At 35.3% G+C, this 57,671-nt stretch carries 50 protein-coding genes, 1 tRNA gene, 2 pseudogenes and 2 other annotated features (2 of these 55 running past the window's edge); of the genes and pseudogenes, 28 read left to right on the forward strand and 25 right to left on the reverse strand.

Annotated features, from left to right (window positions below):
- Positions 1-2,475: the 5' portion of a 2-oxoglutarate dehydrogenase E1 component gene (locus PLX19_RS05015; RefSeq protein ID WP_272187395.1), read on the reverse strand. Its footprint begins 381 nt before the window's first position; 2,475 of the gene's 2,856 nt are visible here — the first part of the coding sequence; its start codon is at positions 2,473-2,475; the stop codon falls past the left edge of the window.
- Positions 2,476-3,541: 1,066 nt separating this feature from the next.
- On the opposite strand from PLX19_RS05015, the gene PLX19_RS05020 reads away from it, so the two are divergent.
- Together PLX19_RS05020 and PLX19_RS05025 are read left to right on the forward strand one after the other, a co-directional pair.
- Positions 3,542-4,006 carry a carotenoid oxygenase family protein gene (locus PLX19_RS05020; RefSeq protein ID WP_272187396.1) on the forward strand — a complete coding sequence of 155 codons (465 nt, stop codon included), beginning with the start codon at positions 3,542-3,544 and terminating at the stop codon, positions 4,004-4,006.
- Position 4,007: 1 nt separating this feature from the next.
- Complete coding sequence (locus PLX19_RS05025; RefSeq protein WP_272187397.1) at positions 4,008-4,640, forward strand: VC0807 family protein; 633 nt, start codon at positions 4,008-4,010, stop codon at positions 4,638-4,640.
- 202 nt (positions 4,641-4,842) lie between these two features.
- Here PLX19_RS05025 and PLX19_RS05030 read toward each other — a convergent pair whose 3' ends face one another.
- On the reverse strand, positions 4,843-5,730 hold the full coding sequence (locus PLX19_RS05030) for a DMT family transporter (protein ID WP_272187398.1): 888 nt from the start codon (positions 5,728-5,730) through the stop codon (positions 4,843-4,845).
- Between the two features lie 322 nt (positions 5,731-6,052).
- Positions 6,053-6,282: a binding site (T-box leader), on the forward strand.
- Between the two features lie 46 nt (positions 6,283-6,328).
- Positions 6,329-6,558, forward strand: a binding site (T-box leader).
- 108 nt (positions 6,559-6,666) lie between these two features.
- Between PLX19_RS05030 and PLX19_RS05035 the strand changes: the two genes are divergently transcribed.
- Both PLX19_RS05035 and PLX19_RS05040 read left to right on the forward strand, forming a co-directional pair.
- Positions 6,667-7,995 (forward strand): amino acid permease, encoded by a 1,329-nt coding sequence (locus PLX19_RS05035; RefSeq protein WP_272187399.1) that lies wholly within the window; start codon positions 6,667-6,669, stop codon positions 7,993-7,995.
- Between the two features lie 194 nt (positions 7,996-8,189).
- Positions 8,190-8,843 carry a YdeI/OmpD-associated family protein gene (locus tag PLX19_RS05040; protein ID WP_272187400.1) on the forward strand — a complete coding sequence of 218 codons (654 nt, stop codon included), beginning with the start codon at positions 8,190-8,192 and terminating at the stop codon, positions 8,841-8,843.
- A gap of 117 nt (positions 8,844-8,960) precedes the next feature.
- Here the strand turns inward: PLX19_RS05040 and PLX19_RS05045 are convergent, their stop codons facing one another.
- The 6 genes and pseudogenes from PLX19_RS05045 to PLX19_RS05070 all read right to left on the reverse strand — a co-directional run bounded on the left by PLX19_RS05045 (position 8,961) and on the right by PLX19_RS05070 (position 13,533).
- A complete protein-coding gene (locus PLX19_RS05045; protein WP_272187401.1) occupies positions 8,961-9,398 on the reverse strand; it encodes a BclA C-terminal domain-containing protein in 438 nt (145 codons plus the stop codon).
- Between the two features lie 248 nt (positions 9,399-9,646).
- Positions 9,647-10,039 carry a DUF1259 domain-containing protein gene (locus tag PLX19_RS05050; RefSeq protein WP_272187402.1) on the reverse strand — a complete coding sequence of 131 codons (393 nt, stop codon included), beginning with the start codon at positions 10,037-10,039 and terminating at the stop codon, positions 9,647-9,649.
- A 443-nt stretch (positions 10,040-10,482) separates the two neighbouring features.
- A complete protein-coding gene (locus PLX19_RS05055) occupies positions 10,483-11,421 on the reverse strand; it encodes a phosphotransferase enzyme family protein (RefSeq protein ID WP_272187403.1) in 939 nt (312 codons plus the stop codon).
- A 363-nt stretch (positions 11,422-11,784) separates the two neighbouring features.
- Positions 11,785-12,408 carry an NDxxF motif lipoprotein gene (locus tag PLX19_RS05060; RefSeq protein WP_272187404.1) on the reverse strand — a complete coding sequence of 208 codons (624 nt, stop codon included), beginning with the start codon at positions 12,406-12,408 and terminating at the stop codon, positions 11,785-11,787.
- 73 nt (positions 12,409-12,481) lie between these two features.
- A pseudogene (locus PLX19_RS05065) lies at positions 12,482-12,580 on the reverse strand (HAAS signaling domain-containing protein); the annotation flags it as partial.
- A 500-nt stretch (positions 12,581-13,080) separates the two neighbouring features.
- On the reverse strand, positions 13,081-13,533 hold the full coding sequence (locus tag PLX19_RS05070; RefSeq protein WP_429757332.1) for a stress protein: 453 nt from the start codon (positions 13,531-13,533) through the stop codon (positions 13,081-13,083).
- Between the two features lie 184 nt (positions 13,534-13,717).
- Here PLX19_RS05070 and PLX19_RS05075 point away from each other — a divergent pair.
- Positions 13,718-14,146: pseudogene (locus tag PLX19_RS05075) on the forward strand (hypothetical protein).
- A 521-nt stretch (positions 14,147-14,667) separates the two neighbouring features.
- Here the strand turns inward: PLX19_RS05075 and PLX19_RS05080 are convergent.
- The 4 genes from PLX19_RS05080 to PLX19_RS05095 all read right to left on the reverse strand — a co-directional run bounded on the left by PLX19_RS05080 (position 14,668) and on the right by PLX19_RS05095 (position 17,961).
- Complete coding sequence (locus tag PLX19_RS05080) at positions 14,668-15,324, reverse strand: sigma-70 family RNA polymerase sigma factor (RefSeq protein ID WP_272187405.1); 657 nt, start codon at positions 15,322-15,324, stop codon at positions 14,668-14,670.
- 225 nt (positions 15,325-15,549) lie between these two features.
- Positions 15,550-16,137, reverse strand: a complete 588-nt coding sequence (locus PLX19_RS05085) for a hypothetical protein (RefSeq protein ID WP_272187406.1) — start codon at positions 16,135-16,137, stop codon at positions 15,550-15,552.
- A 191-nt stretch (positions 16,138-16,328) separates the two neighbouring features.
- Positions 16,329-16,643, reverse strand: coding sequence for a hypothetical protein (locus PLX19_RS05090; protein ID WP_272187407.1), 315 nt, complete (start codon positions 16,641-16,643; stop codon positions 16,329-16,331).
- 826 nt (positions 16,644-17,469) lie between these two features.
- Positions 17,470-17,961, reverse strand: coding sequence for a hypothetical protein (locus PLX19_RS05095; protein ID WP_272187408.1), 492 nt, complete (start codon positions 17,959-17,961; stop codon positions 17,470-17,472).
- 966 nt (positions 17,962-18,927) lie between these two features.
- Between PLX19_RS05095 and PLX19_RS05100 the strand changes: the two genes are divergently transcribed.
- The gene (locus PLX19_RS05100; RefSeq protein ID WP_272187409.1) at positions 18,928-19,503 is read left to right on the forward strand and encodes a recombinase family protein; all 576 of its coding nucleotides are present in this window, start codon (positions 18,928-18,930) and stop codon (positions 19,501-19,503) included.
- 422 nt (positions 19,504-19,925) lie between these two features.
- Here the strand turns inward: PLX19_RS05100 and PLX19_RS05105 are convergent, their stop codons facing one another.
- The 9 genes from PLX19_RS05105 to PLX19_RS05145 all read right to left on the reverse strand — a co-directional run bounded on the left by PLX19_RS05105 (position 19,926) and on the right by PLX19_RS05145 (position 27,959).
- Positions 19,926-20,756: a hypothetical protein gene (locus tag PLX19_RS05105; RefSeq protein ID WP_272187410.1), complete on the reverse strand. Its 831-nt coding sequence runs from the start codon at positions 20,754-20,756 to the stop codon at positions 19,926-19,928.
- A gap of 161 nt (positions 20,757-20,917) precedes the next feature.
- Positions 20,918-21,544 (reverse strand): hypothetical protein, encoded by a 627-nt coding sequence (locus tag PLX19_RS05110; protein WP_272187411.1) that lies wholly within the window; start codon positions 21,542-21,544, stop codon positions 20,918-20,920.
- Between the two features lie 17 nt (positions 21,545-21,561).
- The gene (locus PLX19_RS05115) at positions 21,562-21,960 is read right to left on the reverse strand and encodes a phBC6A51 family helix-turn-helix protein (RefSeq protein WP_272187412.1); all 399 of its coding nucleotides are present in this window, start codon (positions 21,958-21,960) and stop codon (positions 21,562-21,564) included.
- Positions 21,944-22,225, reverse strand: a complete 282-nt coding sequence (locus PLX19_RS05120; protein ID WP_272187413.1) for a helix-turn-helix domain-containing protein — start codon at positions 22,223-22,225, stop codon at positions 21,944-21,946. The genes PLX19_RS05115 and PLX19_RS05120 overlap by 17 nt, the downstream gene beginning before the upstream one ends.
- A 2,073-nt stretch (positions 22,226-24,298) precedes the next feature.
- Positions 24,299-24,550, reverse strand: a complete 252-nt coding sequence (locus tag PLX19_RS05125) for a hypothetical protein (protein WP_272187414.1) — start codon at positions 24,548-24,550, stop codon at positions 24,299-24,301.
- A 128-nt stretch (positions 24,551-24,678) separates the two neighbouring features.
- On the reverse strand, positions 24,679-25,098 hold the full coding sequence (locus PLX19_RS05130; protein WP_272187415.1) for a hypothetical protein: 420 nt from the start codon (positions 25,096-25,098) through the stop codon (positions 24,679-24,681).
- Positions 25,099-25,279: 181 nt separating this feature from the next.
- Positions 25,280-26,056, reverse strand: a complete 777-nt coding sequence (locus PLX19_RS05135; RefSeq protein WP_272187416.1) for a hypothetical protein — start codon at positions 26,054-26,056, stop codon at positions 25,280-25,282.
- A 780-nt stretch (positions 26,057-26,836) separates the two neighbouring features.
- Positions 26,837-27,757, reverse strand: coding sequence for a tyrosine-type recombinase/integrase (locus PLX19_RS05140; protein ID WP_272187417.1), 921 nt, complete (start codon positions 27,755-27,757; stop codon positions 26,837-26,839).
- A gap of 129 nt (positions 27,758-27,886) precedes the next feature.
- Positions 27,887-27,959 (reverse strand) — tRNA-Val (locus PLX19_RS05145).
- A 457-nt stretch (positions 27,960-28,416) separates the two neighbouring features.
- Here PLX19_RS05145 and PLX19_RS05150 point away from each other — a divergent pair.
- The 8 genes from PLX19_RS05150 (at position 28,417) to PLX19_RS05185 (ending at position 36,990) form a co-directional block, all read left to right on the forward strand.
- Positions 28,417-28,653, forward strand: a complete 237-nt coding sequence (locus PLX19_RS05150; protein ID WP_272187418.1) for a hypothetical protein — start codon at positions 28,417-28,419, stop codon at positions 28,651-28,653.
- A 150-nt stretch (positions 28,654-28,803) separates the two neighbouring features.
- Positions 28,804-30,039, forward strand: a complete 1,236-nt coding sequence (locus tag PLX19_RS05155; RefSeq protein ID WP_272187419.1) for a D-alanyl-D-alanine carboxypeptidase family protein — start codon at positions 28,804-28,806, stop codon at positions 30,037-30,039.
- A gap of 150 nt (positions 30,040-30,189) precedes the next feature.
- On the forward strand, positions 30,190-30,765 hold the full coding sequence (gene sipW / locus PLX19_RS05160) for a signal peptidase I SipW (protein ID WP_272187420.1): 576 nt from the start codon (positions 30,190-30,192) through the stop codon (positions 30,763-30,765).
- Positions 30,766-30,968: 203 nt separating this feature from the next.
- Positions 30,969-31,556 (forward strand): CalY family protein, encoded by a 588-nt coding sequence (locus PLX19_RS05165; protein ID WP_272187421.1) that lies wholly within the window; start codon positions 30,969-30,971, stop codon positions 31,554-31,556.
- A 172-nt stretch (positions 31,557-31,728) separates the two neighbouring features.
- Positions 31,729-32,403 carry a DUF4047 domain-containing protein gene (locus PLX19_RS05170; RefSeq protein WP_272187422.1) on the forward strand — a complete coding sequence of 225 codons (675 nt, stop codon included), beginning with the start codon at positions 31,729-31,731 and terminating at the stop codon, positions 32,401-32,403.
- A gap of 193 nt (positions 32,404-32,596) precedes the next feature.
- Positions 32,597-33,253, forward strand: a complete 657-nt coding sequence (locus tag PLX19_RS05175; protein ID WP_272187423.1) for an LPXTG cell wall anchor domain-containing protein — start codon at positions 32,597-32,599, stop codon at positions 33,251-33,253.
- A gap of 290 nt (positions 33,254-33,543) precedes the next feature.
- Positions 33,544-34,137: a biofilm matrix protein CalY gene (gene calY / locus PLX19_RS05180; RefSeq protein ID WP_272187424.1), complete on the forward strand. Its 594-nt coding sequence runs from the start codon at positions 33,544-33,546 to the stop codon at positions 34,135-34,137.
- Positions 34,138-34,602: 465 nt separating this feature from the next.
- A complete protein-coding gene (locus tag PLX19_RS05185; protein WP_272187425.1) occupies positions 34,603-36,990 on the forward strand; it encodes an immune inhibitor A domain-containing protein in 2,388 nt (795 codons plus the stop codon).
- Between the two features lie 112 nt (positions 36,991-37,102).
- On the opposite strand, the gene PLX19_RS05190 is transcribed toward PLX19_RS05185, so the two are convergent.
- Both PLX19_RS05190 and sinI read right to left on the reverse strand, forming a co-directional pair.
- Complete coding sequence (locus PLX19_RS05190) at positions 37,103-37,426, reverse strand: helix-turn-helix domain-containing protein (RefSeq protein WP_098915650.1); 324 nt, start codon at positions 37,424-37,426, stop codon at positions 37,103-37,105.
- Positions 37,427-37,510: 84 nt separating this feature from the next.
- Positions 37,511-37,642, reverse strand: a complete 132-nt coding sequence (gene sinI / locus PLX19_RS05195; protein WP_272187426.1) for a DNA-binding anti-repressor SinI — start codon at positions 37,640-37,642, stop codon at positions 37,511-37,513.
- Between the two features lie 346 nt (positions 37,643-37,988).
- On the opposite strand from sinI, the gene PLX19_RS05200 reads away from it, so the two are divergent.
- From PLX19_RS05200 to PLX19_RS05245, 10 genes are all read left to right on the forward strand, one after another.
- The gene (locus PLX19_RS05200; protein ID WP_272187427.1) at positions 37,989-40,373 is read left to right on the forward strand and encodes an immune inhibitor A domain-containing protein; all 2,385 of its coding nucleotides are present in this window, start codon (positions 37,989-37,991) and stop codon (positions 40,371-40,373) included.
- Positions 40,374-40,587: 214 nt separating this feature from the next.
- The gene (locus PLX19_RS05205) at positions 40,588-41,955 is read left to right on the forward strand and encodes an aldehyde dehydrogenase (protein ID WP_272187428.1); all 1,368 of its coding nucleotides are present in this window, start codon (positions 40,588-40,590) and stop codon (positions 41,953-41,955) included.
- 265 nt (positions 41,956-42,220) lie between these two features.
- Positions 42,221-43,204, forward strand: a complete 984-nt coding sequence (locus tag PLX19_RS05210) for an ABC transporter ATP-binding protein (protein WP_272187429.1) — start codon at positions 42,221-42,223, stop codon at positions 43,202-43,204.
- A complete protein-coding gene (locus PLX19_RS05215) occupies positions 43,201-44,046 on the forward strand; it encodes an ABC transporter permease (protein WP_272187431.1) in 846 nt (281 codons plus the stop codon). Before PLX19_RS05210 ends, PLX19_RS05215 begins: the two co-directional genes overlap by 4 nt.
- 6 nt (positions 44,047-44,052) lie before the next feature.
- Positions 44,053-44,853: an ABC transporter permease gene (locus PLX19_RS05220; RefSeq protein WP_272187432.1), complete on the forward strand. Its 801-nt coding sequence runs from the start codon at positions 44,053-44,055 to the stop codon at positions 44,851-44,853.
- A 103-nt stretch (positions 44,854-44,956) separates the two neighbouring features.
- Positions 44,957-46,009 carry a polyamine ABC transporter substrate-binding protein gene (locus tag PLX19_RS05225; RefSeq protein WP_272187433.1) on the forward strand — a complete coding sequence of 351 codons (1,053 nt, stop codon included), beginning with the start codon at positions 44,957-44,959 and terminating at the stop codon, positions 46,007-46,009.
- 59 nt (positions 46,010-46,068) lie between these two features.
- Positions 46,069-46,716 carry a phosphatase PAP2 family protein gene (locus PLX19_RS05230; RefSeq protein WP_272187479.1) on the forward strand — a complete coding sequence of 216 codons (648 nt, stop codon included), beginning with the start codon at positions 46,069-46,071 and terminating at the stop codon, positions 46,714-46,716.
- Between the two features lie 106 nt (positions 46,717-46,822).
- Complete coding sequence (locus PLX19_RS05235) at positions 46,823-49,018, forward strand: MMPL family transporter (protein ID WP_272187434.1); 2,196 nt, start codon at positions 46,823-46,825, stop codon at positions 49,016-49,018.
- 108 nt (positions 49,019-49,126) lie between these two features.
- Complete coding sequence (locus PLX19_RS05240; RefSeq protein ID WP_272187435.1) at positions 49,127-49,537, forward strand: histidinol dehydrogenase; 411 nt, start codon at positions 49,127-49,129, stop codon at positions 49,535-49,537.
- A gap of 100 nt (positions 49,538-49,637) precedes the next feature.
- The gene (locus PLX19_RS05245; RefSeq protein WP_272187436.1) at positions 49,638-50,558 is read left to right on the forward strand and encodes an RluA family pseudouridine synthase; all 921 of its coding nucleotides are present in this window, start codon (positions 49,638-49,640) and stop codon (positions 50,556-50,558) included.
- 30 nt (positions 50,559-50,588) lie between these two features.
- Here PLX19_RS05245 and PLX19_RS05250 read toward each other — a convergent pair whose 3' ends face one another.
- Together PLX19_RS05250 and PLX19_RS05255 are read right to left on the reverse strand one after the other, a co-directional pair.
- Positions 50,589-51,548 carry a CAP domain-containing protein gene (locus PLX19_RS05250; protein ID WP_272187437.1) on the reverse strand — a complete coding sequence of 320 codons (960 nt, stop codon included), beginning with the start codon at positions 51,546-51,548 and terminating at the stop codon, positions 50,589-50,591.
- A gap of 675 nt (positions 51,549-52,223) precedes the next feature.
- Positions 52,224-53,603 carry an erythromycin esterase family protein gene (locus PLX19_RS05255; protein ID WP_272187438.1) on the reverse strand — a complete coding sequence of 460 codons (1,380 nt, stop codon included), beginning with the start codon at positions 53,601-53,603 and terminating at the stop codon, positions 52,224-52,226.
- A 561-nt stretch (positions 53,604-54,164) separates the two neighbouring features.
- Here PLX19_RS05255 and PLX19_RS05260 point away from each other — a divergent pair.
- From PLX19_RS05260 to PLX19_RS05275, 4 genes are all read left to right on the forward strand, one after another.
- Complete coding sequence (locus PLX19_RS05260; protein WP_272187440.1) at positions 54,165-55,136, forward strand: YncE family protein; 972 nt, start codon at positions 54,165-54,167, stop codon at positions 55,134-55,136.
- Positions 55,133-55,804 carry a response regulator transcription factor gene (locus PLX19_RS05265; protein WP_272187441.1) on the forward strand — a complete coding sequence of 224 codons (672 nt, stop codon included), beginning with the start codon at positions 55,133-55,135 and terminating at the stop codon, positions 55,802-55,804. Before PLX19_RS05260 ends, PLX19_RS05265 begins: the two co-directional genes overlap by 4 nt.
- Before the next feature lies 1 nt (position 55,805).
- Positions 55,806-57,194: a sensor histidine kinase gene (locus tag PLX19_RS05270; protein ID WP_272187442.1), complete on the forward strand. Its 1,389-nt coding sequence runs from the start codon at positions 55,806-55,808 to the stop codon at positions 57,192-57,194.
- Between the two features lie 264 nt (positions 57,195-57,458).
- On the forward strand, positions 57,459-57,671 hold the 5' end (the start) of the coding sequence (locus PLX19_RS05275) for a FadR/GntR family transcriptional regulator (RefSeq protein ID WP_272187480.1). Its footprint extends 477 nt past the window's final position; 213 of the gene's 690 nt are visible here — the first part of the coding sequence; the start codon lies at positions 57,459-57,461; the stop codon falls past the right edge of the window.

Genomic DNA, 57,671 nt, shown 5'->3' on the forward strand with positions numbered 1-57,671 from the left:
CATCTTACCTGTAGTTAATACAAGACGCTTCACTTTACTTGTTTCTGTTCCAAGGTTCGGCTCTTCTACAACTGTTTGGAAGCTGCCTTCACTTAACTCAGAAGCAGGTGAAGATGTAAGTGGATGACGTAACAAGCTCTTTGGCGTCATAATTACTAATGGTCTTACATAATCAGTTCCAAGACTTGCTGCTTGGCGGCGCAGGATATGGAAATATTGCGCTGCACTTGTTAAGTTTGCAACTGTCCAGTTATTCTCTGCAGCAAGCTGTAAGAAACGTTCTGGACGAGCGCTGGAATGCTCAGGACCTTGGCCCTCATAACCGTGAGGAAGAAGGAGAACAAGACCAGATTTTTGACCCCATTTTGCTCTTCCTGATGAAACGAATTGGTCAAACAATGCTTGCGCTGTATTCGAGAAGTCACCGTATTGTGCTTCCCACATTGTCAATGTTTCAGGAGAGAATACGTTATAGCCATACTCAAATCCTACAACAGCAGCTTCAGAAAGCGGACTATTATGAACCGCGAAAGAAGCGCGTGCTTGTGGCAAGCGATGCATTGGCGAATACGTTTCGTTCGTTTCTGTATCATGTAATACAACGTGGCGCTGTGCGAATGTACCACGCTCTGAATCCTGTCCTGTCAGACGAATTGGCGTACCGTCTTGTAAGATTGAAGCAAACGCTAACGCTTCGGCATTTGCCCACTCTAGCTTACCGCCATCTTTAAATGCGCTTTCACGACGTTCAAGGATTTTCTTTAATTTTGGATATACGTTAAAACCTTCTGGCCACTCAAGAAGACTTGTATTCAATTCTTCAAGTGTTTCTAATGGAACACCTGTCATCATTTTTGGAATTCCGTTTGCAACTACTTCTGGAACTTCAACGTTAGCAGATACTTCTTTTTTATCTGAAGAAACTTGGTTATATTCAGCTTTCAAATGCTCTTGTATAAATTGCGTAATTGTTTCTACTTCTTCAGCATTTAGAATGCCTTTTGCCTGTAACTCTTCAGCATATAAAGCTCTTACAGTTGGATGCTTGCTAACCTTTTTGTATACTTTCGGTTGTGTAACTGCTGGATCATCCATTTCGTTATGACCATAGCGGCGATATCCAATTAAGTCAATTAGGAAATCCTTTTTGAATAGCGTACGGTACTCAAAAGCAAGAGTAGCTGCAATCAGACAAGCTTCAGGATCATCAGCATTTACGTGTACAATCGGAATATCAAAGCCTTTCGCAAGGTCACTTGAATATCTTGTAGAGCGAGAATCATAACTATCAGTTGTAAATCCGACTGCGTTATTCGCAATAACATGAATCGTTCCGCCTGTTTGATAACCTTTCAGTCTGCTTAAGTTCAGTGTCTCAGGTACGATACCTTGACCAGGGAACGCAGCATCACCGTGTACTAAAATTGCGAAAGATTTAGAAACATCTTGCGTTGGATAACCTGCTTGTTCGCGATTTTCCTGAGCAGCACGTGCAAATCCTTCTACAACTGGATCTACAAATTCAAGGTGACTTGGGTTATTTGCTAAAGTAACTCGTGTAAGAGCTTCTCCAGATCCAATCAATTGCTCTTTACCTAAGTGATACTTCACATCACCAGTCCAACCGATATTGTTCTTATCAGTGCCCTGCATCGGTGCTGAATGTTTAAATTCAGTGAACATGTGACTATATGGTTTTTCTAATGTATGAGCGAGTACACTAAGACGTCCGCGGTGAGCCATCCCGATCATAATATCTTTCACGCCGCCTTTAGCGCCTTCAGAAATCATTTCATCAAGCATAGGAACTAGCATATCAACGCCTTCGATAGAAAAGCGCTTTTGACCAACGAATGTCTTATGCAAAAATTGCTCGAAACCTTCAACCGCTGTCAATCGTTTTAAAACAGCAATTCGTTTCTCGTTTGATAGTGGATGATACAAGGAAGTGGATTCCACCATTTGTTGCAGCCATGCACGTTCTTCACTATCTTGAACATGAGCGAACTCATAAGCTAAAGATTTTGAATACACATCTTTTAATCTATTAACAGCATCATACGCTGTTTGAACATCAGCAGGTGCATCTGCCCAAACTGTTTTCGCTGAAATCGCTTTCAAATCATTTTCGCTTAGTCCCTCTAAAGAAAACTGCCCATCCACTTTTTCCTCCAGCGGATTAATATGTGCAGAAAGGTGACCGTATGAACGAATATTTTCTAAAACTTTTGCAGCTTTTAGAACTTTTTCTATATCTGTATTGTTTTGAGAAGATAAATGAGAGCCGCTAGTAGTGCCCGCTGTAAAATCTGTATAAAAAGGAGGAGCACCCCAACTTGCGAAAAGCTCTTCTAACTCTGGATCAACAGAACCTTCCCCAGCTACATAACGATCGTACTGTTCAATGACATAGCCAAGGTTTGGACCATGGAACTTAGCCCAAGGACTGTTTGTATTTGTATTCTTCGTCGTCATTTGACAAAACCTCCTACTCGTTAGAACCAGTAACGAGTGCAATTCATTTTATATTCTTATGTTATTACGATAATTTACATAATACAAAACGTTATTACTTATCTGTTTTGTAAAAAAACGTTCACAATTACTTATCACCCAGAAATTTACTATGATTACCAAGTGAAACTTGTACAATAAAACTACTATCTAGGGATAAAATGGAAATGGAATTACCACCTAAAATTATAAAGAAAATTATGAACATTCAAGCGAAAACGTTTTAAATTATGTATACTACAATAATAAGCGCTTTCAAAAATATTATACAACAATATTACAAAGTATAATAGGAAAAAAGATAAAATTTAGAATTGATCGTCAATTCAGTTCGTTGAGAGAGGTAATATCAGAGTAGAAGGGGATGTCTTACTATATTTTATATATTCTTGTTGTAAATGGATTGATACTATTTTAATAGATAGTATCAAAAAGAAAGACTACAGTATAAGTCGTACTAACTTTTTATCTTGTTTAGGGGCTATTCATTGTTTATGTAGTTATTTTTGTTGTTGAACCTACGTGATTTTCTCTTTAAGGAAGTAATAAATATATAAGAAAATATTGAACATCATTTATGATATTTGGAATGATTGATGCAATAATCAAATTATGTATAGGAATTGCCTTATTAATAATAAGTCCGAAACGTTAGTAATTAGCCTTATAAAGGACGGGGAAAAATTCCCGTCTTTTTTATTTTTGTAACAAAGCTCTCAACTCTTGTAATAGAAAGAATCATATTTTTAAGATGTAATATTTTATGATAGTTTGAGTGAATAGTTGTGTAAATTAATAGAAGCTAATAAAAAGGAGAAATATTATAGAAGGCAATGATTAGAAAATAATACTAAAGAAATTTATCAATACAATTTTTGCAGAAAGATTTGTGATTTTTATTGAGTAGCGAACATATTTTTTAAGTAATGTTTTGGCTAATGGGAAAGTAGAACACATTTAGCCCACTATTCGTGGGGGGTAAGACCCCCCATTTCTGCTGGCGTGACTTTTAAGGGAGGAATGCGAATTGAATACGTTTCAAAAAGGGTTAAGTAGTTTAAATAAAGAAGTAGAAATTGGAAGCTTACCAATTCAAGGACAGATTCCTATATGGCTGTCTGGTAGTTTGTTTCGAAATGGTCCTGTCCATTTTACGGGAGGGCACTGGTTTGATGGATTAGCAATGATCCATAAGTTTTCGTTTCACCGTGGAAATGTGTCATATACAAATCGCTTCCTACGAACCGAAGCCTATCATCATGTAATGGAAGCGGGAAAACAATTGGCTGGATTTGGATCATCTGGAACCGCAGGAGGCAAAAATAACACGAACGTTAATATTATGAAAATGGACCATCATTTTCTGGCCTTAACTGAATCGCCTGGGATAGTCGAATTTGATCCACTAACTTTAAATACTGTAGGTGTTTATCAATTCCAAGATCATATTCCATTTGGATTTCATGGGATATATACAGAGGAGGGGATGTAACATGGAACGGAAACAAATTGTACGTGGAATTATCCTTTCTTTACTTATTAATGCGGCATTGCCCATTTTAGTTTACGAGCTGTTACTAGGGCATGTGTCAAATATCATGGCGCTCACAATTGCCACAATGATTCCTTTAGTAGAAACTATAATCTATTTTCTGAAGTATAGAAAATGGGATGCATTTGCAGTGTTTATGTTAGTTGGATTTATTCTTTCAATTATTGCTGCTCTCCTTGGCGGAGACGAAAGACTTATTTTAGTTCGGGAATCCTTTGTTACAGGAGTTATGGGGTTAATTTTCCTTGGCTCTCTTATTACCCGAAGACCGCTAATTTATTATTTCGCCTTACGATTTACTGTCGGGAAAACAGAAAAAGAACAGGCGTCTTTTGCTGATAAGTGGAACAACCCTTACTTTCGTAAAGTGTTACGAATCATGACAACAGGGTGGGGGATTGTCTTATTAGGCGAAGCGTTGCTGAAAGTGGTACTTGTCTATAACCTTTCAGTATCGACATTTTTAGCAATTTCTAATTTGGTTACGTATGGATTCATTGGACTTGCAATTATTTGGACCGTCCTGTATCGCAGAAAATCACGTCAAAAAATAGATCCAACAAAAAGAGGATGACACGATAACCATCTTATTGTGTTGATTTGTGAACAACAAGAGACAAAATGGTGAAAAAAGAAATCATGATGGAATTGGTTATCCATCCGTTTATAACGAAAAGAGCGCCCGAAGATGGGCGCTTTTTTTTATTCGCATAATCAGTGCTATCCGAAGAGAATCTAGGTTAGGAGAATTATTTCTATGTACCACTTCGAAATATCTATTCTATATGCCTCTTAAAATTTAGTTTTAATACACTTTTAAAGTCCATTTCAGCAATTAATACACTTAATAAGATGAGTGTTGCACCTAAGTAACCTTTCAATGTGAGAGTTTCACCTGTGAAAAAGAAAGCGAACCCTGCAGAAAATACAGGCTCTAATGAAAAAATAAGACCTGCATGTGTAGGAGTCGTATGTTGCTGCGCGATGACTTGGACAATGAAGGCCATTGCAGTACAAAATATGCTTAATATTAAAATGGAAAACCATGATTCGAAATTATTAGGAAGTTTTGGTGTTTCCATAAACATTGAGAAAATGATACTAAATAGACCAACAAACCCTAGTTGTAATACGCCAAGAGCGATGGAATTCACATGCTTAGTCATGGTTCCAGTAACGATGATATGAACGGCGTAAAATAAAGCACATAATATGCATAATATATCACCGTAACCGATTTTTAAGTCACTATTTAATGTTAATAGTCCAATTCCGACAATCGTTAAAACGATTGCTAATACAACCTTTTTTTCAGGCCGTTGTTTTAAAAATATAGATGATAATATCGGGATGAATATGACAGTGAGACTCATTAAGAAACCAGCATTCGAAACGGTTGTATACTTTGTACCAAAAGTCGCAAAAACATAAACGATAAACAAAATAGAAGCTAATATAAACGCATATTTTACAGTTTTAAAATCAATTTTGATTAAATGTTTGTAAAATACGATGCCTGATAAAAGAAAAGCAATCATAAAACGTAATGAGATTAAATTATATTCTTCTATGTATGTGAGCCCAACCTTTGTAAGTAAGATGGATGCACCCCAAAAAAATGTAACCAGTAGTAGCATTAAATCAGCTTTTAATTGCGTTTTCATCTCTATTTCCTCGTTATGTATAATTTGTAATTCTATATACTCTTCTTATTCATTTTAATATTAATTCGGAATATTTAAAATAAAAATATTTCATTATCATGAGTCGAAAATTATTTCTTTCCAGATTCATTGATAAGTCACATAGGTGACTCTCTTTTTTGACTTCAGTAAGGTTTATAACTGTAACTTTCGATAGGAAAGAGAGCATAGATTGTTTTTCAAAAAAGTATTTTTAAAAACTATTGACAGAATATTAATGCAAGCTCTATAATACAAAACATACTTATTAAAGATTGTAGCTACGTCATATAAATTAAAATAAAATTGAGCAATGAAGGGAATATAAGTAGTGCTTATCTCACTGTTTTAGAGAGCTGATGGAAGGTGCAAATCAGTACAAAGATAAGTGTGAATTTCAATCCTGGAGCATCTTTTTCGAAGTAAAGGACGACCTTTATGAGAGAAAGACGGTCAAATATGAGATCGTTAACAAAATCGAGAGGCAGACTCGGTCTGCAATTAGGGTGGTACCGCGATATATTCGTCCCTACTGATACAATCAGTAGGGACTTTTTTATTATATAAAAAACATAATATTGGAAATGCAGTGAAAGGAATATAGTAATACTTATTTCCCTGTTTCAGAGAGCTGATGGAAGGTGTGAATCAGTACATAAATAAGTGTGAATTTCAATCCTGGAGCATCTTTTTCGAAATAAAGGACAATCTTTATGAGGGAAAGACGGTCAAATATGAGATCGTTAACAAAGTCGAGAGGCAGACCTAGTCTGCAATTAGGGTGGTACCGCGGTGTAAATCGTCCCTGTCATGTAGGACAGGGACGATTTTTTTTTTATAAAAAGGAAAACTACAATTGATCCAATAAAATCTTTTGTAAAATTAAAAATCTTTATATGAAAATGAGAGGAGAACATTATGGAATTACAAAAAAGGTTATTGCCGCGGCATGTCCGTTTGATGGCACTCGGAGGAGCAATCGGCACAGGTATATTTAAAGGGACTTCTGAAACAGTATCAATAGCGGGGCCAGCAGTTATTTTTTCTTATCTGTTTGCAGGGTTATTGCTGCTTGTGGTAATGAGTGCACTTGCGGAGATGGCCATCGCTTATCCAGGGATGAATATGAAAGGATTTATTCGTAAAGCATTTGGGTCAAACGTGTCGTTTGTAATTGGATGGATGTACTGCTTCATGTTGTTAGTTGTATGCGTCATTGAAGTAATCGCTGCAGGAAGCTTTCTGCAATATTGGTTTCCTTCCATGTCTTTATGGTCTTTAAGTTTTATAAGTGCAATTTTCATTGTGGCTATTAACTTTATGAATGTAAAGCATTACGGAGAATTTGAATTTTGGTTTGCAGGAATTAAAATTACGATGATTGTTTTATTCCTTATTTTAGGCGGAGCTATTTTGTTCGGAGTGATTCCAAGTACTGAAACGAACTATATGCAAAACTACGTACAGCACCAGGGATTTTTCCCGCATGGCTGGTCAGGTGTATTTTCCGCATTATTAATTGTAATTTTTTCTTACGGTGGTTCCGAACTGATCGGATTGACTTTAACAGAAATGAAGGATACAGAGAAGGTATTACCTAAAGTGATTAAAGGAGTATTTTGGAGAATTGTATTATTCTATACACTTCCAATCCTTATTATTTGTGGATTAATTCCATGGAATGAAATTGGCAACCAAGCAAGCCCGTTTGTACAAGTATTATCAGCAGTTGGGTTTAAAGGATCGGCTCATATTATGAACTTCGTCCTAATCACAGCGGTATTGTCGGCGGCAAACTCCGGTATTTACGGCTGTACACGTATGCTGCATTCCTTAGCTGCAGAAGGAGAAGCACCGAAACAATTTTCATATGTTGCGAAGAACGGTGTTCCCGTATATAGCGTTATCTTAAGCTCCATCGTTCTTGTTGGCGGCACATTCGTCGCATACTTTTCACCTGACCGTGTTTTTGGATACTTAATGGCAATCCCAGGATTTACAGTATCAGTGGTATGGGTCAGCATATGTTTAGCACAACTGAAGCTTCGCAAAACATATACAAAGTTGCCGCATTTTAAAGTATGGGGATTTCCATATGCAACTTTATTTACTGCAATTACATTAAGTATTTGCTGCGTGGCATTTACATTCAGCGATCAAAACCGAGCAAGTATCTTTCTTTGTTTAGGCATTTTAATTATTTTAATTCTATGTTCTGCTTTTGTAGGCAAAAAGAAAAAAGTATAGCAATACTACATTTTTAAGAGAGATGAAAGGCGGACTATGCATTGGTCTGCCTTTTTATGTTAAGAAAGTATAAGCGACTATTTTTACAGACATTTTTCTATGAATAAGGTAAACTTTATTGGAATTAGTGCAATGATTTAATGGGAAATAAATGGAATTTACATTGTAATAAATTAAAAATGAAGGAGCCTATTATGACAATTATCGATAAATTAAAACTAACGAAATTCAAAAACATGGCCGTAGTCAATCAACCAAGTGACTACAATGTCTTCACTGAACAAAAAACGACTCTTTCAAAAGAACATGATGCTATTTTCATTTTTGTAGAAACACTTGATGAAATGGTCATGCACACAAAAAAATTCCTTAACGATGAACAACTATTACTTGAAAAAGGCTATATATTTTTCGCATACCCGAAAAAAGGGAATAAGCGCTATGAAACCTTTATTCATAGAGATGAAATGTTCCCAGCATTGAACGTTGGCGAAGATGGATATATAGATAATAGTGATATTAAATTTTCCCGTATGGTAAGTATGGATGACGTTTTCACTGTAGTCGGTCTAAAACGAGAAACAAAGAAAGCAAAGAAAACAGCAGCTGCCAGCCAGTGTGTTGCCGATTATGAGAACAATGTGAAAGATGTGGAAGCATTATTATCCGATCATCCAAACGAACTGAAGTTTTACCAAAGCTTAACACCTGGATATCAAAAAGACTGGGCACGTCACATCTTCTCAGCAAAGCAACAACAAACGCGCGATAAACGTCATCAACAAATGGTTGATATTCTTTCGCAAGGGTATAAAACAATTGATTTGTTTCGTAGGGGGAAGAAATAAAGAAGGCTATAACCTTGTTTATCCCTAATGTTTAAATCTAAGTCGAAATGCATAAAGCCTCAATCCTTTTTTATCAAAGGATTGAGGCTTTTCGTTTTGCTGCATAAATACATCTTACTAGCTAAGCTTCTCGATAGTTAATGACGCAGCATTAACTTTCTGTCCGTTTAAAATTGGTAGTAACACATCAGTAGTTAATCCTATATTTCTAAGTTGCAGTGTGGAACGTTTAGGAATATGGATAATAGCTTGTCCTGTGAGCATCAGACTCGCTCCATCCACTAGTCTTTGTATACCGTAATTAGTAAGTTGTTCACCTACTAGAGAATTATTTAAAATTAAACCATATACGGAAGTAGAAGCGGGACCATCTATTAATAATATAAATTCGATTTTATAGTCTCCTGCTTTAGGAATGAATAAGGTGTCACTAGGAGGGTTAAATACTATATGATTCAATGGACCGTTTCTATTAAATTTTACGTTTTCACCTGATCTGACTCCTATAGGATTGTTGCCTACAAGTGTAACGTAGCCATAGGCTGGTTTTGGCATTATTATGCACCTCCTTATTTTACTCTTTTTAACATTGTATGAGAGTAAGGAGAAAGGGAGTGTATGCTTGTCTAGGAAAAATGAATTGTGTATATTTTTGAAATGCCGTGAAGACTAACTCTTCGAGGGGAATATTACAGTGAGAGGAACAGTTCGAATGGCAGGGACCATAGCTAGAAACTGAAAGAGGGGAGTGCTAGTTTAGTGTCGGCAGTCGACAGAGGTCTCTTTAATTGGTACAAAGATTATCATCGAGTCGTTTTTAAGGCTTTCCTAACTTTTCTTGCAAAAGTCAATGGTTCTTCAACAGATTCGATATTAACATAAATTAAGCGTGGATTATCGAAAAACCATTCATTGTGGATAGACGAAACTAGTATTCCTTGAGCAAGAATTACCGTAATAAATGGCTCCACTTCATTTTGTAAAAGTGCTACTCTTCCTAAACATAAAGCTTTGCCACTTAAATCATCTATTGATTCGAATGAGAAAGAAGAAGTCACTCCAAATCTCTTTCCTAAAATCGTTGCGCTTATTTGATCTCGAGATATTGTAGCGACACACTTTCCGCCCGCAAATCCTGATTGACCGCCTATAATTTTTGCAAACTTATTACAAAGTGTTTCTTCATTGTTTATCATCGTATTTATCACCTTCTTTACACTTTATTTTGTTTTCTACAATTTTCCTCTTTTTGCTTGAAATCGTAATGAAGGATCTGTAACTAGAAGACCTGAAACTTCCAGACTTGTCCTTTAGAATATCTTATTAAGATTCAATTAAAGTTGTACAGGCAGTTGTAGTAGGGAAGTTGTGAATTTATTAAGAATAGTATAAGTTGACCTTAAAGCAACGGAGGAGATTTTTTGAAATGGGAATATAACATAAAGTGCGTTGTTTTGAAATATTCACTAATAACTCCTGATTTTATCATATCTGGAGAGAAGACCCCCACCTCAAGCGTGTAAGAAGTGCAACGGTAGGTGGGGGTAGTTCAATGCACAAGTATAGCAAGTGCCATAGGAAGTTTTACATCAGGTCCCTGAGTATGATTGACGTGCTTTAGTTTAATAGCAATAGTTGATTAAAAATTCAGAATAGAGTAATTGTGTTCGATTCTCATTCTAAAGTGGTTCATTATTCGTATTTGTTCTTCAGTTAACCTTTCTTTATTCCAGTACATATGCATTAAGTTATATTCAAATATTTCCTTTAATTTAATAAATAGAGAAAGTTTTCCTAACATCTCTGGAGATATATCATTTTCCTCTTGATATCCGTCAATTATTGCTTTCGTAATAGAACGCCCATAATCAACTATGTTGCCATTCCCTACAAACGAATACTCCAACGCACTATATATTGGAACAGCTAAATCGAATATATAATAGTGTTTTTCACAATCTTGAAAATCAACCATTGTTAATTTCGAATCACTATCTACTAAAATGTTTTCTAACCATAAATCCCCATGTAGTAAGCCATATGTAGAATGACATTTTGGTAAATTTTTAATTGTAGATAACACATTATGTGCAATTTCTCTAATAGTGCTTTCTTCTTTAGGGATATATTTATGAAAATCATATTCCTCATTATCATACCAATCGTTGATATATTTAGTAGGCATTATATTTTCAAATTTCCTTGATAAACGATGTAATCTACCAATTTGCCGACCTAATTCTTTTAATACATTGGCGTTCCATTGACTTTTTGGTAAGTGGACACCAGAAGCTGAACTATATACAACAGTTAAAACGTCCTTATCAAGTGTTATCTTTTCTACTAATTTACCATTTAAAGAAGATATGCATAGCGGGACACCAAATCCTTCATTATATAAAAAATTTGTATATGTAACCTCTTCTAACTGTTCATCGTATGTTTTATAGTTCGTTATTCTAGCGAAGAAGTTACCTTGCTCTGCTATACAACGATACATTTCAGTTGTTACTGATTCGACTTTAATAAAATGCATTGGATATATTTCGTTAAGTAATTCAAGTATCTTTTGTTCCATATACGTTTTAATTCCTCCAATCTAATATAGATAAAGACTTCGTTATAAAACTAACCTCCTTCGCACTTTATAGTATATCAAGATTGGAAAAACTTTTCCTTGAAAAGATTTGAGAAATGGTGCATATATTTTGCGAGTACTAAATCTCTCCGATACAGCCACCCCCTAGTTCCATAAAACAATGACTATTATTATATTTATTCTATTATGGTATTGTGTGGGCACCTCAAAATTCGGCGGAGGAAAGGAAGATAGGGGTGGGGGATAAGAAAAAAACACTGATTAAAGTTTCGCTTTATAGTCCTTCCACAAAAAATCCCCTTCAAAGTAGCCTTTTTTAGTGACTATTTTGAAGGGAATATACTATTGTTGATTGAAATATGTAGTTTTAATATTTTTTTCGTTCAGAAATTTTTCGATTTCTTTTTGTTTTCTACCATTAACTGTAGTAAAACGTTTTGTAAAAGAAAAATCTGTTTTTAACAAGTTACCACTTTGCGAGAGTTTGTCTATTTCCTGTTGCATTTCTAATAAAAGTGCCGTAGATGATGAAATATATTCATAGATTTCCTTTGAAGGTTTTTGATAATCAGCAGGTATATTATTATTGCTAATAAAATCATGGAAATTCGCATCATTCTTTTTGGCTAAATCCATTAGTTTTTGTAATTTTTCTCGATCGGATTCAGTAACCTTCTCATCAGAAATTGTTGAAGAAAGTGGAACGATGTTTTCGGTTAACTCCCAACTATAATCTAAATAATTTTTTATACTTTGTTTCATTTCATCTTCATTAATATTTTCATTCTTTTTTTGAGAGTCGAATATATTTTCTGGAATTTTAATAGTAACATCTTTAATAGATTGTACATTGCTTAATTTATCATAACGTGAATCGTTTACTTCATTAGATTGTGTATCGTGTGAACAAGCAGAAATAAATACAATAGTGAGAGACATGAGTAGATATAAAGTATATTTTTTCATTTTAATCTCATCTCCTTTTTGCTTAATTAATACCTTTGTAAAATGGCTAAATTCCATTTTAAATACTTTACTAAAAGTGAGTTTCATATTCTGAAATAATATCTTTTTTCTCTGAATTTGGTATATTCTTCAGGGAAGAGCCAAGTTGTTTTAAAAATTCACTTTTGTTCATTAAAACCACCTTCCTTTATAAAATGATTAATCACTCTCGGTAGTATCGCTAAAGCTATTAGTTCTAACATACCTTTTAAAATTGTATGTTTACAGGATCTCTCACTACCTTTAATATGAAAGTTCCACTTAATGTATATCCAATTATTACTAAACATACCATTAACTAGTATATTTTGCAAGGTACTATAATATTATCGATACCGTGAATTGATGAGTACTATATCCATTTTAAAAAGGGATAAAATAAATCAAAATATTAGGAATGATCAAATAGGAAGAAATGGACTAATCGTTTTACAACGGTTTACATTTAGGCAGTCTCCAACGTCTGATACATAGCCGTTCGGAACTTTCGGAAGAATTGGCTTTACAGTGCTTATATTTAGAAGAAATTAAAAACGTTTAAATTATAGTCGGTAAAAAGAAGTACCCCTCCAAATGTTACACTGTGTCTAACATTTGGAGGAGTACTTCTTTGAAGGTGGCTTCTTTTTTGCGTTATTTCACTAGTTTGTCCATTACATCCTTATATTTTGCGAACTCTTCGTCCTTCATTTCACCATTCATTTGTAATAAAAAGTTACCTTTTGCGTATGTATGTGAAAAGAGCATTGGACCGGATTTTCCTAACTCATCGTAATATTGTTTAGCCTTTTCTAAGTCCTCTTTTTTACTAAACTCAAATAGTCTTCCGCCGTTATCTTCACCAAGTGATGGTACCAATAAACGTTTACCTTCTTTACGCATATTACCAAATTCTTTTTGAGGTAGATCGGTAGGATTCTCCGCTTGTAAGCCGGCGTTTTTAAATTCAGTAATAAAAGAATCAACTGTTACCTTTGTTTCTTTCTTTTCTTTTTTCGCTTCTTGCTTTGGTTCAGTGGGTGATTTTTCGCTAGTATTCCCACATGCCGTTAAAGAGGCTAACGATAAACATAGTGCCCCAACAATCAATGCCTTTTTCAAATTGACCACTCCCTATAACATGTTATGCATTTAATTATAACAATAAATGTATTTATGTTCCTGATAATTTAGTGTCGGAAAGGCATCGCTTGAGAAATTCTAACTAATTATCAAAGGAATATATGTTAACGTTTAGCTGAGGAGTCGTTAAATTTAAGGGAATTTAACTATGGAAATGATAAATAAAATTTTAAGTGACTTTGCTAGGGTTAATGAGGGGCAGCAAGTGAGCAATGATTATGAGCTTATTCACTTATCGGGAAATAAACAGGAAGATATATATAAGGATACATATGCTACTAGTAATGACACAATAGAACTCATACAGATGAAAGAATGGAAGAAGGATTTCCTTGTTTGCCAATATTCTGATGGTGAAACTTCTTGATTTGGAACAATACCACACGGGTATGATTTAAATGGATTGACACTGAAAGAATATATAATAGGACAATTATTGAATAAGTTTGAACAAGAAATAGAAGAAGTTTATTGGGTCAAATTAGAAACAGAAGGTTATTATGCATGTTGTTATGAAGAATATATGTTTAAAACGACTAGGGGCATTTCTTGTTTGAGTATGCAAGTACACGATTAAAAGGGGAAAATACCTTACTTACATAAAAATAACATTTCTACATGAGTTTTAGGTAAACTTTATTCAACATTTGTACGACCTAACTTTGCTTTACCTCTTTTACCTGCTCTGGACAAAATAAAAAGCCTCCCTATATCGGTAATTTGGTTTACCGTATAAAAAGACGTGAATAACTTGCACCCTAAAAAGTAAATGACCGCAACACTAGGGTGATTTTTGGTGTATAAAGTATAAAACATTAACACCTACAAACCCTTGTAGAATACGGTCTCATAAAAATATATGATCCCGACTGGGTTCGAACCAGCGACCTCCACCCTGTCAAGGGAACAGGAGGGTAGGGGACATAAATACTATATATTTGAAACGGTAAGTAAAACGAACCACTTACTTCTAGTTAAAGTTAAAATAATTTTATAGTAGTTGGAAAAGGTAGTCAAGTGGTTTGCTAGACTATTCGAATACAAATGTATAGGTGAGTCAAATAGAATGTCGTATACGCCAATCTAAATGTCCTTACTTTACGCTACGGCTTGTTTCAATTTATGTAACGCCGAATCAATAGTACGTTTTACCTTCGTATGATGGTTTATTCCGTACATTCTCCCAAGTTCTGCATATGGTATTCCTGGATTATCGAGATAAGCGATCAGTAAACGTTGTTCCTGGTCATTACAATATTGTTGGATTAAGAGTTTTGTATCTACATCCCCAACGCAAGAACTGGACTTGTAGCTGTCAAATGTACACACCACTTCAACGTCATTATAGTTCGCTTTTCGTTTATCGGTCTTCAGATTTAATTTAATGAGGTCATACGCCGCGTCTTTCAGTGCTTTTGTAATATGTTCGTATACAAATAAATCTTCAGCCCACGAATAATCACGAAACACCGTCCATAACTTTTCTAATAGAATGCTTTCAAAATCCTCACGTGGAATACGCTTCTTCTTCCAACCATTATCTAGTTGGTATAGGTTACGTTGCAAGATACGTTTTATTCCTGGGTTATTAAGCACAATATCAAATGCGTTTTCTCCTTCTTCTAAACGCTGCATTGCATATGATTCCCAAAGTTCTTCTACTTCTAAAATCTGCATTCTTTTACGTAAACTATATAAACGGCGGACGCGATCCGCCTTCGTTTTTTGATGTTCTGCAATTGAGGTTGTAGCCATTATATTGTTCTCCATAAATTATTTAAATTTTTTTCATTTTCTTGTGCGGATATCGAATAAAATATCGTATTGTATGAGTGTCGATAAGGCACGAATACAACTAGTAACGCTATAACGTGAATAACGCCACCTCGCTAGTAACGTTATCCCCGCCTTAACCTGTTACATATCACCTATCAAATAGATAAGAAATGAGTATATAAATTTGGACGCACACCTTTATCACTAATTTTGTGCTAACTCCATTTTTTCGATTGCATTATGTGCTTGGTCTAGATAATTCGCTACTTGATGGAAAAACAGGTGCATAAATTTCGTGTCACCGTTCTGATAGGCATCATCAAATAAGTTAGCTAGAACATCAAGTTCAAGTCGGTGGTCTAATAATGGATATGCGTCTTCTTCTTCACAAGCACATCCATCAATGTAGTTTTCTTCCTTCACTGTATTGAAATTTTCGTATACATGTCCGATTAATTCCCACAGCGGTAATTCTTCTATACCGCCGGTAATAACAATAAGTTCCTGTAACCCGTCCAGGTCAACTACATACATCGGTGTGCTACCACAAATAGAATGTTTCCCTCTATATTCAGCTGAAATTTTTGTTGCTAGTGCTGACGCAACTCCTTTGATTTCCAGATATCGCATAGTGTCATTGAGTGCGTAATAAAAAATGTTGTCGGCGATAACGTAACGTATGCCTAGTTCTTGTCCTTTTACTTTGATGATTCCTGTTTGCGTTGCGTTTGGTACTGATAATAATGTTGTCATTGTGTTTCCTCCGATTGGTTTTATAGGAATGTGCTTCATGTCCGTTTTTGTTCCTTCACCTTTAGTTCGTAGATGAATTCCCGATTTGTGACGTCCTTTTCAAAATAAATTTAGTTCGCCCAGTTTTCGGACGTGTTAACATCTCTTGATTGGCCGTTTATTAGTAGGAGGAAAACGAAGTGTGACGTAAATAATAAAAAAATAACCGCGATTAATTCGCGGCTACTTTTTTACATTTTGCTTTCGATATTCAATAGCTGATTTCTTACCTCAATAGCAACTTCCGAATTGTCCAATAAACACGCCAGGCGTAGCATAGAACGTTTAGTTAATACGCCTGAATATTCACAGGCAGACTTGTCTGTTTTCATATAGCCGTCGTATACGAATTCTTTTTGTTGTTCCTCGACTAGCTGTACAATCGCTTCTTCATCAACACCGAAAAAGCCCGCCGCTTCCCTAGTACTTGTTATAAAAGTGTTGGGTAACAATAGAAGACCTTTCACTTTTTCCAGCACACTTATATGTTTTTCGTTTTGTTTCATAGTAAATTACCTCCGAAATGTTTTATTATTGTTGTTTCGCTGTTAGTTAGTACAAGGAACATTTTTTGTGACACATATTTTGTGATTAATAGAATTTTAATTTCAAGGCGTCTAGCGTTTGATATTTCGGTTTAAGGGTATAAATACCTTAGAATATACAAAAAACCCGTTAGAAGCCAAAATATGACGTCTAACGGGTAGTTTCGATAAATCTCTATTTACTTTTTAGTAACAAGCTTTGTCATGTCGAATAATCCATTTGCGGATAATCCGATCGCTGTTCCTATGAAAACAGCTTCTTGAAGTGTGTTTTGTCCTGAAAGAATCATAAATAAGATTCCTAGCAAGATAGACGATAACGGAATAAGTCTTTTTGGAACGTATTCTTATCGTTTTATCATCTCGTTAACGGCCAGAACTAATGTTGTAATTATTCCGATTTGAAACATAGATATATGTCCCCTTTAATTAATATCTTTTAATCTTTATTAATTCTTTTAAAGAAAAGATTAAGTTCTTTTAGTAGCACCCCAGGGGGTGACCTATTATGAAAAAGATACGTAACCACACGGGTGACCTATTACCTATATCCCAAGTCACCGCATGGGTTACCTATACAAAAAAGAAAGGTCACCGATACGGTAACCTTTTGTTAAATATACACCGAAGGGTTCCAATCAACTAATCCTTTCGCGTGTTGCCGTGTTCGTTCTTAACGGTTGCAACATATGGCGTCATTTCTATATGGTCGTTTTGATCATTCAGAAATCCTCTAATGTTTCTTCACGGTTAGATAGTCGAAGGCACAATTTTTGATTAATTAAAGTTACTTTACATTATCAATTTCATATTTACCCAATAAATCTGATAAAGCCAATGAAATAATATCCATCTGACGAAGTTCTAATTTATCTGAAAAAGCATTCAATCTCTTCAAAATCTCATTGTTTATCACTATTTTTTCGCGAATTTCTTCTCCTTTAGGAAGCTTATTAATTTCAGTAGATATTTCTGTTTTAAGTTTTTGAATCTTTTCAGCTTCTATATGATGATCAGCAATCTTTTTTAAAATCAAAATTTGTTCAGGTGTAAAGTTCACTTCTTCTTTCTTCGATACAAATTCGAAGATGGATTTATTTTTATTTTGCATAAGAGGACCAATTTTTCCCCCAACATAATTCCACTCACCCTCTTTCAAGGAATACTCCAATCCTTCCAAAGCATTTCTTAATTGACTCTCACAAACATTTATTTTTTCTGCTAATTCTACCAATGATATACCACTATTAAGACGTCTTATTACCTCCTGCACGTTCAAATCATACACCCCTTTACAATATTAATAAGATAAAAACCATCTACTAAAACAGTGTCTTCGTCATATATCACCATATTTCCTTTTGATTCAACTTTATAACGCATAACAGAACTCGAAAGAACAGAAAATAACTATTAATTTTTTATAAATATCAATCCTATTTCTCGTATCCAACAAAAAAATATTCCGTGTATTCTAGAAAGCCTTACTTACAGACAAATAGCCCCCCGTCCCCCGTTGGATGGGGTTTCAACATATTTGTAATTATTTTTGTATTTAAAATTTCTTGTGATGATTCAATTATTGAAAGAGTTATTGTTATAAATATATTTATTCGTTGAATGAAAGTTTAAATGAAAGAAAAAAACAAGAAAGGTTTTGGTACATTGTTTTGGTACAATCAAATGCATTGATACAACAATACTAACAAAAGATAAGTAAAGATGTTTCATATTCGAATGTTTTTGGTACAAATAATTATAGAGATAAACAGAAGAAAGAATAGTAGTGAAACAGCTAAAGAATAAGAGAAGAAGAACAATAACAATAACAGAATGAGAACCGGAACGGCTGATAACACACAATCTTTCTTTTCAATAACAACAATTGAATATTATTATTCAAAACTAAACAGCTGATAGCGGGGAACTAGGAGGCGGGTAACGTATGCCCCAGGATTAAAGATACCGCCCTTTAAGAAGTAGCCCCCTACAATAAATAGCCCGCTTATTAAAGCGGCACCCCTACATAAAATAACCACCACAATATTAAAGCGGTCACACATAAAATGGGGTAGGGGGATACAAAGACGTCACCCCTTTAAATTTATAAAACGTCCATTAGGGCAGGATATTTTGGACATTATGTCCTTTGTTGATTTCATGAGGTTTATACCGTCCATTTGACATGTCCATTTTCTCGTTTTATAATAAGGACAGAAATAAGGGCAACGGGAGGACAATACACATGATTATCGGATATGCACGAGTAAGTACAGTAGAACAGAATTTGGACGCACAAATTAAAGCATTAGAAGAGGCTGGGGCGGAATACATATACCAAGATAAGAAGTCAGGAAAAGATTTAAACCGTGAAGGATTACAAGAAATGCTTTCAAAATTAAACACTGGGGACACTTTAGTGATTACGAAGATTGATAGAATAGCAAGAACGATAAAGGGCGGTATTTCGTTAATTGAAGAACTAACAACAAAAGGAATTAAACTTCATATTCTTAACATGGGCTTATTCGATGGTTCTCCAACCTCCAAACTCATTATGAATGTTTTATTGTCCGTTGCAGAATTTGAACGTGAGATAATGCTAGAACGCCAACGTGAAGGCATAGCAATAGCAAAAGCAAACGGTAAATACAAAACAAAACCGAAAAAGTACCATGATAAGAACAAGGCATTGAATACTGCTTTAGAAATGTTAGCAAACCGTAAAACAAATGGATACACGGTTAAGAAGATTTGTGAGGAATATAATATAACGCGGTCATCACTATATGCGATCGCAAAAGAAAGAGGGATTCTGTAAAAAGGATTCCTCTTTTTGTTGTCCTCTTTCATGCCATCGTATGACATGCCTGTTTACTAGATTACATTCCCATCTACCTATTTTGATTGAATAACGGTACACCACACAAATGCAGTAATGACGCGGATTCGCTGGGATTTCTACTCAATTTGAAAGATTACAGATAGTGAACGTTTGGGGTATTTCTTGAATATTTCGTTTAACATCCCTATCAAGCCTGTAGACGCGTTTTAACACGAACTAGGCTATAAAAAAAGACGAGTAACGACGTATGAACGTCATTACTCGTTGTTTACCTTTTATACTGTTTCAATACCATCGGACTTATTGCTGATGTCGTAACTAGCCTTAATAAGTAGGTGGACTGGTACGTCTTGGCTAAACAACTTTATATTTTTTCACCACTTTATTATTCGTTTTAACTAGACGTTATTTTCAGCAATCACTTCTTCAACTTTAAAATAATAATACAAACCTTTTTCAATACAATCATCTAAAATTTCGCCACATAATCCTCCCAATGCCATTACATCATCATGTTTAAATCTAAATTTTTTTGTAAACCCATCAATCGAAATATCTATTCTTAATTTTTTAGAATCCTTTAGAATCTCCTCACTTGCTACATTATTACTATGTACAATATTATTCCTAACCTTTAACCAAAACTTTAGTAATTCATATTTTTTCGTGCCGACAATAAAAGATTGTTCTTGTGTTTCTATATATTTCTCGAAATATTTAAGATATTTAACGATACCATTATCACTTCTATTCATCACATCATGCATCTTGGGAAGACTTGAATTAGCTTCAATAAGTGTCCTAGTTAGACGAAATAAAGTAGATTCTAGTAAACTTAGAAGCATTACAAGGGCTGCTAGAGAAGACATTTCGCCTTCTAATTCTATCTGTCTAAATTGAAATTCCCTATTCGCTACATGTGTAGCTTGAGTATAATTTGCATACTCTAAATTTGATTCATCCATTTCCTTCTTTAATTCCGCTAGCTTCTGTAATCTTTTTCTTGATTCTTCTAATTTCGATTCTATTTCACTTAAAATACGTTTCTCAGTTTTAACTGAAGAACGTAATATAGATAAAGATTCTAAATAATAATTATCTATTAAAGCATAAATTTCTCTAATTAAATCTGAAGGTAAATCATCATAAGTAGCACTTATCGCAAATAAGTGCGACATTGAATCATGAAACCTTTGTAATGGGTTTTCTTCCACACACTCGTTTTTCATATCCTTTAATCACCTCATTTTTAATTCTAAGTTCATTAGTTGCATGAAGATATTTATACCTTTATTATACATTACAAATATTTAAAAAACTTTATTGTAAACTAAATACCTTTATGGTTATTCTACATTTGTAATGGTGATAGTTCCAAGTGTACGACCTCCTAGTTATTTTGTACCTTTGCGTATTGTTCTGCGTGGTAATCTAATTCACCGTAAAAGGCATTTTTAACGTCCCTTGCTGTCATAATTGGGTGGAATCCAGTTACATAGTCTTGCGTTGGATTGTAGTCAATTAAACGACGACTACGAATATCCATCGGCTTCAATCCTAATCTTTCTTCAATCTCATGAAACTCTAGCAACTTTGCATATCCTTCTTGAATTCTGTCATGATATTTCGTAAGTAATTGCAAGTAAATCAACTTCGCGGCTTTCAATTCTTCCATAAGCTTTTCTTCATCTTTACGGATTTCGTTATAAACCGAGTCGCGATCGCGTAACGTTTCTTCTCGTAATCCTTCTAACGCATTCTGTAACAAATTATCGAATTTTGATAATATGTTCAGAACTCGTGCCTTTTCTTCATGTAAGCTGTTCAATGTAGTTTGTATACTTGCGTTTGGTTTGCCGTCTTCCATGATGGCCTTCTGGAAGTCATTTTCTACTTCACTTTGCATGAAATGAATTTCCCCATCAATTTCTGCTAGTCGTGTTTGTAACTCTGTGCGTTTACCCTCGTATCTTTCGATCAGTGTTTCTGCCTTTTCGTTTACGTTTTTAAAGTACATAATTTAAATTCCCCCTGTTATTTTTGACTATCTGCTAGTAATCTATCAATTTCAGCAAACATGTCCTCTGTGATTCCTTCATCTGTCACGTGTAATTCTTGCTTCACGTGGACTTCTTCGATGTTCTTCAGACGTCCAGTCGTTTGTAAGTAAAGTTTGGCGTGCTGACTACTCCCTTTTACCGCACGTTCGACAATGGTTTCCATAATGCTTTCGTATGCACTATCAATAAGTTTCTGGCGTATTTCGCGTTCCATTTCCAACCATTCAGGACGCTGACGCCAATTATAAATTGTTCTACGGTCTACACCGATATCTTTACAAATACTTGTTAATGATTCACCAGAACGGCTGCGGTAAAATACCTGGTTTAATAATGCTAATTGGTGCGTTGTTAATTTAAATTTCTTTGCCATTAGTACAGCCCCCATTCGTTTTTAAATCTATTAGCATGTTAAACGCAATGATTTCCTCGATACTGAACCCGTATTTCATAAATCCAGTAAGAATACGATAATTAGTTAACTTCGATATGCCGCGGTTACCTTGTTCAATGCTTGCTAACAATGATTTTGATACACGGCAAGATTCTGCGAACTCCTCACGCGTAACACCCACAAGATAGCGTAATATCTTAATAGTTTTTCTGTTTAATTCAAGTTTAAAATTGTATGATTCCATATATTTAACCACCTACATATTTGGGATAATGTGCATAAAAAAAGAGGGTGGCCCGTACACCGCCTAATGAACAATGATTGTAGAAAGAAGCGTGAAAGGATTGAAACAAGTGAAGCCTAAAAAAGTTATGGAAGCCTTGCTGTGCTTCCTACACTATAAGCTTTCTACCTCACACTTTTACAAGTTCCGATTGTATCGAAATTTGAGTTATCTGGTACAAATAAAGATGTAAAACAAAAAAAGACCCTCCTACGGCAAGAACCATGAAAGGGCAAGGCGACTATACATTAAGTTATAAAAACAAACGAACATAAGGGCGTATATTCGTTTTATTCTCTTACAATATTAATTTAATTTTTTGTTGCAAACTTGCCGTAGGCCTACGAGGACTTTAGTCTGAGTAATAATCTTTTTTCTTTTATAACGGTCTATCGCTAGATAGACAGACTTATTCATTAAAACATTTTAAAGCTAAAGCTTTAATTCTTTTTATCGTTTTTCTTTTTTATTTTAAGTTCTTAAGTTCTAATTACATAGCAAACCGTGTGCATGTTTTACAAGCAAAATAAATGTTGAATTTTTGTTGCAAATCACAATCCTTTGCGGCACAAGGCTTTGAAGGTTGCATAATGTTTGTGCTTGTACTTGTAGACATTTTTCCCCTTTTTATTAAGTACACATTATGGGACACACACCCTTGTGATACGTCCTCTTACAGAACTACTGATACTACACGGTTCTCATAAGCTTACTTGCACATTGCACAAGGGTGTGTGCTTACATGTCGAAAAGGTGTGCTTTAACCTTTACAAAAAGAAAAAACGCCTTGAACGAGGTTCAAGACGCTAACACAAAAGGGGACGAAAGCCCCCGACCTTATACAGTATTATAGCACAAAAAAGAAGAACCCTAGCAAGCTAGCTAAGAGTCCTTTCCATCAAAAATGACAAAGGGTATTTCATCGAATGACTTGTTTTCAGTGTATAACGGATATTTTGTTGTTATAAATTCGCAGAATCACATTTTCCTTCTAGAAAACTTCAAAATTCGATTCAAAAAGTTAAAGGTACAATTGCGTATTTCGATGAAGAATCACCTGTTTTTACGATGCAATGTAAAGATGAAATTTTCTATCATATAATTTTGAACGATATCGTACGCGTAGGACATCATGAACAAGAGTACACGTACAAATGAAACGATAGAAAAAATGTATAACCGGTTTTGAACAATTTCTAATAAGGAAGCTGTTCGTTTTTTTTGACAAATGAGAAATAGATTTCGCATGTATATTTCTTTTTTTGACAATTTGATACGATGAACTTTTTTGGAAATGTGGCTAAATCCGTTGACAACTTTTTTGAAATACACTTTATTGACATGCGTTTTAGAATGTTGGTTCATATTCTTTGTATTGTAAAAAGATCGGTCATTTCTGTCGAAAAAATAAATTTTTAAAAAGAAACAAATTATACATATATCTTGTGTCCTTTTTTAAAAAGTAATACAATATTTAGAGAATAAACAACACAGAATCAACGAGGAATGTAACAACTTATCTTAATCTAATTTACTAGTAAATTAATATGTCGGCTGTGCAAATTAATTACTAATATCGGGAGATAAGATAAGTATGAAAAAAAGCCTTTCGTATTCCCGTACGAAAAGCTTCATAGAAAGTAGGTGAGTTTATGCATTTACCAACAGTGATGGCATTGTGTGTCATCTTGACGCTAGTATTTACTGTGCTTTTCGGCGTTTTAAACATTGTAGTAAACGTCCTCACCAAGAAATAAGAAATAATTTTATGCTTTTTATCTGAAGCATCTTAAGTGTTCCCGCACTTAAGGTGCTTTTTTCTTTGTTAGGTAATGTATATTCAATGTACATTCAATATACAATATTGAATCCTAAGTTCATTATACGTTCAGTACTTCCCTTTTTTCAAGATATCCACTCAAAGTTTACAATACAATTTGTTAATCGAAGTACACCGTTGTATACGCAACCCATTCTTTCTCAATTCATTTTCTTATCCTTTTACTTCTAAATATTTAAGTATTCCTGTACATTTTAATATATTTCTTTTGGCTTCTGAAAATAAAAATAAACCTCCATCCATCTACTTTTAAAAGAAACCATATTACCACATGGACACTTATCTGTTTCTCTTTCATGGTATGGGGCATCATGATTAGCTAATAAAATAATATATTCTTGCCCACATTTATCACAAGCTGCATGTTCCAGTGCTTCACATGAATTTAATATATTTTCCGATGTAATATTATACTTTTCTCTTACTTCCGCAGATAGGTCTAACATACTTCTCCTCCTAAAATTCAATCTTTTCTTAACTCAATTCAACATTTTAGAAATATATCCTCTAAAATTAAAACTCCTTAAACTCTACAACCATAGAACCTATAATTCCACAAAAAAAGCAAGGACGTTTATGCCCCTGCTAAATGATATTCACTATCTATCTGTTTTTTTCGTGTTATTTCATCATTAATACGTATCACTGTTCCTATTGGCACTTTGCAGAATTCAGCAATTTTAGCTAGTTCCGCACCCTCTTTAATAGAATTTCTAATACGTTGCTTGTCTGCTTCTGAAATATAACGCTTATACTTCGGCTGTTCGTAATGACCTAGAACGACTTGAAGGTTCGGTACTGAATTGTCCCACGGTATACCGTTAATTCGTACAATAGATTTATCCTTTAAATCGTAGCCTAGTATAGTTAGAATAACCGTCTCTACTTCAATAAACTCACCCTCAAGAACGATATATTCATAACCATGATCGTCCCGAATCATTCTTGGTCTAATAATCAATCCCGAAGCAAAGTTTACCTCGATTTTATCCATATTGCGTTTGATGATGTTGATTTTGTGTTCTGAAATCATGTATTTTATCCTCCGATACTAGTTTAAAAATAACCTTTCTTCACCGTTAATTAGTATCGGATTTATGTTTTGTGACATAAAACACTTGGATAATTATTTCTTCCCCTTAAAATTCTCTTTCTGAACCGTATTATTACTTCTTTTAATCTTCATAAACAAGTTGGATATTACCGTTACTTAATTTTACTAATTTAAAAAACCCATGATTTTCAGCTTTTCTAACTGCGGATTGTATCTGAAATTCAGATTTTCCCGGATTCATTTCAATCATTTCTTTAATAATTTCGTCATACGTATATGTGCCTTTATACGCATAAGTCATAAACATTGTCAATGCAGATAATTCAGAAGCAGCAAAACCATATTTATGATAATTCTCCATTAATTCTATAGGTATAGGTGTAGTTTCGTCGCCTTCTAACTCCGCTTTTTCATGTATTTCTCTTATAGTCTCTAATTCAGATAACAATTCCTTTGAAAGCAAATAAACGTCAATCATGCCCTTTCCCAAATCAATGATATATTTTTCCTTCTCATACAAGCTATTTAATACATCTTTCACTTTCTTTTTAGATAATCCTGTACGTTTGCTAATCATATCTACTCTGATTTTCACATTAGAAGTATTAGAAGTATGTACAACATAGCAAAGATATGTATACACCAATAATTCATCTATATCTATACGTCCTCTTTCAAAATCAATAAATGGTATAACTGGTACTGGGAAGGTTTTACCTTTAGTAAATTGAAAAACTACTTGATTTCCTGTTTCATCATCGATTATTCCTTGAGTATTATGTAAAATCTGTTGCGTAAATAGTGTTAACAATGTTTGTTTAGCATCTTTCCTCATTCTTTCTTCTAAAAAAATTCTCTCTGTTAACTCACTAGTAACCTTAACATCCTTAACTGCCACTAAATTTCCCCCTATAAATCTTATTTCCCCTACCATATTATACCTCTATAAGTAATAATTTTCAGTATATTCTTTTAATTAATAACCCCTTGACTTGGGATGTCAGTCCTTCATCATGGGATGAGGGTACAGGACAACGGCTAGGGCAGAGAATGACTACCTTATATCGCAAAAATAAAAAGGTTAATGCGACATAAAGTAGACGTTCATTGTCACTTCTCATGGTCTATCGGGTTAAGGAATCCGTGTAGTATACACCTTGTTTGAACGCTAGATTTTCACCTACAACGAACTTTTAACAAGTAATGCTTGTCCTACTTGCTGAAAGATTTAGGGAAAGAATTGTACTGCTGACATATCCTTAATTACTCGTAACCTAATGTTATCTTTCATGTTCGTTGCTACCTGTACCGTAATACACCAAGCAACCAGCCGAACCGTTTAGGGACGTTCTCTCCTAGACTCCCAACAACGCAAACAAGGAAACGTTATATGTTAGGACGCTTAATTTTATGACATTGGCTTAGCTAACCTGTTCAAGTTTTACGAGTGTTAGGTCATTCCTCGTTCGGAAATTCCCTTTCGTAGTTCCTAAAAAAGACAATAGGAAACTAAACCTCTTGTACACCTATTTTTAAAAATGGTATAATACAGGGGCTAAATGAAGGAATATCCGTTATTTAGTTTTATGCTAAATGAAGTTTTTTTTATTTAGCTGATTTTCAAAGCTGTTTTTACAAGTTGGGCTACCTATTGCAGTAGGTAGCTTTTTTCTATTATTTAGATGTCCATAGTATTTAATGGATTATATTTGTCATTTTGTTCTCTTAATGCAGTACCCCATATAGCTAAGTAACGTTCAGTCATTCGTAAATTACTATGTCGCAGCATTTTTTGAAGAGTAAATACATCACAACCATTAGCTAACATACGATGGGCAAATGTATGCCTAAAAGTATGTGCAGATAAACGAACGTCTTTAAAATTCATTACCATTTTTAATCGTTTAAAGATACATTTCACAGCATTAGGTGTTAAAGGTTTGTTATCTTTGTTTACAAAGACATGACTTGATAGAGTATCAAATTCACGTTCGCAGAATATCTTGTATTCGCATAATTCCTTAATGAGTTTTTCTGTTAAAGGAATGCTGCTTTGCTGACGTTTCTTCCCGAATACGGTAATTGTTCCTTGTACAAGGTCAACTTCTCGCCATTGTAAATTACATAATTCTCCTAATCTACAACCAGTACCAAGGAGAACAAGCATGATAGAATAATCTCTATATGCGTAATATTGTTTATCTCGTTGTTTTAGTCGCCTATAATAGCCAAGCATTTGTTTAATATGTTGGTCATTGAAAACTTCGATTTTGATGTCTTCTTTGGCATACTCGAATTTCCGAGTGGGATTTTTCTTTTCTTCAATGATTTCCTGATATTGAAGGTAATTAAAGAAAATCTTTAACGTATGGAGTTTGGTATTTCTTGTAGTAGGATTGTTCTTACGCTGCTTTTGACAATATAATAGGTAGTTTTTGATTACATTGGGTGTAATATCATTGACGTCAATAAGTTCACGTTCAGAACAAAACCCTTGAAACTCGTTAAGAGTAAGGAGGTAAGAACCGATTGTTCGCGAGGATAAATTTTTAAATTCTCTATCGTCCTTGAAATCTTGAATAGCAAATTTAAGCAACAAAAAACCACTTCCTTTCCAGTTTATAGACTAGAAGAAAGTGGTTCTTCGATTGCATAGCGTGTCTGCCAGCAACCACTATATTTTATTACCGTCTGAATTCTTCACGAATCCAGCAATAACAAGCGTGTATGATCCCGACTGGGTTCGAACCAGCGACCTCCACCCTGTCAAGGTGGCGCTCTCCCTGCTGAGCTACGGGATCATGATAAATAGTGATGGATAAACATCTTTGTTATTTTATGGTCTCTATTATAAATGAAATGATGTGAACTCTACAAGACTTTTTATTTGTAAATTTCAAATAATAACCAAAAAAGTGTTGTTTTTCATTTTATAACATTATATGTATTCTACATGATAATGTAGGAAAAGGTATATTCTAGCAAATATAATATGATGAAATAAATTGGATATGGTTGTATAGGGGAGCAAGATGTTTAAAAAAGGGATTGTGTTTGTTGTGGAGGTCTTGTTTTAGTAGGAGTCATATTTGATGATTTCCAGTTGTTTGATAAGACGGATTAAAAAGAAAGAAGTTTTCCATTTATTTAGTAGTTTTTAGGGCATATGAAGAGTTCATTTTTTACCGTTTTATTAATATATTATACAAAGGAATAATTAATAGGTTTATAAGAATATATATGAATGAAGGGGTGTAAATGGTAAGAAAGAATTTTAAAATGTATGTGCCGAGATATAGAACGTTTTCTATTAATGGAGCAGTTTTTGATGTAGATGTATCTCAAGAAGAATTTGGAGAAGAGCTTGTAAGATGGATGGAATCAAAGGGTTGGTCATTTATCGGGGTAACGGATGAGATAACGGAAGAGGAAGCGAAAAAAAATCTTATGGATCTTTTAAGTGATGAGGGGGATAAAGAGGATAAGGAGGAGTAATTCCTCCTATTTTTTATGTATTGTTGTTCTGTCTTTTTTTGTAAAATTATGATATACTGGAAAACGGTAAATAGAAGGTAGTGTCGTATTCTATTTTGATTTTTATAATAAATAACGTATATATATAGAGTTAAGAAAAGGGAGAAGTGAATGTTTAATTGTAAGAAGATTTCGGCTTTGGTTATTGCAAGTTTGTTATTTTTGCTTGCGCCTGTTAAGTTGTATGCAGAGAATTCACCAGCGCCGGAGGTATTTGGACAGTTTGCGGTGTCAGTGGATGCGAAAACAGGTGATGTTTTGTATGACAAGAATGCGAATCAACATGCTTTTCCTGCTAGTATAACGAAAGTATTAACGAGTATTTTATTGATGGAGAATGTGCAGCCTGGAGAGAAAATTAGTTTTTCTCAAAAAGCTCTTGAACAGGAGAAAAGTAATTATCAAATTGAATTTCAACAAGGTGAAACGATAGATCGTGATACGGCACTTATGATTTTGATGGTGCTGAGTGCGAATGATGTAGCGTATGCGATTGCGGAGCATGTGGCAGGAAGTCCTGAAAATTTTGCGAAGATGATGAATGAGAAGGCAGTACAGTTAGGTGCAAAGGATAGTCATTTTGTTACGCCAAACGGTCTTCATGATCCAAATCATTATACAACAGCGTATGATATGGCTATGATTACAAGAGGTGCGATGAAGCATCCAGAAATTATGACGGCAATGAATACGAAGAGAACAACTGTTACAACATCAAGACAAACTGCTTCTATCTTTAATAAAGGTCAATATTTTGAAAATCCAAATTGTATTGGCGGGAAAACAGGTTTTACAAATGAAGCACGTAATACACTTGTACAAATAAATGAGAAAGACGGAAATCGTATTGTAAATGTTGTAATGGCTTCACAAAAGCCAGAAATTTATGAAGATATGAGAAAGCTTGCTGATTATGCATTTCCGCAATTTGCAAAACAACAAGTGGTAGATAAAAACAATTGGACTAAGCAAATGCTTTACTTGAATAAGTCAGTAGATGGTGAGCTTGAGCGAAGTGGTGATCTTGTATTAAAACAAGGTGAAGCGAAAAATGTACAAGTTGTTTTTAAAGAAAAGCATGTTGATGAGGCGAGTTTATATCAAACAGGTCTTCACCGCGGTGATGTGATTGGGACTGTAGATCTTAAGAAAAATGATCAAACGATAGAAAGTATTAATGTTCTTTCGAAAGAAAATGTTGTATTTGAGAAGCCAGAAGAGAATAGTATAACAAAATCTACTTTTTCGTATGAGTTAATGGCTGGTATCGGTGCTGCTATTCTTATTGTTTTTAGTACCTTGGTATTTCTTTGGAATCGTAAAAAACAGAAGATGTTGTCGCGATGAAAATAGGCAGGTGTATTTTGCCTATTTTTTATTGTGTTTTTTGAATATTCGTTATAATATGAGTTTAGGTTCGTTAAAGAGAACGTCGAATGGGAATGTTTTTTGCGATTTGTTTATATAAAGACGAAATAAACGAAAGGAAGGAAACCGATGAAGTTAGTACGGAAGGTAATTAGTAATATTATTTCTTTTGTTTTGTTTACGATTATGGTTGTGTTAGCGTTTGTTGTTATTTCGTCAAAGGCGAGTGGCGGCGATCCAACGGTGATGGGATACCAATTCAAGGCGGTATTATCAGGATCGATGGAACCTACGTTTTTAACAGGATCTGTTATTGCAATTGAACCAACGAAAGATGGTTCAAAATATAAAAAAGGCGATGTTATTACGTTTAAAGAGAAAGATAATAAGATTGTTACTCATCGCATTATTGATGTGAAAGATATAAATGGAAAAGTTGCTTATGAAACAAAAGGTGACAATAATAATGGTCCTGATTTAAATCCGGTTCTTTCTGAAAATGTAATTGGAAAATATGCAGATATTACTGTACCGCATGTTGGTTATTTATTAAGTTATGCAAATTCGAAAGCCGGGGCAGCATTGTTATTAGTTATTCCAGGTGTTTTATTGTTGGGATATTCTGCAGTTACTATTTTTGGAGCAATACGCAGCATTGATTCTGAAAAGAAAAGCAAGTCTTCCGATGCAGGGCAATCTGTATAAAGTGAAACTTCTATCAGTGGGGCACTGATGGAAAGCCCGCCTAATCGGGATTTTACGGACAGTTATCTTCCAACTAGCTTCTTAGATTCTCTCCCAAGCTTGAGAGGGGGCATATTACTGCTCACAAATAGCGGGATAAAAGGGTTATACTCTTCAATCATTGAAGGTTAACAAATATATGTAGAGCTTAGGGGGAAAGTGGGATGACATTAAAAAAGAAGTTAGGAATGGGCGTAGCGTCAGCGGTACTTGGAGCAGCACTAGTTGGCGGAGGAACATTTGCGTACTTTAGTGACAAAGAAGTATCAAATAATACGTTTGCAGCAGGTACGCTTGATTTAGTAGCAAATCCAACGACAATTGTTAATGTAGACAATCTTAAACCTGGTGATACAATTAAACGTGAATTTAAATTAGAAAATAAAGGATCTTTAAATATTAAAAAAGTATTACTGCAAACAGATTATAGTGTAGTAGATACAAAGGTAGATAATAAAGAAGATTTTGGTAAACATATTAAAGTTACTTTCTTGAGAAATATTGATAAACATGAAACAATCGTGAAAGAAACAACGTTAGATAAATTAAAGAAAGACACGCTTACAGCTGTAGATAATGATCTTATTGCTTGGTTTTGGGATGAGAAAGGTATTTCTGCAGGGAATTCTGATAAATTCACTGTGAAATTTGAATTTGTTGATAATGGCAAGGACCAAAATGAATTCCAAGGCGATCAAGTTCAATTAAAATGGACGTTTAATGCACAGCAAACTGCTGGTGAAGAAAGGTAAAGTGTAAGGAACAAGACTATCTTTATTAGATGGTCTTGTTCCTTATAAAGAATGTTATAATTCTTTATAAGGAATATAAATTCATCTAATGGCAGGTGTGAATATGAAAAAATCATCAAGGAAAGTAAGAAATATTCTTATATTACCATGTGTCTGTTCTATAGCTTTTTATATGGGATCTCAAGTCGTGACACATACAGAAGCATCTTATGTAAGTCAGCAAAAAGTAGAGGCAACCTTATCAACTGCGATGGTTTTTCCAAAAACAATTGAAAAGTTAACAGGGGAAGTAAAGCAACATAGAGAAGCGATTTTCAATCATTTCAATGCGATCAATTATGCAGGAAATGGAATTGTTGCAGAATTAGAAGGAAAACTTGTTGAATGGAAGCAGCACCGAGAAGCAATAAAGACGGAAATTACAGCACTACAAGCTAACTTTACGGAAATTGAGTCTTATTATAAAACAGCGGTAGAGGATGCAAAGAAAAATAAAGAGAGTTCTGCACAAGAAGTATTAAAATATGTACAAACTGGTTTTAATGAAGTGCAAAGTATTAGCAGTGATGTTGAGAAACAAGCAGTTTTACAAAAAGTAGATGAACGTATTGGGGCATTAGAAAAACAAATAAATGAAGAGAAAAAGAAACAAGCAAACAGTGTTCAAATCATATCATCTGTACAACCTTCAAATTCTTCTCAGCAAACAGAGCAGCCTCCAAAACAAGAAGAGAACAAGCAGGATAATCGTAAGAATGAAGAACAGTTGAAACAAAATCAACAGGGTACCCCACCAGTACAGCCTGATGAAAAGAAAGAAGAATCAGCTGCGGGAACAAAGCAGTAACGCATGCTCATAAGGAAAGGCTGAAAAAATAGATTTTACGAGAATGCAGATAAGGTAAAAATATCTTCCAAGATGAAAACTGAATTTCAAATGTACATTTCATACATCATAGGATACAGGCAAAAATAACGTTTTTAATCGAAAAGGCGAGTCGCCTTGCCTTTTCCTATTTCATATTTTATGAGGGATGATTATGAAACGGAAAAAGCTGTGGTATATCGTGATCGTATATTGTATAGTTGCATTCATCATTGGAATTACAACAAGTAGGGAAAAAGTGCTCGCTAAGGAGCGTAAGGAGATTGATTTAAGTCTTACACCAAAAGAGATGCTACTTGATGTAACGAAGGATATGAAGCCTGGGGACTGGGCCAAGCGGAGCGTTCGTGTGAATAATGATGGGGCAACGGGATTTTTATATACGATGTCTGCTGAGTTCACAGAAGGATCTAAAAAGCTATATGATGGATTAACATTAGAGGTAAAGGATAAGCAGGAACGTGTTCTTTATAAAGGAAGTTTAAGTGGTTTTACAAAGCAAACAGGACGTACATTATCCGCTGAGCAGAGTGAACAGTTACAATATATTGTGCGCTTTCCTGAAGAATTAGGAAATGAGTATCAAGGATTAGAAGCACAAGTTAAATTTGTATTTTATGCTGAAGAAGATGGTGGTCATATTGGAGAACCGAAAGATTCTAATGGAAGTACAAATGGAAATGATTCAGTAAATTATATAAAACTATTACCGCGTACAGGTGCTGATTATATGTATTCCATCTTAATCGGAATTGGAATGCTGATGGCGGCGGGATTTCTTGTATACGGAAAACGAATGAAGCGAAAATAAAGAAATGTATTATATATGTATAAAAAAGAGAAATTGTAAGGAAAGTGACGAAAAAGCTAGGAAAGTAAATTAAAACGTTAAAAAAACAGAAAATACAGAACTTTTTGAGGTTTTATTTCCGCACCGTATGTTCTTTATAATGAATATAAGGGACTTAGTAAAGAACATACATAGAGTTATTTGGGTGGCAGACATGCAACGGTTATGTTGAAACAAAGCAACTATTTTATTAGTTACATCTCTTATCTACATAAGAGCTAACAATAAAAAGAAAATTGGGGGAATTTAGAATGGGTCTTAAGAAAAAATTAGGTATGGGAGTAGCATCAGCAGCGTTAGGCTTATCTTTAATCGGTGGAGGAACGTTTGCATTCTTTAGCGATAAAGAGGTATCCAACAATACATTTGCAGCGGGTACGTTAGATCTTGCACTTAATCCAAAAACAATCGTTGATATCGACAACTTAAAACCAGGCGATTCCGTGAAAAAAGAATTTTTATTACAAAATAAAGGTTCATTAGCAATTAAAGATGTAAAGTTAGCTACTAAATATACAGTAACTGATAGCAAAGGCGATAATAATGGTGAAGATTTCGGTAAACACATTAAAGTTAAGTTTATCTGGAACTGGGATAAGCAAAGCGAACCAGTATATGAAACAACATTAGCTGACCTGCAAACAGCAGATCCAGATGTAGTTGCAAAAGATGTATTTGCTCCTGAATGGGCTGAAGAAGGTGGATTAAAAGCTGGTTCAGAGGATTACCTATGGGTACAATTCGTTTTCGAAGATAATGGAAAAGACCAAAATATCTTCCAAGGCGATAAGTTGAATTTAGAATGGACTTTCAATGCTTCACAAACTGATGGTGAAGAGAAATAAGCAATATAATGAAAGCGGAGGGGTTCCTCCGCTTTTTATAATATAAAAAAAGCACTTTCATCGAAAGCACTCTTCTCGCATTATTTTTGCTGTTATTTCCACTTATTAAACTCTAAGAAATTCACGAAATTGTTCTTTTGAAAATACAATATTGGTTAGCTCTGTGATGATTGATTTCCATGTCTCGAAACGTTAGATACTTCCGCGCTGCTCATATTCATATTTAAAGCTTATTACTATAAATCAATTCATTCTGAATCAAGTACTTCTTTCTGATCCGTTTGCATAAATAACGCTCCTTGTTATATCGATATCCCCTAAAATCATTCAATTTATATATAAGATTATCTGGAAAAAACGTAATTTTTCAAAAATATTACAAATTAAGAGAATATATTGCAAATTAATATAATTTTCTTTATTATCAAAATATTATCACATATTTTGGTTTGGGGAGGAATAGGGATGAAGAAAAAGCCTTTTAAAGTGCTGTCTACGCTTGCGGCGACAGCTGTGCTTAGTTGCACATTTGGATTTGGCAGTCAATCTGTTTATGCAGCAACGCCGTCTAATGTAGGATCTTTAACTCCAATTGACGATCATTTAATTCCAGAGGATCGTTTAGCGGACGCGCTCAAGAAACGCGGTGTAATTAGTGAATCTGCGTCGAAAGAAGACACATTAAAAGCTGTTGAAAAATACGTAGAGAAGAAAAAAGGCGAAAATGCTGGAAAAGAACCGGCAGCGGGGGATAGTGTTACACAAGAAGCTTCTGACTTTTTGAAAAAAGTGAAAGATGCAAAAGCAGATTCGAAAGAAAAAGCAGGTCAACCAACTGGAGGGCCAGCAGCTGGACAAGCTCCGGTTAAAGGTGGACTAAATGGAAAAGTGCCAACTAGTGCAGCGAAGCAAAAACAATATAATGGTGATGTTCGCAAAGATAAAGTACTTGTATTACTAGTTGAATATGCTGATTTTAAACATAACAATATCGATCAAGAACCAGGTTATATGTATTCAAACGATTTTAATCAAGAACATTATCAAAAAATGCTGTTTGGTGATGACCAGTTTACACTCTTTGATGGTTCGAAAATCCCAACATTTAAACAATATTATGAAGAGCAATCAGGTGGCAGTTATACAGTTGATGGAAAAGTAACAAAGTGGTTAACAGTTCCAGGTAAAGCAGCAGATTATGGTGCAGATGCTGGCGATGGCGGTCATGATAATAAAGGGCCAAAAGGACCACGTGACCTTGTAAAAGATGCTTTAAAAGCAGCTGTAGATAGCGGTATGGATTTATCTGAATTTGACCAATTTGATCAATATGACGTAAATGGAGATGGAAATAAAAATGAACCAGATGGTCTTATTGATCATTTAATGATTCTTCATGCAGGAGTTGGGCAAGAAGCAGGCGGTGGTAAATTAGGTGATGACGCAATTTGGTCACATCGCTGGAATCTTGGGAAAGTATATCCAATTGAAGGAACAAAGGCAAAGGTAGATAACTGGGGCGGTAAAATGGCTGCATACGACTATACTGTTGAGCCAGAAGACGGAGCAGTTGGTGTATTCGCACATGAATTTGGTCATGATTTAGGTCTTCCTGATGAATATGATACGAAGTATTCTGGTGCAGGTGAGCCAATTCAATCTTGGTCTATTATGAGTGGCGGCAGCTGGGCAGGTAACATTGCAGGGACAACACCAACAAGTTTCTCTCCGCAAAATAAAGAGTTCTTTCAAAAGAACATGGGTGGAAACTGGGCAAATATTGTTGAAGTCGATTATGATAAGTTAAATAAAGGTATTGGTTATGCAACATTCTTAGATCAAAGTGTAACGAAATCAGCTCGTCCTGGTATGATCCGTGTGAACTTACCAGACAAAGATGTAAAAGGTATTCAGCCTGCATTTGGTAAGAAATATTACTATAGTACAAAGGGCGATGATCTTCATACGACATTAGAAACGCCAGTGTTTGATTTAACAAAAGCAACAAATGCGAAATTTGATTACAAATCATTGTATGAAATTGAAACGGGCTATGACTTCCTTGAAGTACATGCAGTGGCAGAAGATGGCAAGAAAACGTTAGTGGATCGAATTGGTGAAAAGAATGTGAAAAATGGTATGGACACAACAGATGGTAAATGGGTAGATAAGTCATATGACTTAGGGCAATTTAAAGGTCAAAAAGTAAAATTAGTATTCGAATACATTACAGATGGTGGTTTAGCACCAAATGGATTTACGCTTGATAATGCTGCATTAACTGTCGATGGAAATGTTGTGTTCTCTGATGATGCAGAAGGCGAATCAAAATTAAAATTAAACGGTTTCGTTGTATCAGACGGTTTTGATAAGAAGAAAAATAACTACTATTTAGAGTGGAGAAACTATGCTGGTGCAGATGAAGCATTACAATATGGTCGTGGTCCAGTGTACAATACTGGTCTTGTTGTATGGTATGCAGACTCTAGCTATACAGATAACTGGGTTGGTGTTCACCCAGGTGAAGGTTTCTTAGGTGTTGTTGACTCTCATCCAGAGGCAATTGTGGGAACATTAAATGGTAAACCATCTGTTGCAAGTAGCACACGATATCAAATTGCAGATGCTGCGTTCTCCTTTAATCAAACGCCAGCGTGGAAAGTTGTTTCTCCAGCGCGCGGAACATTTGATTATAAAGGATTACCAGGTGTAACGAAGTTTGATGATTCTAAAACGTATATGAACAATTTAATCCCAGATGCAGGACGTAAAGTACCGAAGCTTGGATTGAAATTTGAAGTAGTTGGACAAGCAGATGATAATTCTGCAGGGGCAGTTCGTTTATATCGTTAATAATGGAAAAGCTGTTGAAGAGGGATTCTTTTCAACAGCTTTTTTTTGTGTCTGAACATCTTTTTATAATATAAATAAAAAGAGTACCTTCATTGAAAGCACTCTTCCCGCATCATTTTTTTTGTTGTTTCCACTTATTAAACTCTAAAAATTCACGAAATTGCTCTTTTGAAACACCAGAATGCATGGCCTCTTTAACAAGTTTGATCCACTCAGAGTCCATTGTATGTTCCTCGGTTGGTTCATCATGAAGAAGTACATCAACAGGAACGTGCAGAACGTTTGAAATCTTTTCGAGAAATTGGATCGAAGGATTTTTTTGTAAGTTTCGTTCAATGGAACTAATATATGACTTTGCAACGCCTGCTTTTTCGGCAAGTTCTGTTAAGGAGATGCCTCTTTGTAGACGCAGTCGTTTTATACGTTCTCCAATCATATTAGCGCACCTTTCTTACTGTATGTATTCAACTTAAGATGTAAATTATTATAACACATTTTTCTTTAAAAAGAACAATATCGATTAATTCTGAGAGGGTTCATTTCCATGTTTCAAAAAGTTAGATACCTCTGCACTTGTCATATCCATATCTAAAGCTTCCAATAATAAATCAATCCATTCTAAATCAAGTACTTCTTTGTTATCTGTTTGCACAAATGACGCCTCCCTAATAATTGCGATTATAAAAGCTAGAAAACTAATTTATTAACACTGTTATAATATAGAAAAGTAAAATTGCGTTAAAATACTATAAAATTTGTATATTTTTTAGAAGATTTATCAAACAAGACTAATATCTTGCAATTACATACAGAAATTGTAATGGTTTTATCAACTTTTATCAATATTTTCTGAAAACATTACTAAATCCGAATATGCATAAATCTAAAACAAAGAATTTTTTCAAAAATATTACAAATTTAGACAGTATATTGTAAATTTAGTGAATTTTTTCTATTATCAAAATATTAGAACGTATTTTTTTGGGGGAGGAATAGGGATGAAGAAAAAGCCTTTTAAAGTGCTGTCTACGCTTGCGGCGACAGCTGTGCTTAGCTGCACATTTGGGTTTGGCAGTCAATCTGTTTATGCGGCAACGCCATCTAATGCAGGAACTTTAAGCCCAATTGATGAAAATTTAATTCAAGAGGATCGTCTAGCAGAGGCGCTCAAGAAGCGCGGTGTAATTAGTGAATCTGCATCGAAAGAACACACATTAAAAGCTGTTGAAAAATATGTAGAGAAGAAAAAAGGCGAAAATGCTGGGAAAGAACCAGCGGCAGGAGATAGTGTCTCAAGAGAGGCTTCTGACTTTTTGAAAAAAGTAAAAGATGCAAAAGCAGATATGAAAGAAAAAGCAGATCAGCCAGCTAGTGGCCCAGTAGCTGGGCAAGAGCAAGTTAAAGGTGGATTAAATGGAAAAGTACCAACTAGTTCAGCGAAGCAAAAACAATATAATGGTGATGTTCGTAAGGATAAAGTTCTTGTATTGCTAGTAGAATATGCTGACTTTAAGCATAACAATATTGATCAAGTACCAGGTTATATGTATTCAAATGATTTTACTTCAGAACATTATCAAAAAATGTTATTTGGTGATGAGCCGTTTACGCTCTTTGATGGTTCGAAAATTCCAACATTTAAACAATATTATGAAGAGCAATCAGGCGGTAGTTATACAGTTGATGGAAAAGTAACAAAGTGGTTAACAGTTCCAGGTAAAGCAGCGGATTATGGTGCAGATGCTGGGGATGGCGGTCATGATAATAAAGGGCCAAAAGGACCTCGTGATCTTGTAAAAGAGTCATTAGATGCAGCTGTAGCAAGCGGTATGGATTTATCTGAATTTGACCAGTATGATCAATATGACATAGATGGAGACGGAAATAAAAATGAACCAGATGGTCTTATTGATCACTTAATGGTCATTCACGCTGGAGTTGGTCAAGATGGAGGAGGCGGTAGATTAGGTGACGACGCAATTTGGTCACATCGCTGGAATCTTGGAAACCCATATCCAATTGAAGGAACAGAATCAAAGGTGAATAACTGGGGCGGTAAAATGGCAGCATACGATTACACAATTGAGCCGGAGGACGGAGCAGTTGGTGTATTCGCACATGAATTTGGTCATGATTTAGGTCTTCCAGATGAGTATGATACGAAGTATTCAGGATCAGGTGAGCCAATTAACTCTTGGTCTGTTATGAGTGGCAGCTGGGCAGGTAAAATTGCAGGTACAACGCCACCAAGTTTCTCTCCGCAAAACAAAGAGTTCTTTCAAAAGAACATGGGCGGAAATTGGGCGAACATTGTAGAGGCTGATTATGATAAATTAAATCGCGGTATCGGTTTTGCGACATACTTAGATCAAAGTGTAACGAAATCAGCTCGTCCTGGTCTGATTCGCGTTAATTTACCAGACAAAGATGTAAAAGGTATTCAGCCTGGATTTGGTAAGAAGTACTACTATAGTACAAAAGGCGACGATCTTCATACGACATTAGAAACGCCAGTGTTTGATTTAACAAATGCAACAAATGCAAAGTTTGATTACAAATCATTGTATGAAATTGAAACGGGCTATGACTTCATTGAAGTACATGCTGTGACAGAAGATGGTAAGAAAACGTTAGTGGATCGAATTGGTGAAAAGAATGTGAAAAATGGTATGGACACAACAGATGGTAAATGGGTAGATAAGTCATATGACTTAGGGCAATTTAAAGGCCAAAAAGTAAAATTAGTATTCGAATACATTACAGATGGTGCTATGGCACCAAATGGTTTTACTCTTGATAATGCGACATTAACTGTCGATGGAAATGTTGTGTTCTCTGATGATGCAGAAGGTGACACACAATTTAAATTAAACGGTTTCGTTGTAGCAGACGGCTTTTATAAGAAGAAGCATAACTACTATTTAGAGTGGAGAAATTATGCTGGTGCTGACCAATCGTTAAAATATAGCAACGGTGTACAGTACAATACAGGTCTTGTTGTATGGTATGCAGACTCTAGCTTTACAGATAACTGGGTTGGTCTTCATCCAGGCGAAGGTTTCTTAGGGGTTGTTGACTCTCATCCAGAGGCAATTGTTGGAACGTTAAATGGTAAGCCATCTGTTAAAAATAGTACACGATACCAAATTGCAGATGCTGCGTTCTCCTTTAATCAAACACCAGCGTGGAAAGTTGTATCTCCATCACGTGGAACATTTGATTACAAAGGATTACCAGGTGTAACGAAGTTTGATGATTCTAAATCTTATATGAACGACTTAATCCCAGATGCAGGACGTAAATTACCGAAACTTGGATTGAAATTTGAAGTGGTTGGACAAGCAGATGATAATTCTGCAGGGGCAGTTCGTTTATATCGTTAATAATGAAAAAGCTGTTGAAGGGGATTTCTTTCAACAGCTTTTTTATAGGAACATAAAGTGAAACTTTAATCAGCTCTCACCAAATTTTGAGGTGGGAGTATCACTGCCCGCGAATAGCGGGATAAATAATAAATTTTTACATATCAGTTCATTTTTAATAAGAAGAAACAAGAAATGTATTATAATATATGATGAAGTAAAGGGGGGAAGCTTTATGACAATTGCTTCTATTGTAGAACGACAAAGATTTTATTTTTATAGCGGGAAAACAAGAAGTATAGAGGAAAGAAAGAAACAGTTACGAGCGTTATATGAAAGTATTCAGCGCTATGAGTCTGAAATTTTTGAAGCGCTAAAGCTGGATTTAAATAAATCAGAGCATGAATCGTATACAACAGAGATAGGCTATACATTAAAAGAAATTTCTTTTATGATAAAGAATCTTTCTAAATGGAGTAAACCAAAGCGTGTGAAAACGGCAATGACTCATATTGGATCAAAAGGGAAAATTATTCCGGAGCCATATGGCGTAACGTTAGTAATTGCCCCGTGGAATTATCCGTTTCAACTGGCGATTGCTCCGATAGTTGGAGCGATTGCGGCTGGAAATACAGTTGTCTTAAAACCTTCAGAGTTAACACCAAATGTTTCTAACGTTCTTGCAAAAATGTTAACGGAGTTATTCCCACCAGAGTTTGTCGCTGTGATAGAAGGCGGAGCTGAGGTAAGCACAGCTTTACTGAAGGAGCCGTTTGATTATATTTTCTTTACTGGTAGTGTGGGAGTTGGAAAGATTGTTATGGAGGCAGCTGCAAAACAATTAACGCCTCTTACGCTTGAACTTGGCGGCAAAAGTCCGTGCATAGTACATAAAGATGCAAAGCTTGATGTTACAGCGCGGCGAATTGTATGGGGGAAATTTTTAAATGCGGGGCAAACGTGCGTGGCACCTGATTATGTATACGTTCACTCTTCTATTAAAGATCAATTTATAGAAGAAATGAGAAAAGCTGTGCACGAGCAATATGGAGAGAAACCATTGCAAAATGAAAAGTATGTTCGGATTGTGAGCGGGCGGCATTTTGAAAGATTATGTTCATTTTTAGGAGATGGTCAGGCTGTAATAGGCGGGAAATATGATCAAGATAAACTAGTAATTGAACCTACAGTACTTACAGATGTGACATGGAATGATGCTGTTATGGAAGATGAGATTTTTGGTCCCATTTTACCATTATTAGAGTATGAAAATATAGAAGATGTGATAGCAACAATTCAGTGCCATCCGAAACCGCTTGCATTATATGTTTTCTCTGAAGTACGAGATGTGCAAAAGCAAGTAACGCAATCCATTTCCTATGGAGGCGGTTGTATTAATGATGTTGTATATCATCTAGCAACACCGTATTTACCATTTGGTGGTGTTGGTCAAAGTGGACTAGGGGGTTATCACGGAGAACAGAGCTTTCAAACATTTTCACATTATAAAAGCATTTTGTCTCAATCGACAGCATTCGATATGAAAATCCGCTATTCTTCTACAAAAAGTGCTTTAAAATTCATCCGAAAATTGTTAAAATAATGATGGTGTTTATCAATTGGTGCGTCCGTATGATAAAAGCCCCTTCAACACGAAGGGGTTTTTCTATTCAAGGTGTGCATCGTACAAAATTACACTGAACATATTACATAAAGTGAAGCTTCTATCAGTGGTGAGCATCCACCATTGATCACGTTCAAATTGCGTGATCAAACATCATTTTTGTTTAAATTGAAACAAAGTTATTGTATATAGAATACTTGGTTATTTATGAATATCAAAAATATGAGGTAGATAGGAAGAGAAGATGAAAAATATTATTAAAGTCGAAGCAGTAGAAAAACATTTTGGGGATCAAGTGATTATTCCGCCGCTTTCTTTAGACATTAAAGAAGGCGAGTTTTTAACGATTCTTGGTCCGAGTGGTTGTGGGAAAACGACGTTACTTCGTATGATTGCTGGTTTTGAAAAACCGACAAAAGGTATCATTTCGCTTGATGATGAAACGATTAACGATTTACCACCTTATAAGCGTCATATGAATTTAGTGTTTCAGCATTATGCACTGTTCCCACATATGACGGTTGAGAAGAATATTCGTTTTGGATTGAAGATGCAAAAGGTTTCTGAAGCAGAGCAACAAGAACGTGCTGAGGAAGCGATGCGTTTAACACAGTTAACAGAATTCCGTAATCGAAAGCCATCTAAACTTTCTGGTGGGCAACAGCAACGTGTAGCGATTGCACGTGCAATTGTGAATAATCCTCGTGTATTGTTATTAGATGAACCGCTAGGAGCACTAGATTTTAAACTTCGAAAAGATTTACAGCGTGAATTGAAAAACTTACAGCGTAATCTTGGCATTACGTTTATTTATGTGACGCATGATCAAGAAGAAGCGATGAGCATGAGTGATCGCATTGTGGTTATGAACAAAGGTCATATTGAACAAATCGGCACGCCAAAAGAAATTTATCATAAACCAGAAACGTTGTTCGTTGCGACCTTTATTGGAGAAAATAATATTGTTCAAACAGGGGAAACATACATAGCAGTACGCCCGGAAAATGTGAAAATACGTTCTGTAGAAGCGTCATCTAATGAGGGCTATCACTTTGGCCATATTGAGGATATTGAATTTGTCGGAAATATGGAGAAGCTTTATATTCGCGATGAGAAAACAGGCGAGTTGTTTATGGCGTATCAAAGTGCAGACGAAGTGATGCAGTGGAACATTGGTGACAATGTGTCTATAGGCTGGGAAAAAGAGGATGAGGTGACCTTAAATTGAAAAAAGGGAAATTACTCGCATTACCGACAGTTGCGTGGTTACTAATCTTCTTCTTAGTCCCTCTCTTGTTTGTGTTAGCTTTTTCATTCCTGCAGCGCGGGACGTATGGAACAGTTGAGATGAGCTTTACGTTAGAGAATATTAGACGTGTATTTGATGCGCTCTATATGGAGACGTTATGGGAAACAGTAAAAATTGCTGTTATTACAACAGTACTTTGTTTATTGATTGGGTATCCGTTCGCCTATACGGTGACGATTGTTGATCGTAAATGGCGTTCTCTTTTACTGCTTCTTGCTACAATCCCATTCTGGATTAACTTTTTAGTCCGTTCGTATGCTTGGATTGTTATTTTACGTTCACAAGGGCTTGTCAATACATTGTTGCTGAAATTAGGTATTATTAGCGAACCTTTAAACTTACTATACAATACACCATCTGTTATTCTAGGGATGGTATATTCACTCTTACCATTTATGATTTTACCTGTATATGCAGCGATTGAACAATTTGATAAGAGAAAATTAGAAGCGGCATATGATTTAGGAGCAACACCGCTCAAAGCATTTTGGCATGTAACAGTTCCAATGACGATGTCAGGAATCGCGACAGGATCGATTTTAGTATTTGTGTCATCTATTGGTATGTTCGTTGTATCAGACGTTATGGGTGGTTCGAAAGTTGCATTAATCGGAAATGTAATTCAAAATCAGTTTTTAGGTGCACGTGATTGGCCGTTTGGGTCAGCGTTATCGATGATTGTTGTGTTATTCTCCGTTCTGTTAATTTACTTATATTATCGGGCTACGAAAGTATATAACTATGGAAACGGAGGGGAATAAACGAAGATGAAAAAGTTTTTAGTCACTTATTCTTGGCTAATTTTATTGTTTCTTTATTTACCAATGATGGTACTTATGCTATTTTCGTTTAATGACTCACGTATTAATGCGGAGTGGAAAGGCTTTACACTTCATTGGTATACAGATTTATTTCAAAAACAGGATGTAATTGATGCACTTATAAACAGTTTAACGATTGCAGTTGTCACGACAATTGTCTCTACACTGTTAGGTGTGTTAATCGCAATTGCTTTACATCGTTATAAATATCGTTTTGAAGGTGCAATTAACGGACTTGTGTATTTACCAATTCTCATTCCAGATATTTTAATGGGATTATCGCTTTTAATTTTGTTTAGTCAACTTGGGATTGAACTTGGACAAATGACAATTATTATTGCCCACATTACATTTAGTATTTCATTTGTCGTTATTGTTTTATCAGCAAGACTTTCGGGTATGGGGCGCGATTTAGAAGAAGCAGCAAATGATTTAGGAGCAACGCCGTGGCAAACGTTTCGTTATGTAACGCTACCAGGACTTGCGCCGGGGATTATTTCAGCGGCATTATTGACATTCACGTTATCGATTGATGATTTTGTGATTAGTTTCTTCGTGTCAGGTCCAGGCTCAACAACATTGCCACTGTATATTTATAGTATGGTAAAACGTGGTATATCACCTGAAATTAACGCATTGTCGACAATTTTAATTGTTGTAATTGTTGGATTAATGCTTGCTTCTGAAATGTTCCGTAGCAAAGGTGCAGATGGAGAGGGAAATTCAGGCGGCCATCTTCCATTGTAATAAAGTGAAACTTTAATCAGTTGGAGTATTACTGCCCACGAATAGCGGGATAAATGACCGAGTAAAAGATGAAGGATTAAGTTCAAACTAGGAGGGAATGTAAATGAAATGGATGAAAGTAGTCGCAAGTACTGCACTTACTTTCGGAATTGCTGCTGGTGTGTTAGCTGGGTGCGGCGAAAAGAAAGAAGAATTAAATATTTACAGCTGGGCTGATAACTTTGATGAGCAAGTTATTAAAGACTTTGAAAAGAAATATGACGTGAAAGTAAATTATGATAAATATGCAAGTAATGAAGAAATGCTTGCGAAATTACAAGCAGGCGGCGCAAAGTATGATTTAGTTCAGCCGTCTGATTATATGGTAAAAACAATGACAAAAATGGATTTGTTAGAACCATTAGATAAAAAGAACATTCCGAATGTAGAGAATCTCGTTTCAAACTTTAAAACACCGCAGTTTGATCCGGAAAATAAGTATTCAATAGTGTATACATGGGGCGTAACGGGCATTGCTTATAATAAAAAACATGTGAAAGAGGCGCCAACAAGTTGGGCTGATTTATGGAATGAAAAGTATAAAGGACACGTGGCATTATTAAATGATTCTCGTGAAGTACTTGGCATGGGGCTTAAGAAACATGGTTTTTCAAATAGCTCAACAAATGATGCGGAGTTAAAAACAGCTTTTACAGATCTTCAAAAATTATTACCAAATTTATTAGCGTTTGATACAGATAATATTAAACAACAATTTATTACTGAAGAAGCATGGATTGGTACAGTATGGTCCGGAGATGCGGCGTTCATTGCAAAAGAGAATAAAGATGTTGGATACGTCGTTCCAAAAGAAGGTGGCACAATTTGGGCAGATACATTAGCAATTCCAAAAGGTGCAAAACATAAAGAGCTTGCAGAGAAATTTATTAACTATATAATGGATCCTAAAGTCAGCGTGAAAAACTATGAATCCATTGGATATAGTAATCCAAATGAAAAGGCTCGTCCTCTTCATAGTAAAGATTATCAAGAAAATCATATGATTTTCTTATCAAAAGAAGAGCTAAATCGTACAGAGTGGCTTGTTGATGTAAATGGAAAATTAAAAGATTATGATCGTTACTGGACAGAATTGAAGACAGGAAAAGAAAAATAATAAAAAAGCGCGATTTCTTAGCGGAAATCGCGCTTTTTTATAGTAGGAGAAATGGAATGTTGAAAAAGAAATTACATATGTATGAGATTGTTTGTACCGTACTTTTGCTTTGTGCATTTAGCATTATTGCGTGGAGAGTACATTCTGGCGGAGTAACGACAATTGATGAGTATGTGAAAGGAATGGTGACAGGACTTCAAACAGAATCATCACTTACGTTTTTTCGTTATGTGACAAAACTTGGTTCTGGTAGTGGGATTGTCATCGGGTTAGCAGTGAGTCTGTTTCTTTTTTGGAAGAAACGTTATTACGTAGCAATGATCATATATCCTCTTTCTATTCTTAGTACACATCTTATTAATAAAGGGATTAAAGCGATTGTGAAAAGAGATCGACCGACTATTAACGAGGCGCTAGATGCACTCGGATATAGCTTTCCAAGTGGACATGCGATGTTATCAATTGTTACGTATGGATTTCTTGCCTATATCATCGCAGTGAACGTAAAAAGTGTAACAGTAAAATGTTTTGTGACAGTATTAGCAATTGTATTCATCGTTTTAATTGGACTTAGCCGGATCATTTTATCCGTGCATTACCCAACTGATATTTTAGCAGGTTATTGCATGAGCGGTGTAATACTTATTATTGCTATTTATTTACACCGTTTGTTTTCAGAGCGGTTTCAAACGAATCAAGAGCGTTAATATAAGGCTATCCTTTTTTGTAGAAGGATAGCTTTTTTTCATGAGTGAGAGAGTGAATATGATACACTAAGAGAAAGAATACGAGAAGAGGAGTAGGTGAGACTTTGTGAAAACTACTGTACATAAAGTAGATACGTGGGGAAAAATTGGCGCTTTGTTATATCGATTTCGATATACAACGATTGCGCTATTAATTTTGCTAGCTGCGCTACTTGGGATATTTGCACCGAAGCTTCCTGGTGTATTAGGCGGAGATGGATTTCAAACACAAGGTGATTATTTAACGACAAAAGAGATATTAGACAAAGATTTTAAACAGTCGCAAGATACACTGTTACTCGTCTTTCAAAAAGAGAAAGGTGTATCTCAGCAACAGTTTATCGAGAGAATTGATGAGGTCGTAAAAAAAATTCAAAGAGAAGAAACTTACGAGTCTTTTCATGAGCCGATAGGAAATAAAACAATGCTGAAGGAAGATATTGCCTATGCCTCAATTTTATTTTCCGGGAAAACAAGTAAAGAGCGGAAGGAAAAAACATTAGCATTTGTAAAGGATATTCAAAAAGAAAGTAACGGGGAGGTCAAAATATCTCCAACTGGATATCCGGTTATTAATGATGAAATCAATACGAGAACACAAAATGATTTGAAAGTAGCAGAAATGATTGGATTGCCGATTGCGTTTTTAGTGTTATTGCTTTCTTTTGGCAGCTTGTTTGCATCGATTTTGCCTATTTTAAATGGAGCGCTAAGTGTCATTAGTACGATGGGAATTTTATATTTTGTAGGAGAACAAAAGGAACTTTCTATTTTTGTGCTGAATGTGGCGCCGATGATTGGGCTAGCTTTATCCATTGATTTTGCTCTTTTATTTGTGAATCGTTTCCGAGAAGAGCTGGCACATCGTTCTGTTAAAGAAGCGATTATGGTTACTTATCAAACGGCGGGACGCGCCATTATTTTTTCAGGTTTATGTGTATTTGTCGGTTTGTCCGGTTTGTTCTTTTTCAAAATTGATTATATTCAAGCCGTCGCAATTAGTGGGATGATTGTCGTAATCATGAGTATTTTATTTTCACTGACGATGCTTCCAGCACTGTTAGCTTTAATGGGGAAACGTATATTAGGAAAGAACCAAAATGTTAAGCGCACAGCACCGATGTGGCGTAAATTTGCACAGTTTGTAATGAAATATCCAATTGTGATGACCATTACTGTATTTACATTTATTATCGTTTGTTTATTGCCGCTTCGAGGTGCGGATTTACAGTTTCCTGGTGTAGAAGCATTGCCTGAGAAAAGTGAGGCACGTATTGCTTTTGAACGTTATGAGGACGCATTTAATAAAACGGTAAAAACTCATGCAGATGTGACGCTCGTCATAGAGACAAAAGGAAATGTAACAGAAAAAGAGAATTTACAAACGCTACAAAAGGTTGTGCAGAAACTAAAGAATGATAAAGATGTATATGAAGTGAAAAGTTTATATGAACAACTTGGAAATATGTCTGCAGAACAGCTGACAGCAATGTTGCAATCGCCAAATCGTGCACAAGTAGAGCCGGCATTAGAGGCTTACGTGAAAGGGAATAAGACAACGATTGGAATTGCTCTAGATACAAAACCAAGAACAGAAAAAGCAAAGCAATGGGTCCGAGATTGTAAAGAAAACTATAAAACAGAAGGGGTAACCTATTATTTAGGTGGAATGACAACTTTCCAGCAAGAATTAGAAGATGAAATTAAAGATAAAGTTGTTGTGGGGATGTCTGTTATTTTTGCATCAACGTTTTTGATATTGTTATTAGCATTTCGTTCGCTCCTGATTCCAATTAAAGCAATTGTGATGAATGTACTTAGTTTAAGTGCTACCATCGGCATTGTCATTTGGCTTTTTGAAGGAGGTCATTTTGGATTAGAACAAAGCTCGGTATTATTTGTATTGCCGATTTTTATCTTTGGATTAGTATTTGGATTAAGTATGGACTATGAAGTATTTCTTATTTCACGTATTCATGAATTATACGGAGAGACGAGAGATAACGATTATGCAACGCTAGAAGGATTAGTGTCAACAAGCCGGATTATTACGTCAGCGGCATTAATTATGATTGTTGTTACGGGTGCATTTGCTTTTACTGATATTTTGCCAGTGAAACAGATGGGGCTTGGCGTTGCGCTAGCCATATTCCTTGATGCAACTATTATTCGATTAATTCTTGTACCAAGTTTAATGAAAATGTTTGGTGAGTGGAACTGGTGGCTTCCGTTCAGCAAAAAGAAACAGAAAAACACGCATTAATAAGTAGCTCTCATCTAGTAGGTGAGAGCTACTTATATGAATAGCTTTCCCCCTTTTTAGCGAATAGTATGAGATAAGGAGATTACATATAAGAGTGGGGGAAAGGCAATGTTTCGTTATTTTAAATTTAAATTGAATGATACTGTACAGTTTGGTGAAAATGATGGGCATATGTATCGCATTGTCGGCTATCGGTTAGAAAAAGGTTTTTATTCAAAAGAGACACATATTATTTATGAATTACTACGCGAGTTTGATGGATATACACTCGATGCAGAAGAAGGTGAGCTTGTGAAAGTGATTCAAGTAGAAGAGGAGTATTATAAAATTCGTGATATGGGGGAATATCGTTATCCTGTTAAGCTAAAAACACCGCTGCAAAAAAATAATCATAAAACGATAGACCAATTATTAGATGCTTATAATGATTACAAGCGGTTAGCTGAATTTTTTCAAGATTTATCATATGAAAGAAAAGCGGAAGAAATGTTGCAGGAAATGAAAAGGATTCATGCATAAAGTGATAATGAGAGACAGTTCAAGTGCGAACTGTCTTTCGTTATGCAAGAGAAGTGATTTTCCGTTACAATAAGAAAATGAATAGAAATAAGGTGATGATATGAAAGTGAAGAAAATGGGAGAATGGTGTGAAATTACGGTTCCTGCTGAATGGGCTGGACGAACGATAGATTCTATTTTGAAAGAAGAATGGCAAGTTCCCAAAAAATTATTACACAAATATCGTATGGAAAAAAGTATTCTTGTGAATGGAGAAGGAAAACGGTGGAGTGAACAACTGCAAAAAGAAGATAAATTGCAAGTTCATATGTTTGTGCAAGAAGAGTATGATATAGAACCGGAGTTTTATGATATAGAAGTTATATATGAAGACGATCATGTATTAATTGTTAATAAACCCATTCAAGTAGACACACATCCTGCCAATAAAGGCGGGACAGCCACGTTAGCAAACTATGTAGCCTTTCATTTACAAATGCAAGGAATTGAAACAAAGGTGCGTCACATTCACCGATTAGATAAGGACACGACAGGTGGAGTCGTTTTTGCAAAGCACGCTTTAGCCGGTGTGATTATGGACCGATTATTAACAGAGCGTAAAATTAAGAGAACATATATGGCACTTGTTGAAGGGAAAGTACAAAAGAAGCGGGGGACAATAGATGCTCCAATTGGACGAGATCGTCATCATGCATCAAGACGTCGTGTCTCTCCCCAAGGTGACCGTGCTGTAACACATTACCAGGTCGTACAATATTCGAAAGAGAGTAACGTAACGCTTGTTAAAGTTCAATTAGAAACAGGAAGAACGCATCAAATACGCGTTCATATGAGTTATCTTGGTCATCCGCTTATTGGCGATGTATTGTATGGCGGTAAGGCAAGGCTCCTTTCTCGTCAAGCATTGCATGCTGCTCATATTACAATGTTACACCCAATTACAAAACAGCAAATTGAAGCAGAAGTACCTCTTCCTCATGATTTTTCTCGTGTTTTACATTCTTGTATGAATACAAAATAAATAGAGCCTTCTTAGAAGGCTCTATTTCTATTACTTCGAAATAAATTCTTGTGTCCAGTAGTTCCCGTTTTCTACGTAACCAACACCAATATGTGTGTATCCGCTATTTAAAATATTTGCACGGTGACCGGCGCTATTCATCCAAGCTTGTACAACTTCTTCAGGAGTGCGTTGTCCTTGTGCAATATTTTCACCAGCAGATTTATATGAAATACCAAACTGTTTCATCATATCAAACGGAGAACCGTATGTTGGGCTAGTGTGATCGAAGTAATGATTTTTCTGCATATCTTCTGATTTAATACGTGCTACTTTACTTAGCTCAGTGTCCACTTTTAATGCTGGTAAACCTTGTTTTGTACGTTCAGCATTTGTTAAGTCAACAACTTTTTGTTCAAATGCGCTTAATGAACCTTTCGACTCTTCAGCAGGCTTATCAGCTGGTTTCGTTGGTTGGTTGTTGTCGGCAGGTTTATTAGCTGGTTTATCAGCTGGCTTAGTTGCTTGGTTGTTGTCGGCAGGTTTGTTAGCTGGTTTATCAGCTGGCTTAGTTGCTTGGTTGTTATCAACAGGTTTATCAGCTGGTTTAGTTATTTGATTGTTGTCAGCAGGTTTCTCTTCTGGCTTAGCTGCTGAGTTGTTATCAACTGGTTTTTCTTCTGGCTTAGTTGCTTCATTGTTGTTAACTGGGTTTGTAATTACAATGTTTCCCCAAGGAGTTGTAATTGTTGTGTAAGTTGGTTGACCAGGAATAACACAGTTGCCTGGTTGGAAAGCACCCGCATTCCATTTTGCATATGAATTAAGAAGAGATGTTAAGAAAGATTGAAAGTCTTGTTGATTCATATATTGCATAAATAACGGAGAATGCGAAATATTTTGAACTTTAGGTGTTGATGGTTGCATTGTTTCTGCTTTCGCAGTATGTGTTGATACTCCAAGAGTAAGAGCAGTTGCTGCTACTACAGATAGTAAAGCACGTTTTTTCATTACAATTGTCCCCCATGTAAGTATAGATTTATTATCAAACAGTTTTGTTTTTGCCTACCTGTTTGATTGACACCATCATCGTAGCACAGATTTTGTCGAAAAAAAGTTGGAAAAAAATTCATAGGTTGCAAGATTTCCTTTTTTATCCTAACTACTTAAAGGGAACAAAATAACGAAATATTAGACGTCATAAGGGATAGTTAATATTTTAATAGAGGAAGAGTAACAGCGATAATTGGATATATTTTCTACCTTAAAGGGAGGAGAATGGGATAACACTAACGTTTATAGGAGAAAACAGAGGGATATTATGGATTGTTTTTAACACAATTGTAATCTTTTTGTCGTTCTTTTTTAGTATACAGTAACATATTTTTAATGTTGTAGACTACAAAAAAGACGGGCGTATCTTTAATTGAGAAAGGTACGTCCGTTTTCATATTGAGAGGGAGTTGACCACATTGCCATCAAGCTAAGAAATTAATTGTTCTCCAAAAACGAAAAAGGTGGGCCTAATTCTCATAAATAACTGTTGTAGTGATATGAATTTTCGTTTTGGGGATACTTCAAAATATGAGCTTGATGGGCATGTGAGGTTGTACCACATCGAATGTTGTTTACGTACAATCATGAAAGGAAAAAGAGCATCCTTAATACGAAAGGATGCTCTTTCTTTTATTTAAGAACAGAAGGCGAAGTCTTTTCTAACCATAGAATGCCATCATATTGTTCGGTAGGAATCATGATTTCTTCTCTATCTTTGTCCCCCCAATAACTTGCTGCAGTTGGGGTAAACATCCATGACGTTTCTGGTCGGTTGCTTTCTCCCTGTAAGTTTACAAAGACATTTGGACTTCCAACGGTGCTTATTATTTTTTCTACACTTTGTTCTTCATGTTCTGTATGTACAGGAACAATTTTGTTATTTTCAGCGTTCCAACTGCTCCCACTATACGCAAATACTCCAATTGTGTACATTTGGTTTTTAATGCGCTGCGGAAGAAAATCCATCATATTAGGACATACAAAATTGTGTTGTTGATACTTGGTATAATCTAATATCATTTTCGAATTTTGTTTTCGAATATGATAATTATGTCCCCATACAATTATTTTTTTGTTTTTATATTGCATCTCAGTGAGCCATGCTAAGTTTTGAGCCATTTTTTGATCTCGAACATATTCTGAGAATCCTGCAATGTTAGAAGGGATAATACCTCCTTTTAATTTCATATAACTATCTAGGTGTGTTTTAATCGCATCAATACGTATATTGATTGATTTTTCAAGAAAATTTACGTCATAAGTAGGGATAGGTGCAACTCGAGTCAATTCGGTTTTATGAGTCTCAATAAAAGCTTTTACGTTTTCAAACTTGTTGATTATGGGCTGTATTTCTACTTTATATTGGTCATAAGGATACCCACCTTCTAAATTATAATAATACTTATCCAGTTTGATTAACTCTGTTACTGCTACATCTAGTTCACTCGCCACTTCAGGACTTAATTTTTGCAACCAGTCTTTCGCATACGAGTGGAATGAAGATCTATAAAACAAATTTATATCAAAACCAGCTAATGTCAGTGGCTTTCCTTTTTCTTTTTGTTCTTTCATATAGATAAACAATTGTTCAACTTCCTCTGTTTGCCATACACCTTCTAAAGATTGTTTCATAGCTTCAGTAGCGGTTAAGTTATCAAAGTTTTGTTGAACCGTACTTGCTTCTGCAAATCCTGATTCAAATGCAATTACATCATATCCCATTTCCTCATGTAAGTACTTAATCATACGTATTTTGGATTGATTCATTTCCTTCGCTCCATGCGTACTTTCGCCAAGTACAACAATACGCTTATCTTTTATGGCATCTTTTAGAAAAGATAAATCTTCTGTTGTTTGGGAAGTGGGTTCATTTAATCTTTTTGTATGTCCATTTAGCCATTCCTCCCATTTGGGTTGATCGACAGGTTTTTCTGCTGCAAATGCTACAGATGTGAAGGTAGTACAGGCAAGAAGCGTACTCATTAGCCCGGTTTTCCATTTTTTACGCACAACAACGCCTCCAAGAATTATATTTTTAGAGATTGAATAGAACATGTACCGAAAATTTACTAATATACCATTATTTATAATAATACATATGTATATTCTGAACAATATTAATATTAAAAGAATTAAAAATATCCTTTAGGGGTACAGACCCATCGTCATCAAGTTAAGAAATACATTGTTCTCTAAAACGAAAAAACAAACAGAATTCCCATGGACAACTATGAAGAGATAAAATTTTTGTTTTGGGAGTACTTCAAAATCTTAACTTGATGGACATGGGAGTTGACCAGAAAACGGAATTTTGTCAGCTCCTTCTAGTGCACTCTATGTGTTGAAGCACCGATATATTGATGAAAACAGCAGATATATGAGTGGAATTGTAAGAAGGAGCTGCTATGATAAGTATGATCTGCTCTCGTCCCCTTGAGAAAAGGGGTTTTTTATTTTCATTTTTCAATTTATATTTATATATTAAATAGTAAGAAAAAAAATTCACACTTTCCTCACAATTATCTGCTATTTTACAAGTATAACGAAACTGTCCATAATGGAGGTAATCTTTTGAAAAGGTGGCTTATTTCACTTTGTATCGTACTATTACTTACAGGGTGCAAGGGAGGAGCGTATCAATCTATTGATCCGAAAAAATCGCTTCTTATAACGACAAATATAAAAGAAGGAAGTATTAGTTTTATTGATACTGATACGAAAAAAACAATTACAACGTGGCATGTAAATGAAGCTATTACGGGAACCACGTTGTTACCTGACAAGAATCGCTTACTTGTGTATGGAAAACAGCTTGAGTATATATATGTATATTCTTTGAAAGATGGAAAGCAGCTTGAAAAATGGAATACAGGAAAAGGGATAGCCAATATATTATTATCTGAAAATGGAAAAGAGCTGTTCGTTGCAGATCAAAATCAACAGAAAATTCGTTTGTTCACAACTAATGGAAAAGAAACAGAGAGCATTTCGGTTGGGAAGGGTCCGCTGACGATGGTCCAACATCATGATATGTTATATGTTCTTAATTTTTATGATACGAAATTGTCTAGTATTAATGTGAAACAAAAGAAGGTTGTGAATTCTTTTATGATTCCACCAGCTTCAACAGGTGCTTTTCTTAGCGGTGATGGAAAGAACATATTTATTGGTGGGCATGGTGACGGGAAACAAGTAAATGAAAAAGTTCTCGAGTATTCTGTACAAGATGGGCAAATGTTACAATCGTTACATGCACCATTTATGCCGATCAATCTGTCTACAGATCAACAATTTATTTATGTACTTAGTCACGGGTCGAATACGCTGAGAAAATTTGATGGAAAAACATATAAAGAAGTAGGATCCCTTGAAGTAGGCTCGAATCCATTTGCATTTTGGAAAATGGGTAGTGAAGGGTATGTTGCAAGCTATGATAGCGATGAAGTGTATGTTTTAGATTTAAATGAAATGAAAATAAAGCAGACGATTTCAGTTGGTAAAGGGCCATTTCAATTTACGCAAAGAGTAGGGGAGAAGAAATGAGTAAGTATAAAGTATTACTTGTTGATGATGAAAGTGATATGAGGCAACTTGTTGGTATGTATTTGGACAACTTTGGTTATGAGTGGAAAGAAGCTGAAAACGGAAAACAGGCGCTGCACATGCTGGAAATAGAAAACTTTGACTTTGTTATTTTGGATATCATGATGCCAGAAATGGATGGGATTACGGTTTGTAAAGAAATCCGAAAAACATCTGATATTCCGATTATCTTTTTGACAGCAAAAGGAGAGGAATGGAATCGCGTAAATGGACTGCGTACAGGAGCAGATGATTATATTGTGAAACCATTTAGTCCGGGAGAATTAATTGCACGTATGGAAGCGGTATTAAGGAGATATACGAAATATGAAGAACAAGAGGAAATAGAGTTTGGACCAGTTGTTATTAATGAGAAAAGTCGCCGCGTTGAAATAAATGGGGAAGGTATTTCATTAACTGTGAAAGAATTTGATTTACTTTATTTTCTTTGTCAACATAACGGCCAAGTATTTAGCCGGGAACAGTTGCTTGAAAAAGTTTGGGGATATGATTATGCCGGTAGCACTCGAACAGTTGATACGCATGTGAAAACAATGCGCTTAAAGCTTGGAGAACGTGGGAATTGTATTCAAACGGTTTGGGGTGTAGGCTATAAATTTGAGGTGTAAGATGTTTACGATGGTACAAAAGTTATGGCTGACCATTGCGTGTGCGGTTTGTATTACAGTTTCGTTTTTATATTTTGTTTCATTGTATTCATATGAAAAATTATATGTCCAAAATATTGAAGACACATTAAAAGCAGAGGGAAACCGTCTTGTTGCGCAATATAGAGCAGATGAACCTGTAGATGTATTTGAAGAAAGAGTAAAATCATTCGATAAAATTGCGAGTGCCGATGTATTGTTTGTGAATAATCCGCGCGATTTAAGTGCATGTCTTCCTTTTGATGTTCATTACAATTCCATTATTAGCGAGGATGATCGGCAATCATTATTAGAAGGAAAGACGATTACAAAGATGGGATACGAAGAACATTTTAAGCGTAACATTATGGGTGTCGTTATTCCTGTATTAGACAATAAAAAATTGGTCGGTATTGTATATTCTTATATTCCTTTAAAGAGCATTAAAGATTTAATTTATGAAATGGGACTCATTTTAGCACCTCTTGCTCTTGTCATGATTGTGTTAACTGTATGGATTGGTCGAAAGATTGTCATTGCCATTACAAAGCCCCTTTCACAAATGGAACGCGTTGCGAATTATATGGCAAAGGGAGATTTTTCACAGCGAATTACAATTTCATCAGAAGATGAAATTGGACGGCTTGGTAAAGCATTTAATAAGATGGCAAGGGCACTAGAAGAAGAGGATGTACAGCGAAAAGAATTTTTAGCAAATGTGTCACATGAGCTGCGAACTCCACTTAGTTATATTAAAGGATATAGCGAGGCAATTATTGACGGTGTAGCAAAAGGAGAGCAGCAATTAAAATTTACTCAGCTTGTTCATAAAGAGGCAGGACGTATGCAGCGACTTGTTCATGATTTGTTAGATTTAGCGCAACTTGAAGGAGAACGTTTTCCACTTAAGAAGCAGCCTATTGTATTTGCACAGTTAATTGAAGATGTACTAGAGACATATGAATTACAAGTGACAGAAAAGCAAATTACATTGCAGACAACTCTTGATCCAGATGTCATTGTCAATATTGATGAAGACAGGATGCAACAAGTGCTTCATAACATCATAGATAATGCGATTCGGTACACAGGTGAGAATGGTACTATACTTGTCCAATTAGAGCAACAACCAGGGCAATGTAAATTGCAAATTAAAGATACTGGGGTTGGCATTGGCGCCGAACATCTCGACAAGTTAGGAGAACGTTTTTATCGAGTCGATAAAGCGAGAAGTCGTCATAACGGTGGAACGGGACTAGGACTTGCAATTGTAAAACAAATTGTGCACATTCACGATGGAACATGGCAAATTGAAAGTGAAGAAGGAAAAGGAACGACGATTTTGATTTATTTACCAGATATTTCTTCATAATGAAAAGATAGAAATAACTATTTTTGTCTATTTTATGAACAAAATGTTTGTACTTCTGCGCGTTTAGTTCTAAAATAGATATGGATGCTATTTTCTGTATAAAGTGAAACTTGCAGTAGGTATCGCTTGCCTATCTTTTTTCACTAATCAGAATCTTGAGGTGAGAGCTTTACTGCCCGTTAGCGCGGGATAAATTGTTGTCATTGTTGTTTGGATGATACTGGGGTGATACAACTGGAATACAAATCTATTAAACCAAAAAAAATTTACGAAGAAGTATCGGAAGCCATTTTAGGAATGATTAAAAATGGTACATTAAAGCCTGGTGACAAACTTCTTCCTGTTCATCAATTGGCAGAGCAGTTTCAAGTTGGCAGGTCTGCTGTGCGTGAAGCGTTAAGCGCATTGCGAGCAATGGGCTTAATTGAGATGAAACAAGGTGAAGGTACATATGTGAAGAATTTTTCTGCCTCTTCT

The organism is Bacillus sp. BP-3, from assembly GCF_028401955.1.
Taxonomy (GTDB): Bacteria; Bacillota; Bacilli; order Bacillales; family Bacillaceae_G; genus Bacillus_A.

What these genes read in the sequence shown, in the direction of transcription:
- PLX19_RS05165 (WP_272187421.1), top strand. Translation starts at nt 30,969, where the DNA reads ATGACATTAAAAAAGAAGTTAGGAATGGGCGTAGCGTCAGCGGTACTT.
- PLX19_RS05225 (WP_272187433.1), top strand. Translation starts at nt 44,957, where the DNA reads ATGAAATGGATGAAAGTAGTCGCAAGTACTGCACTTACTTTCGGAATT.
- PLX19_RS05040 (WP_272187400.1), top strand. Translation starts at nt 8,190, where the DNA reads ATGACAATTATCGATAAATTAAAACTAACGAAATTCAAAAACATGGCC.
- PLX19_RS05060 (WP_272187404.1), bottom strand. Translation starts at nt 12,408, where the DNA reads ATGAAAAAATATACTTTATATCTACTCATGTCTCTCACTATTGTATTT.
- PLX19_RS05210 (WP_272187429.1), top strand. Translation starts at nt 42,221, where the DNA reads ATGAAAAATATTATTAAAGTCGAAGCAGTAGAAAAACATTTTGGGGAT.
- PLX19_RS05055 (WP_272187403.1), bottom strand. Translation starts at nt 11,421, where the DNA reads ATGGAACAAAAGATACTTGAATTACTTAACGAAATATATCCAATGCAT.
- PLX19_RS05265 (WP_272187441.1), top strand. Translation starts at nt 55,133, where the DNA reads ATGAGTAAGTATAAAGTATTACTTGTTGATGATGAAAGTGATATGAGG.
- PLX19_RS05185 (WP_272187425.1), top strand. Translation starts at nt 34,603, where the DNA reads ATGAAGAAAAAGCCTTTTAAAGTGCTGTCTACGCTTGCGGCGACAGCT.
- PLX19_RS05240 (WP_272187435.1), top strand. Translation starts at nt 49,127, where the DNA reads ATGTTTCGTTATTTTAAATTTAAATTGAATGATACTGTACAGTTTGGT.
- PLX19_RS05085 (WP_272187406.1), bottom strand. Translation starts at nt 16,137, where the DNA reads ATGAAGCACATTCCTATAAAACCAATCGGAGGAAACACAATGACAACA.
- PLX19_RS05120 (WP_272187413.1), bottom strand. Translation starts at nt 22,225, where the DNA reads ATGGAATCATACAATTTTAAACTTGAATTAAACAGAAAAACTATTAAG.
- PLX19_RS05080 (WP_272187405.1), bottom strand. Translation starts at nt 15,324, where the DNA reads ATGGCTACAACCTCAATTGCAGAACATCAAAAAACGAAGGCGGATCGC.
- PLX19_RS05035 (WP_272187399.1), top strand. Translation starts at nt 6,667, where the DNA reads ATGGAATTACAAAAAAGGTTATTGCCGCGGCATGTCCGTTTGATGGCA.
- PLX19_RS05030 (WP_272187398.1), bottom strand. Translation starts at nt 5,730, where the DNA reads ATGAAAACGCAATTAAAAGCTGATTTAATGCTACTACTGGTTACATTT.
- PLX19_RS05105 (WP_272187410.1), bottom strand. Translation starts at nt 20,756, where the DNA reads ATGAAAAACGAGTGTGTGGAAGAAAACCCATTACAAAGGTTTCATGAT.
- PLX19_RS05125 (WP_272187414.1), bottom strand. Translation starts at nt 24,550, where the DNA reads ATGTTAGACCTATCTGCGGAAGTAAGAGAAAAGTATAATATTACATCG.
- sipW (WP_272187420.1), top strand. Translation starts at nt 30,190, where the DNA reads ATGAAGTTAGTACGGAAGGTAATTAGTAATATTATTTCTTTTGTTTTG.
- PLX19_RS05170 (WP_272187422.1), top strand. Translation starts at nt 31,729, where the DNA reads ATGGGATCTCAAGTCGTGACACATACAGAAGCATCTTATGTAAGTCAG.
- PLX19_RS05190 (WP_098915650.1), bottom strand. Translation starts at nt 37,426, where the DNA reads ATGATTGGAGAACGTATAAAACGACTGCGTCTACAAAGAGGCATCTCC.
- PLX19_RS05250 (WP_272187437.1), bottom strand. Translation starts at nt 51,548, where the DNA reads ATGAAAAAACGTGCTTTACTATCTGTAGTAGCAGCAACTGCTCTTACT.
- PLX19_RS05220 (WP_272187432.1), top strand. Translation starts at nt 44,053, where the DNA reads ATGAAAAAGTTTTTAGTCACTTATTCTTGGCTAATTTTATTGTTTCTT.
- PLX19_RS05100 (WP_272187409.1), top strand. Translation starts at nt 18,928, where the DNA reads ATGATTATCGGATATGCACGAGTAAGTACAGTAGAACAGAATTTGGAC.
- PLX19_RS05150 (WP_272187418.1), top strand. Translation starts at nt 28,417, where the DNA reads ATGGTAAGAAAGAATTTTAAAATGTATGTGCCGAGATATAGAACGTTT.
- PLX19_RS05045 (WP_272187401.1), bottom strand. Translation starts at nt 9,398, where the DNA reads ATGCCAAAACCAGCCTATGGCTACGTTACACTTGTAGGCAACAATCCT.
- PLX19_RS05245 (WP_272187436.1), top strand. Translation starts at nt 49,638, where the DNA reads ATGAAAGTGAAGAAAATGGGAGAATGGTGTGAAATTACGGTTCCTGCT.
- PLX19_RS05025 (WP_272187397.1), top strand. Translation starts at nt 4,008, where the DNA reads ATGGAACGGAAACAAATTGTACGTGGAATTATCCTTTCTTTACTTATT.
- PLX19_RS05200 (WP_272187427.1), top strand. Translation starts at nt 37,989, where the DNA reads ATGAAGAAAAAGCCTTTTAAAGTGCTGTCTACGCTTGCGGCGACAGCT.
- PLX19_RS05175 (WP_272187423.1), top strand. Translation starts at nt 32,597, where the DNA reads ATGAAACGGAAAAAGCTGTGGTATATCGTGATCGTATATTGTATAGTT.
- PLX19_RS05270 (WP_272187442.1), top strand. Translation starts at nt 55,806, where the DNA reads ATGTTTACGATGGTACAAAAGTTATGGCTGACCATTGCGTGTGCGGTT.
- PLX19_RS05050 (WP_272187402.1), bottom strand. Translation starts at nt 10,039, where the DNA reads ATGATAAACAATGAAGAAACACTTTGTAATAAGTTTGCAAAAATTATA.
- PLX19_RS05090 (WP_272187407.1), bottom strand. Translation starts at nt 16,643, where the DNA reads ATGAAACAAAACGAAAAACATATAAGTGTGCTGGAAAAAGTGAAAGGT.
- PLX19_RS05130 (WP_272187415.1), bottom strand. Translation starts at nt 25,098, where the DNA reads ATGGATAAAATCGAGGTAAACTTTGCTTCGGGATTGATTATTAGACCA.
- PLX19_RS05205 (WP_272187428.1), top strand. Translation starts at nt 40,588, where the DNA reads ATGACAATTGCTTCTATTGTAGAACGACAAAGATTTTATTTTTATAGC.
- calY (WP_272187424.1), top strand. Translation starts at nt 33,544, where the DNA reads ATGGGTCTTAAGAAAAAATTAGGTATGGGAGTAGCATCAGCAGCGTTA.
- PLX19_RS05115 (WP_272187412.1), bottom strand. Translation starts at nt 21,960, where the DNA reads ATGGCAAAGAAATTTAAATTAACAACGCACCAATTAGCATTATTAAAC.
- PLX19_RS05155 (WP_272187419.1), top strand. Translation starts at nt 28,804, where the DNA reads ATGTTTAATTGTAAGAAGATTTCGGCTTTGGTTATTGCAAGTTTGTTA.
- PLX19_RS05110 (WP_272187411.1), bottom strand. Translation starts at nt 21,544, where the DNA reads ATGTACTTTAAAAACGTAAACGAAAAGGCAGAAACACTGATCGAAAGA.